The sequence below is a fragment of the Algoriphagus sp. 10J20-15 genome (assembly GCF_055809615.1).
Map to the genome: position 1 here is coordinate 1 of NZ_JBVVUG010000028.1, position 44,131 is coordinate 44,131.

40 protein-coding genes and 1 pseudogene are annotated in these 44,131 nt (G+C 41.7%); 32 read left to right on the plus strand and 9 right to left on the minus strand.

The window, feature by feature from the left end; translation table 11 throughout:
• Positions 1-329: 329 nt before the first annotated feature.
• Positions 330-734, minus strand: coding sequence for an OsmC family protein (locus AC0L6R_RS10750; RefSeq protein ID WP_473271213.1), 405 nt, complete (start codon positions 732-734; stop codon positions 330-332).
• Positions 735-804: 70 nt separating this feature from the next.
• On the opposite strand from AC0L6R_RS10750, the gene AC0L6R_RS10755 reads away from it, so the two are divergent.
• From AC0L6R_RS10755 to AC0L6R_RS10765, 3 genes are all read left to right on the plus strand, one after another.
• Positions 805-1,533 carry a hypothetical protein gene (locus AC0L6R_RS10755; protein ID WP_283412497.1) on the plus strand — a complete coding sequence of 243 codons (729 nt, stop codon included), beginning with the start codon at positions 805-807 and terminating at the stop codon, positions 1,531-1,533.
• A 54-nt stretch (positions 1,534-1,587) separates the two neighbouring features.
• Positions 1,588-2,466, plus strand: coding sequence for a lipoyl synthase (gene lipA / locus AC0L6R_RS10760; protein WP_473271215.1), 879 nt, complete (start codon positions 1,588-1,590; stop codon positions 2,464-2,466).
• A 102-nt stretch (positions 2,467-2,568) separates the two neighbouring features.
• Positions 2,569-2,868, plus strand: coding sequence for a hypothetical protein (locus AC0L6R_RS10765; RefSeq protein WP_283412495.1), 300 nt, complete (start codon positions 2,569-2,571; stop codon positions 2,866-2,868).
• A gap of 145 nt (positions 2,869-3,013) precedes the next feature.
• Here AC0L6R_RS10765 and gcvP read toward each other — a convergent pair whose 3' ends face one another.
• Entirely contained in the window at positions 3,014-5,902 is a 2,889-nt protein-coding gene (gene gcvP / locus AC0L6R_RS10770; protein WP_473271216.1) for an aminomethyl-transferring glycine dehydrogenase, read from the minus strand.
• A gap of 368 nt (positions 5,903-6,270) precedes the next feature.
• Here gcvP and AC0L6R_RS10775 point away from each other — a divergent pair, with 368 nt between their 5' ends.
• The 5 genes from AC0L6R_RS10775 (at position 6,271) to AC0L6R_RS10795 (ending at position 13,635) form a co-directional block, all read left to right on the plus strand.
• A complete protein-coding gene (locus AC0L6R_RS10775; RefSeq protein WP_473271217.1) occupies positions 6,271-7,767 on the plus strand; it encodes a M28 family peptidase in 1,497 nt (498 codons plus the stop codon).
• Between the two features lie 354 nt (positions 7,768-8,121).
• On the plus strand, positions 8,122-9,162 hold the full coding sequence (locus AC0L6R_RS10780; protein ID WP_473271218.1) for a quinone-dependent dihydroorotate dehydrogenase: 1,041 nt from the start codon (positions 8,122-8,124) through the stop codon (positions 9,160-9,162).
• Between the two features lie 53 nt (positions 9,163-9,215).
• Positions 9,216-11,714 (plus strand): FtsK/SpoIIIE family DNA translocase, encoded by a 2,499-nt coding sequence (locus tag AC0L6R_RS10785; RefSeq protein ID WP_283412491.1) that lies wholly within the window; start codon positions 9,216-9,218, stop codon positions 11,712-11,714.
• A 33-nt stretch (positions 11,715-11,747) separates the two neighbouring features.
• Positions 11,748-12,401: an outer membrane lipoprotein periplasmic chaperone LolA1 gene (gene lolA1 / locus AC0L6R_RS10790; protein ID WP_283412490.1), complete on the plus strand. Its 654-nt coding sequence runs from the start codon at positions 11,748-11,750 to the stop codon at positions 12,399-12,401.
• A 43-nt stretch (positions 12,402-12,444) separates the two neighbouring features.
• On the plus strand, positions 12,445-13,635 hold the full coding sequence (locus tag AC0L6R_RS10795; RefSeq protein WP_473271219.1) for a hypothetical protein: 1,191 nt from the start codon (positions 12,445-12,447) through the stop codon (positions 13,633-13,635).
• A gap of 63 nt (positions 13,636-13,698) precedes the next feature.
• On the opposite strand, the gene AC0L6R_RS10800 is transcribed toward AC0L6R_RS10795, so the two are convergent.
• Positions 13,699-14,556, minus strand: coding sequence for a VOC family protein (locus AC0L6R_RS10800; RefSeq protein ID WP_473271220.1), 858 nt, complete (start codon positions 14,554-14,556; stop codon positions 13,699-13,701).
• Positions 14,549-15,433: an SRPBCC domain-containing protein gene (locus AC0L6R_RS10805; RefSeq protein ID WP_473271221.1), complete on the minus strand. Its 885-nt coding sequence runs from the start codon at positions 15,431-15,433 to the stop codon at positions 14,549-14,551. The genes AC0L6R_RS10800 and AC0L6R_RS10805 overlap by 8 nt, the downstream gene beginning before the upstream one ends.
• A gap of 120 nt (positions 15,434-15,553) precedes the next feature.
• On the opposite strand from AC0L6R_RS10805, the gene AC0L6R_RS10810 reads away from it, so the two are divergent.
• Positions 15,554-16,534 carry a GlxA family transcriptional regulator gene (locus AC0L6R_RS10810; protein ID WP_473271222.1) on the plus strand — a complete coding sequence of 327 codons (981 nt, stop codon included), beginning with the start codon at positions 15,554-15,556 and terminating at the stop codon, positions 16,532-16,534.
• A gap of 233 nt (positions 16,535-16,767) precedes the next feature.
• A pseudogene (ribB, locus tag AC0L6R_RS10815) lies at positions 16,768-17,398 on the plus strand (3,4-dihydroxy-2-butanone-4-phosphate synthase); the annotation flags it as partial.
• A 188-nt stretch (positions 17,399-17,586) separates the two neighbouring features.
• Here ribB and AC0L6R_RS10820 read toward each other — a convergent pair.
• From AC0L6R_RS10820 to AC0L6R_RS10840, 5 genes are all read right to left on the minus strand, one after another.
• Positions 17,587-19,620, minus strand: a complete 2,034-nt coding sequence (locus AC0L6R_RS10820; protein WP_473271223.1) for an aceric acid hydrolase — start codon at positions 19,618-19,620, stop codon at positions 17,587-17,589.
• A gap of 219 nt (positions 19,621-19,839) precedes the next feature.
• Positions 19,840-20,817 (minus strand): DUF1593 domain-containing protein, encoded by a 978-nt coding sequence (locus AC0L6R_RS10825; protein ID WP_473271224.1) that lies wholly within the window; start codon positions 20,815-20,817, stop codon positions 19,840-19,842.
• Positions 20,818-20,847: 30 nt separating this feature from the next.
• Positions 20,848-22,242, minus strand: a complete 1,395-nt coding sequence (locus AC0L6R_RS10830) for a DUF1593 domain-containing protein (RefSeq protein ID WP_473271225.1) — start codon at positions 22,240-22,242, stop codon at positions 20,848-20,850.
• A gap of 229 nt (positions 22,243-22,471) precedes the next feature.
• Positions 22,472-23,860: a pectate lyase family protein gene (locus AC0L6R_RS10835; protein ID WP_473271226.1), complete on the minus strand. Its 1,389-nt coding sequence runs from the start codon at positions 23,858-23,860 to the stop codon at positions 22,472-22,474.
• A 45-nt stretch (positions 23,861-23,905) separates the two neighbouring features.
• Complete coding sequence (locus AC0L6R_RS10840) at positions 23,906-25,201, minus strand: nucleoside hydrolase-like domain-containing protein (RefSeq protein WP_473271227.1); 1,296 nt, start codon at positions 25,199-25,201, stop codon at positions 23,906-23,908.
• A 562-nt stretch (positions 25,202-25,763) separates the two neighbouring features.
• Here AC0L6R_RS10840 and AC0L6R_RS10845 point away from each other — a divergent pair.
• The 22 genes from AC0L6R_RS10845 (at position 25,764) to AC0L6R_RS10950 (ending at position 43,863) form a co-directional block, all read left to right on the plus strand.
• The gene (locus AC0L6R_RS10845; RefSeq protein WP_111611323.1) at positions 25,764-26,540 is read left to right on the plus strand and encodes a DeoR/GlpR family DNA-binding transcription regulator; all 777 of its coding nucleotides are present in this window, start codon (positions 25,764-25,766) and stop codon (positions 26,538-26,540) included.
• A 25-nt stretch (positions 26,541-26,565) separates the two neighbouring features.
• Entirely contained in the window at positions 26,566-27,981 is a 1,416-nt protein-coding gene (locus AC0L6R_RS10850) for an L-fucose/L-arabinose isomerase family protein (protein ID WP_473271228.1), read from the plus strand.
• A gap of 95 nt (positions 27,982-28,076) precedes the next feature.
• A complete protein-coding gene (locus AC0L6R_RS10855) occupies positions 28,077-28,901 on the plus strand; it encodes a transketolase (RefSeq protein WP_473271229.1) in 825 nt (274 codons plus the stop codon).
• Positions 28,902-29,011: 110 nt separating this feature from the next.
• Positions 29,012-29,347: a hypothetical protein gene (locus tag AC0L6R_RS10860; RefSeq protein WP_473271230.1), complete on the plus strand. Its 336-nt coding sequence runs from the start codon at positions 29,012-29,014 to the stop codon at positions 29,345-29,347.
• Entirely contained in the window at positions 29,323-29,883 is a 561-nt protein-coding gene (locus tag AC0L6R_RS10865) for a transketolase family protein (RefSeq protein WP_473271231.1), read from the plus strand. The genes AC0L6R_RS10860 and AC0L6R_RS10865 overlap by 25 nt, the downstream gene beginning before the upstream one ends.
• A gap of 16 nt (positions 29,884-29,899) precedes the next feature.
• Positions 29,900-30,730, plus strand: a complete 831-nt coding sequence (locus AC0L6R_RS10870; protein WP_473271232.1) for a substrate-binding domain-containing protein — start codon at positions 29,900-29,902, stop codon at positions 30,728-30,730.
• On the plus strand, positions 30,705-30,860 hold the full coding sequence (locus tag AC0L6R_RS10875; RefSeq protein WP_473271233.1) for a hypothetical protein: 156 nt from the start codon (positions 30,705-30,707) through the stop codon (positions 30,858-30,860). Before AC0L6R_RS10870 ends, AC0L6R_RS10875 begins: the two co-directional genes overlap by 26 nt.
• A 114-nt stretch (positions 30,861-30,974) precedes the next feature.
• Complete coding sequence (locus AC0L6R_RS10880) at positions 30,975-31,481, plus strand: DUF2291 family protein (protein ID WP_473271234.1); 507 nt, start codon at positions 30,975-30,977, stop codon at positions 31,479-31,481.
• A gap of 1 nt (position 31,482) precedes the next feature.
• On the plus strand, positions 31,483-33,003 hold the full coding sequence (locus AC0L6R_RS10885) for a sugar ABC transporter ATP-binding protein (RefSeq protein WP_473271235.1): 1,521 nt from the start codon (positions 31,483-31,485) through the stop codon (positions 33,001-33,003).
• A complete protein-coding gene (locus AC0L6R_RS10890) occupies positions 33,000-33,974 on the plus strand; it encodes an ABC transporter permease (protein ID WP_473271236.1) in 975 nt (324 codons plus the stop codon). The genes AC0L6R_RS10885 and AC0L6R_RS10890 overlap by 4 nt, the downstream gene beginning before the upstream one ends.
• A gap of 51 nt (positions 33,975-34,025) precedes the next feature.
• Entirely contained in the window at positions 34,026-35,519 is a 1,494-nt protein-coding gene (locus AC0L6R_RS10895) for an FGGY family carbohydrate kinase (protein WP_473271237.1), read from the plus strand.
• Positions 35,520-35,526: 7 nt separating this feature from the next.
• A complete protein-coding gene (locus tag AC0L6R_RS10900; protein WP_473271238.1) occupies positions 35,527-35,922 on the plus strand; it encodes a nucleoside hydrolase-like domain-containing protein in 396 nt (131 codons plus the stop codon).
• 11 nt (positions 35,923-35,933) lie between these two features.
• The gene (locus AC0L6R_RS10905; protein ID WP_473271239.1) at positions 35,934-36,494 is read left to right on the plus strand and encodes a nucleoside hydrolase-like domain-containing protein; all 561 of its coding nucleotides are present in this window, start codon (positions 35,934-35,936) and stop codon (positions 36,492-36,494) included.
• Positions 36,494-36,685 (plus strand): hypothetical protein, encoded by a 192-nt coding sequence (locus tag AC0L6R_RS10910; RefSeq protein ID WP_473271241.1) that lies wholly within the window; start codon positions 36,494-36,496, stop codon positions 36,683-36,685. Before AC0L6R_RS10905 ends, AC0L6R_RS10910 begins: the two co-directional genes overlap by 1 nt.
• 26 nt (positions 36,686-36,711) lie before the next feature.
• Positions 36,712-36,963, plus strand: coding sequence for a hypothetical protein (locus tag AC0L6R_RS10915; RefSeq protein WP_473271248.1), 252 nt, complete (start codon positions 36,712-36,714; stop codon positions 36,961-36,963).
• A 41-nt stretch (positions 36,964-37,004) separates the two neighbouring features.
• Positions 37,005-38,450: a nucleoside hydrolase-like domain-containing protein gene (locus tag AC0L6R_RS10920; protein WP_473271242.1), complete on the plus strand. Its 1,446-nt coding sequence runs from the start codon at positions 37,005-37,007 to the stop codon at positions 38,448-38,450.
• Between the two features lie 89 nt (positions 38,451-38,539).
• Positions 38,540-39,679: a glycoside hydrolase family 140 protein gene (locus tag AC0L6R_RS10925; protein ID WP_473271243.1), complete on the plus strand. Its 1,140-nt coding sequence runs from the start codon at positions 38,540-38,542 to the stop codon at positions 39,677-39,679.
• Positions 39,680-39,739: 60 nt separating this feature from the next.
• Positions 39,740-40,015, plus strand: coding sequence for a putative collagen-binding domain-containing protein (locus AC0L6R_RS10930; RefSeq protein ID WP_473271249.1), 276 nt, complete (start codon positions 39,740-39,742; stop codon positions 40,013-40,015).
• A gap of 30 nt (positions 40,016-40,045) precedes the next feature.
• A complete protein-coding gene (locus AC0L6R_RS10935; RefSeq protein WP_473271244.1) occupies positions 40,046-41,476 on the plus strand; it encodes a DUF1593 domain-containing protein in 1,431 nt (476 codons plus the stop codon).
• 126 nt (positions 41,477-41,602) lie between these two features.
• Positions 41,603-42,565 carry a DUF1593 domain-containing protein gene (locus AC0L6R_RS10940; protein WP_473271245.1) on the plus strand — a complete coding sequence of 321 codons (963 nt, stop codon included), beginning with the start codon at positions 41,603-41,605 and terminating at the stop codon, positions 42,563-42,565.
• Complete coding sequence (locus AC0L6R_RS10945; protein WP_473271246.1) at positions 42,543-43,580, plus strand: hypothetical protein; 1,038 nt, start codon at positions 42,543-42,545, stop codon at positions 43,578-43,580. Before AC0L6R_RS10940 ends, AC0L6R_RS10945 begins: the two co-directional genes overlap by 23 nt.
• Entirely contained in the window at positions 43,528-43,863 is a 336-nt protein-coding gene (locus AC0L6R_RS10950; RefSeq protein WP_473271247.1) for a hypothetical protein, read from the plus strand. Before AC0L6R_RS10945 ends, AC0L6R_RS10950 begins: the two co-directional genes overlap by 53 nt.
• The last annotated feature ends 268 nt before the right edge of the window (positions 43,864-44,131 follow it).

Genomic DNA, 44,131 nt, shown 5'->3' on the forward strand with positions numbered 1-44,131 from the left:
TTTCACAGCATCCTTCATTACTCCAAATGCTTGCAAAAGTCCGGCTTTGATTTGATCATTTGAGCCATTTTTCTGATCAACTTCATATTCGATTACTGATTCTGGCAAAGAAATTTCTTTCTCATCGCAATAGCTTTTCCAGCCATTGAAGGATTCAAATAAGTAGCTCATATTCGGGTGGGTTTATATACTTTCAAATTTCTACTAACTCGTGATTGAACCATGCGTATGCTTCCTCACAATTTCTACAGAAAAAAGCTTAAGACAGAAGGAGCATTTTTTTGAAAGTTTAATGCTTTCTAAATAGCCTATTTCTTTTACTATTTCACTCAAAAATTGAACCTTAAAGTCTGCTTAATCTCAGAATCTAAGCTTAATGCAACAGGACAAGTCTTGGCTGCATTTTTCAATTTTTGGATCATCGCTTCATCTTCTACAGGATTTTCCCAGTGAAACTCAACTATTATTTCACTTATTTTCCGCGGAGATGATTGCATGATTTTGGTCACTTCCCAAGTCAGTCCATCTAAAGACACAGAGTCTCTATTAGCCACAATCCCCATAATCGTCACCATACAACTACCTAACGCACTTGCAACAAGGTCAGTAGGAGAAAATTTCTCGCCTTTTCCATTATTATCTAGTGGAGCATCGGTATATAATTGGGTGCCTGACTGAAGGTGCTCCGACTCCGTTCTCAAATTCCCTAAATATGAACTTTTTATAGTGGGCATAAACTCTTATTTTTAAAATCAGTTAAAATACTAACACCCAAAAATAGGGCTATATTTTCGACCAATTCGAATGAACAAACTGAAATTCATCTTACCGCTTCTTTTACTGTCATTTTCCATCGAATCTTTTGCTCAAAGAGATGACATTGGCAATTACGAATATGACAAGGAATATATGTTTGGTGTTAATAAAAACACAAACGGAGGATTAATAGGAGGTATAGTCTTCAAAGCAGGTACACGTTTAGACGATACCCAATTTAGTTTTTGGGCTTTAGAGCTTTCCAATGTCAAAAACCCTAAGGAAATAAGATACAACACTGTACTAGGCAACAGCTATATTTTTGGCAAGTCTAATTACCTCTATTCCATCAGACCTCAATATGGTCGTGAAATAATCCTTTTCAAAAAAGCGCCTAACCAAGGAGTACAAGTTTCAGCGCTCGCCGCAGTAGGTCCAACGTTTGGATTAATTGCACCTTACTATATAGAATATGCGCTGAACAGAGTAGAAACTGTACGCGAGCAATACGATCCGGAAATCCACCAAAGCCGATTCAATATTTTAGGAACGGGTCGTCTTTTCGAAGGTATAGGACAATCAGAGTTTGCTTTCGGTGCCAATCTTAAAGCTGCCCTATCCTTTGAATTTGGGGTTTTTCGCTCAAATGCAACAGGTTTGGAACTTGGATACATGCTCGAAGGGTTTACCAAAGAAATCCCCCTGATCCCGACTACAGAAAATCGTCAGTTGTTCCAGTCTGTGTACTTCACCTTTTTCTACGGGTTCAGGCAGTAAGTCAACTTGGGTTTTGCCCTTTGCTGACTTACCTTTGCACCAAATCAGAAATCAATGATCGAATTACCTGTAATTTCCGAAGAAGCTACCCGAAGAAAAAAGCCAGATTGGCTTAGAGTGAAACTTCCTGTAGGAAAAGAATACGCCAAAGTCCGCAAACTAGTAGATGAGCACAAGCTTCATACGATCTGCGAAAGCGGCAATTGCCCAAACATGGGTGAATGCTGGGGAGCCGGAACGGCTACCTTTATGATTTTGGGAAATGTATGTACACGTTCATGCTCCTTTTGCGCTGTAGCTACTGGCCGACCGCCTGAATATGATGTGGATGAGCCGAGAAGAGTAGCAGAAGCAATCAAGCTCATGGGCGTAAAACATGCCGTTTTGACCTCTGTAAATAGAGATGAATTGAAAGATAAAGGTGCCGAAATCTGGTATCAAACCGTGATACAGACCAAGGAACTGTCACCAGCAACAACAATTGAGACTCTTATTCCAGATGTAAAATCAAACTGGGATGCTTTATATAGAATGATTTCAGGAGGCCAAGAAGTAGTTTCTCATAATATGGAAACTGTGGAAAGTCTTTATAGAAGAGTTCGTCCGCAGGCAAAATATGCACGGTCTCTAGAGCAGACCAAATTAACCAAAGAGTACGGCAAAAGAACCAAAACCGGCATCATGCTAGGATTGGGTGAGAAAAAAGAAGAGGTTTTCAAAGCAATGGATGATCTAGCCGAGCATGGCTGCGATATCCTGACGTTGGGACAATACCTTCAGCCTACCAAAATGCACATTGAAGTAGCTGAGTTTATCCATCCGGATCTTTTTGCAGAATATAGAGAAGAAGGACTAGCGAGAGGATTGAAGTACGTGGAGTCAGGACCTTTGGTGAGGTCATCTTACCATGCTGAGCGCCACGTGAACGTCTAAACTTTCTAAATGATTTTTAAAGCACACTTTGGGGTGTGCTTTTTTTATGCCTAATTTTTTAATATTTTCAAAAAATATATTTTACACTAAACTTTTAAATAAATGGTACAAATTGAAAAAATCGGAGTTTCCTCCGCTGCTAAAATCTATGGCTTGACACTTGGCATCCTTGGTTTTGTGATCGGTATTTTTTATGCTTTATTCTTTACTGCTTTTTCAGGATTGCTTGGAGAAGGCATGGGAGGCCTTGGGCTCATAATGGTAATTGTCTTTCCTATTATGTATGGAGTCATTGGCTTTATAGTTGGAGCATTAGGAGCAGTGATTTATAATTTTGTAGCATCGAAATTAGGGGGTTTGGAAATCCAACTTTCAAAAGAGAATGAGAATCATTTAGGATAATAATGGTCCAAGTCTGAAGACTTCAACCAACTGCATCTAGAGTTTATGACTTCTGTGACCTCTGCAAAAACTTTTTGCACTCAGCGGTTAAAACGAAAAAAGGGCTACCGAATGGCAGCCCTTAACTTATATATTTCGAAACCAATTAAGCTTCTTCGCTTGCATAATCCTCCACGGGAATACAGCTACAGATCAAGTTTCTGTCACCGAAAGCAGAATCAATTCTGCGTACACTTGGCCAGAATTTATTCGCTTTCACGTATTCAAGTGGATAAACTGCTTTCTCTCTAGTATATGGTAAGTTCCAATCATCTGAAAGCACCATCATAGCTGTATGCGGCGCATTTTTCAACACGTTCTCTACTTTATCAGCTTTTCCATCTTCGATCTCTTGGATCTCCGCACGGATAGAAAGCAAGGCATCACAGAACTTATCCAGCTCAGCCTTAGTCTCCGACTCAGTTGGCTCGATCATCAACGTACCAGCAACCGGGAAGGAAACTGTAGGCGCATGGTAGCCATAATCCATCAATCGTTTCGCGATATCTTCTACTTCCACACCCACTTCCTTGAAACCTCTGCAATCCACGATCATTTCGTGAGCAGCTCTTCCTTGCGTACCTGTGTAAAGAATAGGGAAATGATCTTTTAATCTTTCTTTGATGTAGTTAGCATTTAAGATTGCCATTTTCGTAGCATTCTTCAAGCCATCACCACCCATCATAGCAATGTAAGCGTAAGAGATTGGTAAAATGCTCGCACTACCATAAGGTGCTGCTGAGATAGAAGAAACCGCCTGCTCTCCGCCTGCTTTCACTACTGGGTTGCCAGGAAGGAATGGCGCCAAATGACTTGCTACGCAAATTGGGCCCATACCAGGTCCGCCACCACCGTGAGGGATACAGAAAGTCTTGTGAAGATTCAAGTGACAAACGTCAGCCCCAATTCTGCCCGGGCTAGTCAATCCAACCTGTGCATTCATATTAGCTCCATCCATGTAAACCTGCCCACCATTGTCGTGAATAATCTGGCAGATTTCCTGAATGGCTACTTCGAATACACCGTGTGTAGAAGGATAAGTTACTAAAAGCGAAGAAAGCTCATTAGCATTTGCTTCCGCCTTCGCTCTTAAATCCTCGATATCAATATTTCCTTTTTCATCACATTTTACCAAAACCACTTTCATTCCAGCCATAACAGCGGAAGCAGGGTTGGTGCCATGCGCAGAAGTTGGGATCAAGGCTACATTTCTGTGGTGATCTCCTCGGCTTTGGTGATAAGCACGAATGACCATCAATCCAGCAAACTCACCTTGTGCACCAGAATTTGGCTGTAGGGAAGTATCTGCAAAACCTGTGATTTCATTCAACCAATGTCTCAAATTTGCAAAAAGCTCTTGGTATCCTGCAGTCTGATCGGTTGGTGCAAATGGGTGCATCTGTCCGAACTCAGGCCAAGTCACCGGGATCATCTCCGCAGTAGCATTAAGCTTCATCGTACATGACCCCAAAGAAATCATAGAGTGAACCAATGACAAATCCTTGTTCTCAAGCCTTTTGATATAGCGAAGCATCTCGTGCTCACTTTGGTACTCGTTGAAAACCGGGTGAGTCAAATATTCAGATGCTCTTACCAATTCTTCCGGAAGATCCAATTCGATCTCAGAAGCCAAAGCAGCAAGATCTGGAGCGTCTACTCCCTTTGCTTTCGCAAAAACTTCAACAACCGACGTGATATCCTCTAATGTCTTAGCTTCATCAAAAGTCAAGAATACCGTATCGTAATCGTAACGGAAATTCATTTCCGCAGAAAGTGCCAATGACTGGATTGCATTAAGCGACTTAGACTCGATTTTTACTTTGATAGTATCGAAGTAATTCTTGGAAGGCACTTCGTAACCTAATTGCTCAAGAGCCTTTGCAGTTAATTTAGCCAGTCCATGCGTTCTTAGCGCTATGTTTTTCAGACCTTTTGGGCCGTGATAAACTGCATAAAAACTAGCCATTACAGCTAGAAGAACCTGTGCAGTACAAATATTAGAAGTTGCTTTTTCTCTTTTGATATGTTGCTCACGAGTCTGCAAAGCCATTCTGTACGCTTTGTTTCCTTCACGATCCTGAGAAACACCAATAATTCTTCCCGGAATCTGACGCTTGTAAGCTTCTTTCGTAGCGAAGAAACCTGCATGTGGCCCACCATAGCCCATAGGAACACCAAATCTCTGCGAAGATCCCACCACTACATCTGCCCCCATTTCACCTGGAGCTGTCAGAAGTGTCAATGCCAAAAGATCAGCAGCAAATGCTGTGGTTACATTGTTTTCTTTTGCAGCAGCAACGATAGCTGAGTAATCACGCGCTTCACCGTCAGCATCTGGATATTGGAATAATACTCCATAAAGATTCTCGTCCGTCAGGTCCAACGAATCAATAGACCCAAAAACCAATTCAATTCCTACCGGCTCGGCTCTAGTTTCAAGTACAGCCTTGGTCTGAGGGAATACTTTTTCGTCTACAAAGAATTTGGTTGCGTTCTTTTTCTCTCTTGGTTTCACCGCAAAAAGCATATTCATCGCTTCAGCTGCAGCTGTTCCTTCGTCCAGAAGAGAGGCATTTGCAAGCTCCATTCCTGTCAATTCCATCACAACAGTTTGGAAATTGATCAAGGCTTCCAATCTACCTTGAGCGATTTCTGCCTGATAAGGGGTGTAAGCAGTGTACCATCCTGGATTCTCAAGCACATTTCTCAAAATCACACCTGGAACTAATGTGTCATAGTATCCAAGCCCAATAAATGATTTGAATACCTTATTTTTGGAAGCCAGTTTTTTGAAATCCTTCAAAAACTCCGACTCTAACTTCGCCGCCGGAAGATCCAATGGGCGATCCAATTGTATAGATTTTGGTACAGTTTGGTTGATTAATTCCTCTAAAGATGAGGCACCGATTTTCTCCAGCATTGCTGAGATTTCTGAATCTGTCGGGCCATTGTGTCTGCTCTCAAATTTGACAGCATTAGAAAGATTGATCTTCATATAAGAACGTTAAGACGATGAACTATTTGGGTTTGAAATCTGCTGAATTTTCAAGGCGCAAAGGTACAATTTATTGAAAGATAATGCTTTCATGAACCGCATTATTTCCCTTTTGTTCGATCAAAATTTATAAACGGTTTATTGAAGGGTAGAAAATTTCTCTAGTTTAGCGCATGAAATGCTAATTGCTTGAAATCAGAACTCTATTCACTCAAGGTTCTATTTGAGTGAATTCAGGGAAATTTTAGTCAGAAATCAAAAAATCAAACTAATACTTATGAATTCGAGCATGATCTACTGGTTAAAAACTAATACTACCATAAAACATGCGAGGTTCCAGATTCTTTAAAAATCCAAATTATAAACACATGAATAAAAGTCTGTTATTGACGGGCGCAATAGCTCTAGGGCTTGCACTTCCGTCGTTGGCGCAGCAACCTGCACAGGTGAAATACGCCAACACAATTACCGCCGGAGATCTTAAAGAGCGCCTTACTTATCTTGCTTCTGACGAAATGAAAGGCAGAGATACTGGCTCTGAAGAACAAAAAGTTGCTGCTAATTATTTAGCTGATTTCTACAAAAAAATCGGTTTGACTGGCCCAGTAGCAGGGAGCTACCTACAGGCAGTAGAACTCGTAAGCTCATCTTTCGGTGATGTTTCTTTGAAAGTAGGCAAAAACAAGCTTGTCAATAATGAAGACTTTGTTTTCATCGGCGATGGCGACATGAAAAAAGCCACCAAAACTGATCTTGTATTCCTAGGATTAGTTTCAGATGAAAACTTGGCTAAAGTTGATGTAAAAGGCAAACTAGTCGGCATCTGGGCTGTAGGCGTCAGATCAAACGATCTTTTGACCAAAGTAATGGACGCCGGAGCAGCTGGTATCGTGATCGTAAGCATGGAAGGTCAGGCAAATTTTGACCGTATTGCAGGACGTTATCAAAGCTTAGCTGGAAAAGGAAGGGTTGGATTTGCGAAACCTGTAGAGCAAAAGCCTGTATTCATGGTAAGCTCTGATAAAATGGCTGAGCTTTTCGATACTCCTGTTGAGGATCTAAAAGAAGCAGCAAAATCAAATCCTGAGTCAATCAAATCTCAAAAAGCTACTTACCAAATCGAAAAGAAAGTAGAAGAAGTGGAAAGCTCTAACGTAATGGGCTACCTAGAAGGAACTGATAAGAAAGATGAGCTAGTTGTTATTTCTTCCCACTACGATCACGTAGGTGTAAGCAGTACCGGTGAAGTGTTTAACGGCGCAGATGATGACGGATCAGGAACAGTATCTGTAACTGAAATCGCTGAAGCTTTCGCTGCAGCAGCAAAAGACGGCATCAAGCCAAGAAGATCAATCCTTTTTCTAAACGTAACTGGTGAAGAGAAAGGCCTTTTAGGGTCTGAGTATTACTCTGAGCACCCAATATTCCCTTTGGAAAACACAGTAGTAAATTTCAACATTGACATGGTAGGTCGTATTGATTACGAATATCAAGATGCTGAAAACACTGATTTCGTCTATGTGATTGGCTCTGAAATGCTTTCTACAGATTTGAAAAAAATCTTGGAATACAACAACATCACTTACTCTGACTTGATCTTGGATTATAGATACGATGCCGAAGATGATCCAAACAGATTCTACTACAGATCAGACCATTACAACTTTGCAAAGCATAACATCCCAGTAGCATTCTTCTTCAACGGAGTTCACGACGATTATCACCAAGTAACGGATACGGTGGATAAAATTGAATTCCCTCTAATGGAAAAGAGAGCTAGATTGATTTTCCACACAGTTTGGGACGTTGCCAACAGAGAAAATAAGCCAAGAGTTGATGGCACAAACACTAGAACTGAGAGATAATTAATTTAAGCTCTTAGTACTCAAAAGGCTATTGGAGAAATCCAGTAGCCTTTTTTGATATAGGGAAAACAGCCTTATTTAAGCAATCCAAAAAATGCATTTTACTTTCAGAGCTTATCTAATACCATTTTTAATTGGCCAGCCCTACCGAGCTGGGTTTAGATAGGTATGGCTTTCAGCTCTTTGCAAAATAAGATACACTTTGACACCGCTTATGTGACTCAAACGACCAAAGTCAAAACTAAACTCCTCAATACCCCCGAACGTATCAGCGAAAATAAATTGATTTCATTTTTCCAATCGTCAAATTTTATAAAACGATATCTTTGCCACACGAACGCTAATTGATATCCCGTGTATAAATCCCTACTCAAACCACTTTTTTTCTTAAAAAAACCAGAAGCTGCTCATCACTTTACTGTAGATCTGACTCGGTTCGGCTTCAATCTTCCTATTATTGGGTCGATCGTAGAATCCACTTTTAGATTAGAGGATAAAAAGCTTGAGCGGGAAGTATTTGGACTGAAATTCAAGAATCCCGTTGGCTTGGCGGCAGGTTTTGACAAGGATGCGAAAGTCATCGATGAAATGGCCATGCTCGGTTTTGGTTTTATTGAAATAGGAACCTTGACTCCAAAACCTCAAGAAGGAAATCCACAACCCAGGCTTTTCAGACTTCCCCAAGACGAATCACTGATCAATCGAATGGGTTTCAATAATGGAGGCGTTTTCGAAGCGGTGGAACGATTGAAAAAACGCAAATCTAATGTTCTTGTAGGTGGGAATATCGGTAAAAACAAAGTCACACCGAATGAAAATGCTATTGACGATTATTTGATTTGTCTGGAAGCACTGCATGATCACGTGGATTATTTCGTCGTGAATGTGAGTTCTCCAAACACTCCAAACCTTCGAGATCTGCAGGAAAAAGAACCGCTTAAAGCCCTGCTTCAGGCCGTAAAAAATGCGAATGATCTCAAGACAAAGCCTAAACCAATTCTTCTAAAAATTGCTCCAGACCTTACCGACGGACAATTGGACGATATCATTGAAATCGTGAAAGAAACAAAAATTGATGGGGTAATAGCGACCAACACAACCATCGATCGTTCGCAACTGAGCACTTCCGAGGCTGAAGTACAAGCCATAGGAGCTGGAGGGGTAAGCGGAAAAGTGCTAGGCAAAAGAAGTACTGAAGTCATCCGATACCTTTCTGAAAAGTCAAATAAGGCCTTCCCTATCATTGGAGTGGGAGGAATTTTTTCGGCCGAGGATGCAATTGAAAAACTAGAGGCTGGAGCTAGCTTGATTCAAGTGTACTCGGGCATGATTTATGAGGGACCTGCCTTGATCAAAAAGATTAAAAAAGGATTGTTGGCTTATTTTTCACAGTAATTTGTCAATCTAAATTCATTAATCTTAACTTAAATCGGATTTGAATCGAATACATGGCCACCAATTCACCTAGGACCAATACTTTTAGAAAAAAAGGAGAACCCACCAAAAAGAAAGGCGCAGGCTTCAAAGCACCAAGCTTTTCCTTTGGTAAGATAAAAACAGCCAAGATCAGCTTGACGCTGGGAATTTTGCTGATGTCTACGGCTATTTTCCTGTTTATCGCATTTATCAGTTACCTCCTGAATGGCCCTGCAGATCAAAGTCTAGTCATGAATAACCCCGACGAGGCGATTCGAGATACGGCCCGTGAGTCTACCAACTGGCTCGGCTACCTCGGTGCCCAAGCTGGCAACTGGATGATCTATCGCTGGTTTGGGATTGCGGCTTTTCTATTCCCTCCATTTTTGTTTTTACTCGGATTCAAATGGGCTTTCAAAATCTCATTGGTTTCTCTCACTAGATACACCACATTCGCGCTTTTTTTCACATTCTGGCTAGGTTTATTGACTGGTTATGTAGTCATTTTGATTCAAGGCTATTCTTATTGGAGCTTCCTTTCCGGTGGTTTTGGCTATGAATTAGCAAAGCTTTCCGCTGATTTTCTGAGCTGGGGAACCTTTATTTTGCTGGGAGGATCCATGCTCATTTTTGTGATTTTCTTCTTTGATATTGACAAATTAGACTGGTTTAGCAGCAAAAGCTCAGATGCCGAATTGGATGAAGATGAATTAGAAATAGAATCTGCTGCTTCAGTAAAAAACCCTTTTAAAGAAGATTTGGAAGAGGAAGAAGAAATCGATGATGACGGTAGTTCTTGGACCATCAAAGGACAAGAGGAAGATGAAGAAGCAAGTTCCCCTATAGCACTAACCCCTGAATCACCACCTAAGCCAAAGAAGGAGGAAATAGCATTTGATGTGCCTCAATTAAACATTCTCGATCCAATCGTAGAGCGTGAAGATGAGCCTAAAATTGAGGAGAAAAGCTTCTCTGTAGTGAAGCCGGCGGGAGAGGAGAAAACAGCCGAAGAAGTCGAGAATCTTGATGCTTACGATCCTACGCTTGATCTTCCCCATTACAAATATCCTACGCTAGACTTACTCAATGAATATGATGTTCAAAAAGTAACCGTAAGCCGACAGGAACTTGAAGACAACAAAAACAAGATTGTAGAAACACTTGAGAATTTCAAAATCGGTATTCAGGAGATTAAAGCGACTATAGGACCTACGGTAACGCTTTATGAAATCGTCCCGGAGCCTGGAGTAAAAATCTCCAAAATCAAGAATTTGGAAGATGATATTGCCCTGAGTTTAGCGGCTTTGGGAATTAGAATTATTGCCCCAATTCCTGGAAAAGGCACAATTGGTATAGAAGTTCCAAACAAAAACAGAGAGCTTGTCCCAGCTCGGGCTGTTTTGGGCACGGAGAAATTCATGCGCTCAGACAAGGACCTTCCGATCGCCTTAGGCAAAACTATTTCCAATGAAGTTTTTGTAGTCGATTTGGCAAAAATGCCGCACCTATTGATGGCTGGTGCTACCGGTCAAGGTAAATCGGTAGGTCTGAACATGATCTTGGCTTCACTGATTTACAAGAAGCATCCTTCACAATTGAAGTTCGTCCTTGTGGATCCTAAGAAGGTAGAACTCACCCTTTTCAACAAGATCGAGAGACATTTCCTTGCCAAACTACCAGGTGCGGAAGAAGCTATCATTACCGATACCAAAAAGGTGATTTATACGCTGAATTCTCTTTGTATCGAAATGGATAATCGATACAATCTTCTGAAAGATGCCGGCACAAGGAATCTCAAGGAATACAATGCAAAGTTCGTTGCTCGTAAGCTAAATCCAGACAAAGGGCATCGTTTCATGCCTTACATAGTTTTGGTGATTGATGAGTTAGCGGATTTGATGATGACAGCTGGCAAGGAAATCGAAGGTCCGATTGCACGACTGGCACAATTGGCCCGAGCAATTGGTATTCACTTGGTAGTCGCTACGCAAAGACCGTCTGTAAACGTGATCACCGGTATTATTAAAGCGAATTTCCCTGCACGTCTTTCCTTCCGTGTGACTTCAAAAATTGATAGTAGAACTATCCTAGATGCAGGTGGAGCAGATCAGTTGATAGGTATGGGAGATATGCTTTTATCTCATGGATCAGAGATGACTCGTATCCAGTGTGCATTCTTGGATACACCTGAAGTTGATTCGATTTGTGATTGGATCGGTGAGCAAAAAGGCTATTCTGACGCTTATTTACTTCCTGAATTTGAAGGGGAAGATTCGGATAATTCTGTTGGAGATGTTGATTTTTCAGATCTTGACCCACTTTTCAATGATGCAGCAAGACTACTCGTGATGCATCAGCAAGGCAGTACTTCTCTGATTCAGCGCAAGCTCAAACTAGGGTACAACCGCGCGGGACGAATTATCGATCAACTGGAAGCTGCGGGAATCGTGGGAGCTTTTGAAGGCTCAAAAGCACGCGAGGTGCTTATTCAGGATGAAGCTAGTTTGGAACGGTTATTGAATAGTTTGTAATAGCTGTTCAATTAGTACCAACAGCACCATTACATGAAAAAAATCGCCCTAGTTTATACGCTTTTTCTAGCCATTCTATTCTCCTTCGAAGCGACCGCTCAAAAAGATCCTAAAGCAAAAGTTGTTTTAGATGCGATGAGCCAAAAGTTTCAGGCAATGAATGGGTTTACTGCAAATTTTGATTTCACTTTCCAAGATGCTTCTGGACCTGGAGATCGGCAGTCAGGAGATATTGCCGTCAAAGGCGAGCAATATCGCCTCAAACTCCCAGACCAGGAAATTTACAACGATGGCAAAACAGTTTGGACTTACATCCAATCTGATAATTATAAAGAAGTAACCATCAACGATGCTGATCAGATGGAAGGAGAACTTACTCCTTCTAACATTTATCGCATTTACGAATCAGGCTATAGCTACAAACTGCTCAGCGAAAAGCAGTTTCAAGGCAAAACAGCTCAGATAGTAGAATTGCTAGCAGAGAAAAACAATGCACCCTTCGAGCAGGTCAAACTAATGATCGATAAAAGCACTTCAAATCTCCTAGGCTGGGAGATGTTTGATGGCCAGGGAGGCGTATTCTCGTATACTTTCAAAAACCTCAAAGTAGATGCTAATCTACCTTCCTCCTATTTTGTCTTTGATGCAAAACAATATCCAGGAATAGAAGTGATTGACCTAAGGTAATCGGTTATTTTTTCCTTATACTAGTAGTCTTAAAACTACATGTATGAAGATTTCCTACATTATTCCATTTTTTGCTATCCTGATATTTTCTTGCCAAACAAAAGATCATCAGTCTGAAACCAATTCAAGTGGCCTTCCAAGCTACCGCATGGAGACAGTAGATTCTGTTACGGTAAAAGGTATTCTTGCCCGAATTTTCATGTTTCAGACAGCCGATGAGAATCATGTTGTTTTTAGGGATAGAGCTACTTCTGATGTTTACGTATTTGACAGAGATGGAAACCCAGTCGACAAGTGGGACAAAACGGGTGATATTCCTGGAGCTTTCTCTATTGCAAGTGGAAATTTAACACTGGATAAAGCAGGTAATTTGGTGGTTTTAGACGTCATGAATGGCCTAAAAGTATTCAAGAAAAATGGTGACATAGTTCAAAACTTCGGGATCTATCAAAACCAATGGAGTTTAGGAGGGGCAGTTTCACTTTTTAAATCTTATCAAGTCATCGAAAAAGAAGAGAAAGAATATTTACTTTATTCGCTTGACATAATTGAAGAGGCGACAGGCGACTACGGCCCTGAATATCTCCAAGCAAGAAATAACCTAATTTTGACAGATCTTGAAACTGAGGAAACCAAAACCTTTCTACCATTCCCTGAAGGATCTCAATTTCTTAATGGCAATGTATTTCTCTTTAATGATTTCAAACCAGTATTCACATACGATGAGAAATCTCAACTCCTTTACCTCATGTTTCAAAATGAGCCTATTCTTTATACCTATGATTGGTCTGGCGAAGAGCCTATTTTAAAAGATCAAACAAAGCTAGATCTAACCGGATTTGTAGCTGGGGAGGGATTCGAAAAAGGAGCTGTTAGTTTCGGTAAAATTTCTGACAATAAGATCAACCCTTATCCCTCGTCAGTGCTCAATTTGGAAAAATATGGAGAAAATATAATAATTACATATAAGCCAACACCATCAGACAAGGGTGACTTGGCGCTGGCAGCTTCAGGTGAAGTTTCCAAAGAGCTAAAGGCTAAGCTCTATGAAGAATCAAAAAAACGAACAGTGATTTTGACTCAAAAGGGAGACATTGTCCCTCTAAGTTTGCCAGAAATGATTCTGTATGATTTTTCAGTACTTGGTGAAGATATCTGGTGGATGAAAAAATATACTGGAGATGAAGAACAAGAAGACTATACAGTATACAAAAGTAGGCTGGTCAAAGAATAAATAGCACCCTTTTTATGAATGGTAAAAACTAAATCCTGCCTCTGGAGAAGCAGGATTAACTTTTTATGCATTTTTCAGTTTCTCTATATCAAATTTTTTCATCTTCATAAAGGCCTGAACCACACGACCAGATCGTTCTGGATCAGACATTAATTTTGAAAGGATTTCAGGAACAATCTGCCAGGAGACGCCAAACTTATCTTTCAGCCAGCCGCATTGACTCTCCTTGCCTCCATCTTCTATAAGCTTTTCCCAGAAATAGTCTATTTCTGCTTGATCTTTACACTCTACCACTATCGATAATGCTTCATTGAAATCAAAATTATGCACAACAGCACTATCCATGGCAGCGAATAATTGTCCGCTCAATTCAAACTGTGCGTGATTAATAGTCCCATCTTGGCCATTGGGATCATCTGCCCCATATCTAGAAATGAGTTTTACAGAAGAGCTCTCGAATATGGCAGTATAAAAATTAATTGCTTCCTCAGCCTTCCCGAAATTCGTTCCTGAAAAGAGTAAAGCTGGAATAAATTTCTGGTCAGAATATTCTGGCTTATCCACAGTTAATTGCCATGTTACCCCAAATTTATCCTGAAGCCACCCATATTTTTTGCTCCAAGGATAAGAATCCATTGGCATCAAGGCCCTACCGTTAATAATAAGCTTATCCCAAATTGATTGGATTTCTGTTTCATCAGGAATAATGGTGTAAAAAGAAATCGCAGGGGTAAATTTGAATTGCGGGCCTCCATTAAGACACATAAATTTCTGACCGGAAGAATTAAAAGTTACCACCATCGGATTTTCCTCTCCAATTGTAGAATTCGAAAATACTGAGCAGTAAAATTCAGCGGCCTCTTTCGCATTGCCATCAAACCATAAGCATGGATAGATGGCTTTTTTCAGTGCATTACCCATTCCCTTCGCAGATTTCTTTCAATTTATTAAGTGCTTTAGGCCAAGCTTCATTAAAAAACTCTTCATATTCTAGCGTGGAATCTGTGTCAACTAAAAGTTTTGTAGCCTCTCCGTTTGCTTCAAATGTGTATTTTTCATGGGCTCCCTTCCAGGAATCCACTGCTTTTCCTCCCAACACTTCAACCCCCTCTTTCAATACCCCTAAGTGTTCTATATCCACATGCTTGTTCTCCTCATTCTTGGCAACTTTACTCACCATTCCATTTTGATTTCCTTCTTCTCCTTGAGAGACAAAAAGTATTTTGCTTCCCTCTTCCCAAGTACCTATGTAGGTAGAGCCTGGAGAAAAAGCTTCTGTCCATTCCTCATAGGTAGGTTTTTGAAGCATGGTTGTATACACTTCAGCAGATGGTTTTTTGATCAAAATCTCAAAGTGCAATCTGACCATTTTCGCCTCTGACTCGGTGTATGTTTTGAAATTTTCTAAAATAGCCTGCCACCCTTTTTTTTGCAATTCAACTGAATTCTCCATTTCAGCATCGAATACCTCCACCACTTCTACTCCATCAGGAACTTCTTTAAAAGTAACTTTCACCTGACGTTCATCACTCAAAATGTACGTATAGTAGGAGTGTTTTTCCACTTCTTGATATACTCCTCCAAAATCAAAACCCATACTTCCATCTTTCGCTTCCATTCTGGAAGTAAAACTTCCACCGGGTTGAAGGTCATTTTCTGATTTGGTCGTGTGCCAATCAGCAGAAGCATTATTCCAATGGATGATATGCTTGGGTTCGGTGAAGTAATTCCAAACTTTTTCTAAAGGCGCATTTACGGTTACTTGAACAGTAATTTTGGTTTTTTGAGTAGTTGTCATGGTCTTCTGATTTGATTATCAAAATTTACTTAACAAATTTATCAATCGCCGCTAAAATTCACCCTGTTCAATTCTGACAATTGAAAGGTAGATTGCGACAGGAAACATTAATTTAAACACATGAAAAACATTGCTATCATAGTACCGGAACAATCTGTTCTACAAGCAATTGCAGATCCGCAATATTGTTTCTCGGCAGTCAATGAATTTCTTACCAGATCAGGCGGAGATCCTCTTTTCCATGTTGAATTAGTTGGTCTGAATCCAGAAGTTAAATTAAATGACAAACACTATTCCGTATTTCCTGACAAACTTTTGGCAACTGCAACTGCCCCGGATTTAGTTGTCATTCCTGCACTTTTTGGAGACATGAAAAAAGCCGTAGAAGCCAATGAGGCCTATATTCCTTGGATAAAAGCACAATATGAATCAGGAACGGAGATAGCCTCGCTTTGCGTAGGTGCATTTTTGCTAGCTGCTACTGGACTACTTGATGGTAAAAAATGTTCTACACATTGGGGATTTACAAATCTTTTTCGTGAGTTCTACCCCGAGGTGGAAGTGCAGGACGGCACCATTGTGACAGAAGAAAATGGCATATATTCCAGCGGAGGAGCTAATTCGTATTGGAACTTACTACTGCACTTAGTTGAGAAATATGCTGATCGGGAAATAGCAATTTTAACAGCGAAATATTTTGCAATAGACATCGACCGGAATAGCCAAACTGCTTTTTCCATGTTCAAAGGTCAAAAGACTCATCAGGATGAAGCCGTTAAAAAAGCTCAGGAATATATAGAGGAGAAGCTTGAAGAACGCATTACAGTAGATGCGCTTGCCGATGAAGTTGCTGTTGGCCGTCGAAGTTTCGAACGCAGATTTAAGCGGGTTACCAATAATTCCGTGCTTGAATACATTCAGCGAGTCAAAGTGGAAGCTGCAAAGCGTAGCTTTGAAACTACGATGAAAAACATCACAGAAGTCATGTTTGAAGTGGGATATTCTGATACCAAAGCCTTCAGGACCACCTTCAAAAAAATCACTGGTTTGACTCCTATTGAATACAGAAATAAGTACAACAAGTTTGCGAGGATGAATTGATTTAAGAAATCACATATCATGCTGGTTTCATACTATTACTCTAAATCTCATAGGGTCACTTTTCATAATTTTCGTTTTTGAAGGCTACTCCTATTCTTTGTAGGAAACAGAGGTACTCAGGCACCACGGAAAGATACCGGAAAACAATTTCCCTCTAAGTCTTTGAGTTCTTCCAATTTGGAAAGGAATAAAGGTTAAATTTGCAGTCCCATTTTTATCAAACTTTATCATTAGTGGAAAATTATCAACTAGACTCTATTGAAGATGCAATCGAGGCTATCAAAAACGGCGAAGTTATTATTGTAGTAGATGATGAAAACCGTGAAAATGAAGGCGACTTTATCTGTGCTGCGGAACTGGTAACACCAGAAATCATAAATTTCATGGCTACTTATGGTAGAGGTCTAATTTGTGCGCCAGTCAGCGAAGAAAGGTGTGAAAAATTAGGATTGTCCCTTATGGTTTCAAACAATACTGCGGCATACGAAACTCCCTTTACTATTTCGGTAGATTTGATTGGGCATGGGTGTTCTACCGGAATATCGTCCTCAGATCGTGCGAAGACAATTCGAGCTCTTGTCGATGATACTATACATCCGAGTGAATTAGGAAAAGCCTGGTCATGTTTTTCCTCTAAAAGCCAAAAGTGGCGGCGTACTTAAAAGGGCTGGACATACCGAGGCTGCAATTGACTTCGCACTATTAGCAGGATTGTCACCTGCTGGAGTATTAGTAGAAATATTAAATGAAGATGGTACTATGGCTAGGCTTCCAGATCTTTTTTTGGTAGCGAAAAAATTCAACTTAAAGCTGGTCTCCATTGAAGATTTAATTGCATTCAGAAATAAAAACGAATCCTACCTCAGCAATTAGATAGGGTTCGATCCTGCGCCCACTAAATTTCCCTTCTTCATCTCTGCTATCACACGTTAAAATCTCGTAAGTCGAGGAACACCGTCATCCGTGACAATAAAATTAACGAGTTTGACAAAGGATCAACTCTACAATAGTTCTGCTTTCCAATTGCTGAAAAAGTCTCTTGTGTCAAGTGCTTACTTCTTCAGGGGAATCCAAACAGACATTTCTGATTTGCCCCTATTGCCCCATGCAAAATAGGGCACTAGCCTGATCTCCAGCTCTTTTAACTCACTTTTGGAGTCAATCGGGCGATACAAATCTCCATTCCATTCTTTATCCGTTTTAAACAAGGCTGTTCCTTCTAAGAAAGCAATTTGTGCACCTACCATTTCTTCTTTCACAGCCTTCAATTGGATATCTGCTGGAATTTTCACGTCAAAAATCCTGGCACCTTTGATATCAGGAGATTCGATACAATAAACTATAGGGCCTCTCACAACAGCTACTTGATTCCTTGCCTCCTCTACCAATGGATTTGCTTCCATCAGTCGCACAGGCATAGGAAGGTATAGCTCGATCACATCCCCTTTTTTCCAGTTTCGAGTCAGGCTTGAGTAGCTTCCTGCTATTGCCTTTTCTGTAGTTTTTTCACCATTTATCTTTATCTCAGCATTTTCAGCCCAAGCCGGGATTCGCATATCAATAGCAAATGGACTACCTGAAGATTTATTAATTTCTAACTTTATATCACCATCCCATGGATAATCTGTCTCCTGTTTGACCTCCAAATCAGAACCATCCAGCAATTGGGTCTTTAAATTACTGCTACCATACATATTCACTATAAGTCCCTTTTTGGACAATGCATAGGCATAATTCTGAGATTCGGCAACGGTTCTCACTACATTGGGTGGACAACAATTTGATTTGGAGATATAAGGTTGCCGCTCCTTGGACCAGCGAAATTCAAACGGCAAGTCATCATCGACCCGCAAAGGATTGGTATAATTGAAATGAGTACCAGTCAGATCTGTTCCGGATAACACACTGTTGAATAAACTCAGCTCCATGATATCTGCAAATCGACTGTCTCCAGTTACCAACAGCATTCGGTGGTTCCAAAGGACATTGCCAATATTAGCACAGGTTTCATTATAAGCTGCAATATTCGGAAGTTGATACGCCTGCCCGTAGGCTTGATGCACCTGCTGAATGATCGGCTGATTGTAGGTGGTACCATTTGGCGAAACTCCATCGTATAAAGCTCCCGTTGCACCGGTGATATATAGCTTTTTACTCACCACATCCTGCCATATACTTTCCAAAGCCATCATCAATGAATCCTCGCCTGTCTCTGCATACAAATCCGCCACCCCAGCATAGAGGTAATTAGCTCGAACAGCATGACCTACTGCTTCTCGCTGTTGACGGAAAGGAATCCGGTCTTGGTTATGATCGGTGCCATCAGTGATCATTCCGCGGATATCTATCATTTTCTGCGCGAGGTCCAGATATCTCTGGTTGCCGGTCGTTCTGTACATCTCCACCACTCCCATATAATGTGAGGGACAGATGGCATTTTGAGCTTGCTCGGCAGTTGCATCCTCGTGGTATTCCACAAGAAAATCTGTCGCTTTTACTGCTATATCCAGAAAGTTAGTCTGCCCAGTAGTGCGGTAATGTAAACTGGCGGCAGTCATCAAATGCCCCATATTATAAGTCTCGAAATTCATACGGTCCTCAAACTCAACAGCATCTTCTTGGTTATTTCGCTGCTTGATAATAGTGGATGTATGGATGTATCCATCTGCTCTTTGCGCATCGGCTATTACCTTTATGATACGCTCGAGCTCATCATAGTACCTCGGATCTTTGGTCGTAGCATACACTGAAACTAATGCTTCCAAGGTTTTATAAAAATCACCATCATGAAATGGAGCACCTCTGTGTCTTCCTTCCTTATACCCGGCCGCTATCTCAAAGTTAAGAAAGGCATGGCTCAGCGTATCATTTTCATAAACCTGCAACATGTTCATTGCCATGGTATCCTTAATCACTTCAGCCCAATGTCCCCAAAACCCACCAGTCCAATGAACGGCATCCATATCCACTGAAACCTGTTTAGCAAAAGGACTTTTGGAAGTGTTGACCATTGCTTTTTCCTGCGCATTTACTTGCGCAGCAAAGACAAGAAGAACACTACAAAGTAGCCCCATCCTTAGTTTCATGTATTTACGTTTAGTCATTTTCAAATATTTATATAATTGATAGTCAGCAAATTGGTTGTTTTAAAAGGAATTTACCAAGTTTACATTACCGACCTAAGCACTCTAGTTCAGGTAATGAGAAATGAAAGCTGCGAGTTGATGTCCAATTGGGCTTAGAAATTGGTTCTTGCATTTTATTTCTGCCAAGTTTTGCCTAATTGGTATTGTGATACAGTGCATTTAATAAATCATCCAATCAGCTCGTATTTGAAAATCTAATTGAAAATCAACTTTCCATTTAGAAATTGAATCAGGCCCAAGTCCGTCTATATAATGATTGGTGCCTTCTACTCTTACATATTGTCCGCCCCAACTTTCTTGAGTAGGGTCTTCAGGGTCATTTATTCCTCGAGCTGCGCTTAGCAAATAGAGAAATGCGGGACTATCCCCCTCTATAACACCAGCTCCAGCCATTGCTTTTGGTGGATAAATAGCCCCAAGTGGTCCATGGTTGTTGATTACGTTTTCTTCCGCCCATTCTTGGGAACCCACTTTGAACATACCCTGGTAGGTTTTCTTGGATTCTATAATATGCAGCTGGGGGAAATTATCCATCAACCATCCATGGCTGGCATCCTGACATGCAATTAGGAATATTCTCATTTTGCCTAAAAAGGCCTCCAACTCCTCGGGACTTCTAGTGTTTTGGACTTTCCAGATAGCTTGGGCAACTTCCCTTGCGCCACCCCATACTCCAATATAAACGGGTCTAGGGTCAGGCTTGTCTACTGTTTCAATAATCGCACTTGAAGCTTCGCTGTCTTTCCCCGGCCCTATTATCTCATTCCAAGGCTGTTTTTCACATCCCCACTTGATCGGAATGTTCTGACGGTTGCCTCTCCCTTCGAATGTGACAGATTTCAGGTAGTCTGCAGTCGGGAATTTAGGATCATGCTTTCTCAGGTTCTCATCGACTAGATCGTACTTATCCAGTACTTCTAAAATAGTTTGCTTGTCTGCCACCATTTCGAAAGTCCCTGCAGATGCGATCAGTGCTTCAACCTCCAGCTCGTTGGTATAGAGTAAAAATCTTATCATAGACTGCACATCATCCGGGTCACTATTGGTCACCGGAATTGGTGGGAAATCAGAAGAGACGATCACGCGATATTGAGCCAGGCTGGCTGAATTAATCCCAAATAGGAATCCTACTGACACTATTAGTTTATTGAAATTCACCTGTTCTATCTATTTCACTTCAATGATAATTCTTCGATAACTTGTCAGATTTGGCGAACCATTGTCGGTTACTTCGCAAATGACATGAATAGTTTTACCTGAAGAATCTGGTGGTAGGGTGAATTTTATTGAGTCAGAATCATTATTCGGAATGACTACTTCCCCCCTATACGTACCAGCCTCTGGAATAAACCACCATTGGTAGCTAAGCTCATCTTCTTCTAGATCATAGGACTTTGAGGCGTCTAGGATAACATTTTGACGTTTTTTAGCTTTGACTTTGAGGATGCCAATACCTGGATTTTTGTTGATTACAACTATTGGATTGCGGTTACCTCCCCCTTCATTTGCCCAGTCCATTCGGGCTACAAAATTGTTAAAAGTGGCAGGATAGAAATAGCTTTCATAGGTTCTTGACACTTCGGACTCAGGAGCCTTATAGTTTCTGAAAGAAGAAGTTACGCTATCTTCAGTCAACCCAAACTCAAAATATCCACCCCAACTAACCTGTGAAGGAACCATTGGGTCATTTAACCCATTTGGCATCAAGTGTAGGAAGGCAGGAGTATCACCTTCGACTCCATACTTATATTTTGGATATACCTTACCCAAGTTTCCATGGCTTTGTATATGAGCAGCATATTCTTCCCAGTATTTCTTCCCTGTACCATTCTGGTATCTCCAAGCAGACTCATCCCAGATAAACAGTAGATCCTCTTCAAACTCACCACGCATCCACTGATGAGAGCTGATGTCATAGGGAGTTTTCTGGTCACGGTCTTGATCAGTAATAGTATAGATAGGAATTTTATGGAGGAATTCTTTGAGTTCAGATTCAGATCGTTCTTGCTTTACTTTCCATATAGATTGTGCGATAGTATTTCCTCCTCCCCATACAGTAATCCACAAGGGACGCTCATCCTTTTCATCTGCAAGTTCGATGATCAACTCACTTCCAGGTGAATCATTGTCTTTCCCGAGAAACTCCTTCCCGCGGTTTTTACTGCCAAAAACTGTGATACTTCTTAAGTAAGAAGGACTTGGCCAATAACCAATATTTTGATGGGATTCATCTGCAGCAAAGCCCTTTTGCCCAGATCGCTTCATCAGGTTTGGGAGGTCCTTTTCGTAGGCATCAATGGCATCATGAATCAGCTGGAAAAAGTCCTCCCGCGTTTTATCCAAACTCCAACCCGTAGTGTAAATAATACTTTCGATTTCGAAGAGGTCGGCATGCACTAATAACCTTACCAACGATTCGCTATCATCTGTCTCCCAGGTAGACACATCAGTTAAAATTACTATACGGGGCTTGGGAGTATCACCTGTAGGTACCTGTTGCGCCAAAAGCACTGAGCTATTGACCACTAAGGTTAGTATAAGGGATAAGAATTTTATTTTCATGATTGTTTTTAATTGTGAGACTTGGGTGACTTTGGAAATCCTCATCTGAGAGAATGAAATTGATTTCCAGTTTATTTTCTTCTGATAATATTACATAATGTATATCCGCTTTTCTACCAGTAAAAGGGGAAAAGCAATCTGGAATTTGTTCAAAATTATAATTGAGGTCACATCGGTCTTCCGACCAGATAAGCAAAGAATCTAAGGCAACTGGCATCATTGCGGATAATTACATAATGGAATTGAGATACTTTTCTAGCATAGTATAACCGTCTTGAATTATATTTCGATCACTTGAATCAGATGGATCAAGTCCATTTTTCTTTTCCCATTCATCCGGCATTCCATCGTGATCTGAATCTGTGAGTGCAGGCAAACTCTTTAATTCAGGCCAGCCACCTACATCCTCCTGAGTATCTATAATTCCTGATTTTTTTGAAGTATCTACCAAAGTGATTCTCTTTCTATAGGTACCTCCTTCATAGATGGTAAAACCGCCTTTCGTTTCATTGACTATTCGGGTATCCACTGCATCCCGCTTAGGCAAAGTAGCCCCAGCATTTGCAAGTACTAAGTCAAATGCTTCTTCAGCGGACTGCTGATTGATAGGCATTGATTCCCATGGTTTTTCAAGTCTGACATATTGAATATTTGAGTTGCCACCTTGAGGCTGCACCCCACCATCCCAATTGTCAGCCGTGACGCGATCACTCCCAATCATCACATTATCAGCAATAAACCATTTACCAAAATCACTGACATCGTTGCGCATGGATGGATTTGCCAATCTGTAAGAATTTTCACCCGCCTGTGTCGCAGGCCCAGGCTTATAGTAGTTGGCTACCATATTGATGATCGAAAAGGTAAATCGAGGATCCGTACCTTGTTTGTTTTCACCGCCATAGGTGCTGTTATACCCCCAATTATAAACCACATTATTTCTATAATCCGTGTAACCAGAACCCGAAGCCATTCTCGGGTTTCGACTTCCATGATGCGCTAGTAAATTATGGTGATAGCTCCCAAAGTTCGAGCCCCAAATACCACCGAAGCCATGAGCTCCCTTTACATGGTTTGAATCGTGCATGCTTTCGGAAATAATACTCCATTGCACCGTAATACTATCATTATGATAAATTGACATGGTCTCATCCACACTCCAGCTAGCTGAAATATGATCCAAAATAAGGTGCTTATTATATCTGCTGGAAACTGCATCAGCGTCATCTCCTGATTCATTTCCCAGTCTAACTCTCAAATACCTTACAATCACATGATCTGCTTCGATTACCAATGGATTTTTTTTGATACAAATACCATCTCCGGGAGCTGTTTGACCAGCAATGGTGATATATGGATTCTTGATCCGTAAAGCACTTTCGAGTTCTATAGTTCCTGATACCCGAAATACAACAGTTCGAGGTTCCGATGCTTCCACAGCAGCTCGCAAACTTCCCTCTCCACTATCGTTAAGGTTGGTGACTTCAAACACTACACCTCCACGACCACCTTTAGAGAACTTCCCATATCCTTCTGCTGTGGGGAATGCTAACTGCTGAGAAAATGCCGAAGTGATAGCAAGAATGCTTATCACTACGACTAAATTGATTCTTTTCATAAAGAGGGGCTTATTGTTATTTCTTTGAATTTGAGTTAGGCATACTTACTTTTCAAGCCATTTCCATCTTTCCGCCCAATCCAATAAAAACTCTTTCCTATGTTTTGAGATTGTTTTAGCTCCCTGTTGATCCTTTATAAAGAGAGCCGGATCTAGTTTGTCACTATACCAATTATTTCCTAGTTGATAATCATCGGGTGAAGCCTTTCCTGGCCAAGGATCCGTACTTACATAACCGCCTTCCAAGCCATCTAATTCAGCAATTGCACTTCGGGTTTTGTAGGTTCCTTTTTCTGGTTTTTTGGAGCTATACTTTACCCCATACATACCTTCGCCTAAGTAATCGCCTGGCCAGATTTGATTTTGCACTTCCAGTTCAAATACCACCGAATCTTCTGAAATACTCAATTCTGGGCCAGTAAACCTCCATTCAATAGTTCCATAAGCAGCTACCGTATCTTCCACAGTACTTCCATCTATAAAAATGTTTCGTGAGCTGTGATCGATTTTCTCAAAACTACCTCCCCAGCTTTCACCCATAGGGTCATTTGGATCGCCGCTCATTAGGTAGGCAAGTGATGGGGTATCCCCCATTTTGACCCGACCATCATAATACTTGATAAAATCCTTCCCCATAGCACCTCTGCCCTGTATGTAATTGTCATAATAAGCATCACCTTTCACATCTTTTGGAGAATCTTCATCCATAAACCAACCTCTATAAGTTGCATTTGCCTCAATCATCCAGAGATCCGGATGATGCTCAGCTATATAAGAATAGGCATTGATGCTCCATTTTTTGTTGGGCCCGCCTATCCAATAGACGCGAATATTGTCTTTGATCTCCGGTGCATCGTGGAGTGCCTGTGCGAGATCTTCAATGCCACCCCACACAAGTACCCATAGCGGTTGATCACTTTCTTTTTTCGCGCATTTAATAATCCATTCCGATCCTTCTGTAGCAGCAGCATATCCTTTGAATGGTGCAGCATTTTTCTCGCCTTGCTTGGTGATATTCCGAAGTGAATTAGGGGAAGGCAGTTCTGGAGCGTGCTTCAGAAGTTGATTGTAATCGCTTTCATAATGCTCAATGATATCCAGAAAATCCTTTTTACTCCCATCACCAAAAGGAGAAGAAACCAAACCTTCAATTTCGAATTGATCAGCATACATCAATAAGTGTATCATCGATTGGAAGTCATCCGGATCTGTCCCTCCTATATCTGAGCTGATCAACACTCTGGGTTTATGACGCTCGTTTTCAGCAGTATTACAGCTGAGCAATGTTAAAAAAGCAATCATTACAACCCATTCCATCCCACTAATTATAGTTCTATTCATACGTAACATTCGTGAAGTTTTGAAACTGAAGATACCATACTAACAAATAACCAAGTGATTGATGCTATATACCTGCTAATTGACACTCAAATGTATCAAAAAGAAAGTAAACGAAGAATAAAAAGAAAATAAACGTAAATTTTTATCAGCAAATCCTTTGTTTATTTTTATTATTAGCTAGATTTACCCTAGAAATAGCTTCAAACACTTATTATTTATTTCATATACTTTCGATATTGTGAGATTAGCAATAAAGCTATGGGGTTCGCCAGAGAGTCAAATGATAAAGTAAAGTCTGCGGGAATCACTAAACATACTAATGAACAATAAATAGATTGGCCTAGAGGGTTAGAAGGGAGAACTCTGCTGATAGCAGGAGGGCTCCCCTCTTTTTGAATGGCACTAACAATTTCCTAAGTCACAAACTTCCATTCTGTTCACAATTACAACTCGAATTTAGATCAGATATAGGTTTGAGAATATTTTGCGAAAGCAAACAAAATGAAAAGCTTAAGTTTTCGAAATAGGTTACTTTTGTTTTTCACCAAGAAACAAAAATTCCATGCTCCCTAAACAAAGAAAAGAAAAGATACTAGAACTGCTTAAAGAAGATGGATCCGCTAAGGTCATTGATCTGGCTAGGATCTTTAAAGTAACTGAAGTTACCATTCGACAGGACCTGGAAAAATTAGAGAAAAATGGATTGGTAAATCGGGAACATGGCGGCGTACATCTAAAAGATGTGGAAAATAAGGTCCGTAACTTCTCTTTGGTACATCAAGACAATCTAAAGGAAAAAGAAATCATCGCAGAAAAATGCCTTGAATTCATCCAACCAGGCGACACCATTATTCTAGACTCTGGTTCTACTACCACGGAAATCGCTAAAAAAATTGTAAACATCAAAGGGCTCACAGTAATTACCAACGCTCTGAATATTGCACTAATGCTTGGCGCTAATCCAAATATTGACATCATCATGACAGGGGGAGAATTCAAAGCACCTACCCTTTCATTGACAGGACAAAAGGCCGCAGATTTCTTTAAAGGGCTGAATGTCCAAAAACTCTTTCTAGCAACTGCCGGAATATCACTGAAATCAGGGCTTACCTATCCTAGTCTTAGTGACCTAGTTGTCAAAAAAGCAATGATTGATGCGGCAGACACTACTTATCTAGTAGCAGACTCTTCCAAAATCGGAAAAAGTGCCTTTGCTAGTCTGGGAGCGCTTTCTCTAATAGATTATATCATTACAGATGAGGGGGTAGAAAATAAACATAAGGAAGTTTTTAAGGAACACGACATCCAATTAATCATCGCAGAAGACACATCTAAATAAGCACTAGTCAGCTATATCACACGTAATGAAAAAGCAAAATATAACTTTAGGGGTAATCATTGGGAACCGAGACTTTTTTCCGGATAAACTTGTGACAGAGGCACGGATAGAAGTACTGAAAATGCTGGGTGAACAAGGAATTCAAACAATTATCCGTGATGAGACAGACACCAAACTTGGTGGAGTAGAAACCTATACTGATGCAAGAAAATGCGCAGACCTATTCAAGAAACATAAAGATGCTATAGCCGGGGTTTTGGTGGTTCTTCCAAATTTCGGAGATGAAAGAGGAATTGCCGATACCTTACACCTAGCGGACCTGAAAGTACCCGTACTTATCCAAGGCTACCCAGATGAACTCAATAAGCTTAATGTAGCAAATCGCCGAGATTCTTGGTGTGGCAAGATTTCCGTTTGTAACAACCTTTATCAATACGGCATCAAATATTCAATCACTACCAAGCATGTCGTCCATCCTACCGATCCTTCTTTTTTGGCGGATCTAAAGCAGTTTTTGGGTGTCTGCCGTGTAGTAAAAGGAATGAAAAATGTGCGTATCGGAGCAATTGGAGCAAGACCAACTGCCTTTAATACTGTACGATACAGCGAAAAAATCCTTCAGAAAAATGGCATCTCTGTAGTTACCTGCGACCTGTCTGAGATACTAGGTTATGCCAATAAACTGGACAAATCTGATCAACGCGTAAAAGATCATTTGGAGAAAATCCACAACTACGCTTCCACAGGTAAAACTCCTAGCGAATCTCTAATTCAAATGGCCAAGCTGGATGTTGTACTGAATGATTTTATGACCGAAAATCAACTGGATGCTAATGCCATTCAGTGTTGGACTTCTTTGCAGCAAAATTTTGGATGTAATGTCTGCACCAGCTCCAGCATGTTTAGCGAGGGAATGATTCCTAGCGCCTGCGAGGTAGATGTCACAGGAACACTCAGTATGTATGCCATGCAATTGGCTTCTGGCTCCCCGAGTGCATTAGTGGATTGGAACAATAACTACGCAGATGATGATGAGAAATGTGTGCTTTTCCACTGTGGAAACTGGGCAAAATCATTCCTCCCGGACATTGAAATCAGCAATGCCCCTATCCTAGGAACTACTGTAGGAGTGGAAAACACATATGGCGCTTTGGATGGACGCACGCCTGCCTCCCCATTGACTTTTGGTAGAATCAGCACGGACGATACCAGAGGAATCATGAAAGCTTATGTTGGTGATGGGGTATTAACCGATGATGAATTGAAAACATTCGGGAACCGAGCAGTGGCCAAAATTCCTAATCTTCAAGGTTTGATGAAACACATCTGTAGAAATGGCTTTGAACATCACGTCGTAATGAATGCATCACACACATCTGAAGCACTTAAGGAAGCATTTGAAAACTATATGGGATGGGAAGTATACCATCACGAAGGGTAGTTTATCATCCAAGAATCCTTCCTTCAATTGAGACCAAACTTTTCATACTAATGAAAACCAGTTTAGCACAAACTGCTAATTAATAAGAACCGAACATGACAGATAAAGATTTGAAACTGAAGTCTGTATTTCTGAGAAAAAACCTTCTCAAGTACATTTATAAAGCAAAAGCAGGACATACAGGCGGAAGCTTGTCTTGTGTGGACATCCTGAATGTACTATACAACAGAGTGCTTAATGTAAAGCCAAACGACTTCAAAAACCCAGATCGGGATCGCTATATCCAAAGTAAGGGACATTGTGTAGAGGCTCTCTTTGTGACCTTGGCAGATTGTGGTTTTTTCCCAGAATCTGATCTGGAAACTCTTTGTCAATACCAATCCCATTACATCGGCCATCCAACCAAAAAGGTGAATGGTGTAGAGCAAAATACCGGAGCATTGGGTCATGGATTACCTATTTGTGTGGGAGAAGCAATAGCGGCTAAACTGGATAAAAAAACGCATAGAATATTTACGCTTTTAGGAGATGGGGAATTGCCTGAGGGCTCAAACTGGGAAGCATTTCTATCCGCTTCCCATTACAAGCTGGATAATTTATACGCCATTCTGGACAACAACAAGCAGCAGATTACCGGGTCCAATCAAGAGGTGATGAATACAGATTCCCTACGGGACAAATTGGAAGCTTTCGGTTGGTCAGTACGGGAAGTAGACGGACATAACCTAGCTGAACTGGAGGAGGCGTTAAATACCGGTCCTTTCGAAGTTGGTAAGCCCAATTTCATAATTGCCCATACCATTAAAGGTAAAGGAATCAGCTACATGGAACGCGTACTAAAATGGCACCATGGTGTACCAAGCCCGGAGCAGTACGAGTTAGCATTATCAGAATTAGACGCGGCTGAAGCATTAATCTAGCGAATCATGGAATTAGATAAAATGATAGAGACAGACCTGAAAATGGGAAGCGCAAACCAAGAGGTTTTCGGCTGAATACATTGGAATCATTAGCCGTCATAGATAAATCGATGATCGTGGTGACACGTGGCTCTCGTGGTTCAGGAAAACTCGTTCCCTTCGGTCAAAAATTCCCGGAGCAGATTGTAGAAGTAGGTATTGCTGAGCAAAATCTTGTTGGCGTAGCTGCTGGCTTGGCATCTGCAGGAAAGAAAACATTTGCCATTTCTCCTGCTTGTCTTTCTTACTGCACGGGCTTTGGAACAAATCAAAAACGATGTAGCCTATTCCGACAACCCAGTCAGTACTGGTCGGAATCGGTGCGGAAGTCAGCTTACGGGGGGCACTTGGAACCACACACCACAGTCTGCATGATTTCGCCGTGCTTCGAGCCATCAATAATATGATCATCGTCGCACCGGCTGACAATTTCGAAACGGAACAAGCTGTACTATTAGCCGCGAAGCTGGATCAACCGATTTATCTCCGATTTGGCAAAAAACTCATGCCTTTCCTATCTGAAGAAAACCAAGAGTTTGAATTTGGAAAAGGTCGAATTGTACGTGAAGGAAATGATCTCACCATCATCGCAAACGGTGAAACTGTTTACCCTGCATGGCAGGCTGCAAAAGCTTTGGAAGAAAAGCATGGGGTCGCTGCCAAAGTAGTAAGCATGCATACAATCAAGCCATTAGACACAGCACTTTTGGATGAATTGGCTGCTGAAGGCAAACCAATTATCACAGTGGAAGAAGACATGGTAAACGGAGGATTGGGCGAAGCCTGCGCTTCCTACCTTTTCCAAAAAGGAGCCAGAAACCGATTCCATATCATCGGAATACCAGATGAATATACCGTGACAGGTTCACAGGGAGAAATCTTCAATCACTACGGCATATCCCGAGATGGTATTTTGGCGCAGGCCGAAACACTTTTGAAATAACAATAACCCACCCAAAATGACCTATTTCAAACCCATAAAAATTGTATGCCTGCTCCTCTTCACCGCTATATTATTCAGCTGCCAAAACCAGAAGTCTGAAAAGCAGGATCAGCCTAAAAAAGTGGCCGTAATCATTTCCTCACTCAATAACCCATGGTTTGTAGTGCTGGCAGAGACTGCAGCCAACCATGCCATAGAGCTAGGATTTGAGGCTACTATTTTTGATTCCCAAAATAATACCGCACTGGAGACAGATCACTTTGAAAATGCCATCTCTTCAGGCTACGACGCTATACTTTTCAATCCCACAGATGCGGATGGCTCGATCGCGAATGTGAGAATTGCCAAAAAAGCTGAAATCCCTGTATTCTGCATGGATCGTGAGATCAACGCTACGGACGCAGCAACCAGTCAAATCCTCTCAGACAGCTACGCGGGATGCGTAGCTATAGGCAAATACTTCGTTGAGAAGTTGAATAAAAGTGGAAAGTACGTAGAAATCTTGGGCTTAGTCGGAGACAATAATACCTGGAGTCGCTCGAAAGGATTTCACTCTGTAGTCGATAACTATCCTGACCTACAAATGGTCGCTCAGCAAAATGCTGACTTCGACAGAAACAAGGCTATGGAAGTAATGGAGTCTATTTTACAGGTACATCCAGATATCAAAGGAGTCTTCTGCGGCAATGACGGCATGGCCATGGGAGCTTATCAGGCTTTAGTGGCCGCAGGAAAGGCAGAACAAGTCATGGTCTTTGGCTTTGACGAGAGCAAGCGATGTGATCACCTCCATCGAGCAGAAAAAAATCCTAGCTACCGGAATGCAATTCCCAAAGCTAATCGCTAGAACAGCCGCCAACTACGCATTGGAGTACTTCAATGGCAAACGGGATTTCGCACAAAAAGTCCCTGTGACTGTAGAAATGGTCAATCAAGAAAATGTACATGAGTACGAAGCCTACGGAAGTGATGAATAATAAAGCTATAAAATATGGCATTGGAGTAGTTGCATTAGCTCTTGTGGGTTACAATTCAATCTGATATCCAGCCTCTAGACCAAAAACTGGCAGAAAATCAGCAAACGGTTTTCAATGCGAAAGCCTATGTTGAGCGGCATCTGGAATCAGGATCTCTCAAAGGCTTACCAAGATTGCACTGATATATCGCAACTAATTGACAGTTTCAATCAGGACGTAAACAGCACATTTGAGAAAAATAGTCATGCCTTAGGTATTGGCAATATTGGCTATTTCCGCGTGAAAGGAGAAGGCATAGTCAGCGCTGTAAATGAAAACAATGTGCTGCTTCAAGTAGGCAGTTCTCTTATCATAGAAATTGAAACGGAATTCATTTTTGGAAATGCCCTCCGTGATGCTTCAGGATTGGTCAAAATCAACGATTACGAAGACACTGCGGATTTCAACAGCATCTCTGAGGCAATGAATGACAGGATTCGCCAAGAAGTAATACCAAGCTTCAGATCCAAAGTAAAAGAGGGAGATTCAGTGAAATTTGAAGGAGCTATTGAACTCAACAAAGCTCATTTGAATCTAGACCAACTCGAGGTTATGCCATTTACTCTCCAAATCTCCTCCTAGCATGACGGCACTACTGGAAGTAAAAGAAATAACCAAAAAGTTCTCTGGAGTTACTGCCCTCAGTAATGTCAATCTCAGTCTGGAAGGAGGAAAAGTAACCGCATTAATCGGTGAAAACGGCGCAGGAAAATCTACCCTTTTGAAAATCATGTCAGGTATTTACACTGATTTTGAAGGACAAATTCTCTTTAAAGGCCAAGAAATTAAATTCTCCAAACCTAAGGACGCTCAGGAAATGGGAATTGGAATTATTCACCAAGAGTTAAATCTGATTCCTTACCTGACGGTAGCTCAAAACATTTTTTTGGGAAAAGAATTGGTCAATGCATTTGGCTTTTTGGATCGCGAGAAAATGATCAACAAGACTAAAGCTTTACTAACCAGACTCAAACTGGAAGTAGAACCAACAGCCTTGGTAGGTACATTGAAAGTTGGCCAACAGCAAATCGTAGAAATCGCCAAAGCCCTACTCACAGAATCTGAGGTAGTTTTTATGGACGAGCCTACTTCAGCCATCGGGGAAAGCGAAGTGGAAGTCCTCTTCGAAATCATCAATAAACTAAAAGCAGAGGGTAAAGCCATTGTCTATATCTCGCACAAACTGGATGAGCTTTTTGCCTTAGCAGATGATTTTGTAGTGCTGCGGGATGGGAAAGTGGTCGGTCAAGGGGGAGTTTCAGAAATATCCCGTGCTCAACTCATCAATATGATGGCAGGGCGTGAAGTGAAAGTGGTCAAAAAATCCACCAAAAACTGTACAGAAGAAAAAGTCTTAGAAGTCAAAAACCTTGGTTTACTCAATCCTGAAAATCCCCAACGTCCTTTACTAAAAGATATTAGTTTCGATTTATGCAAAGGTGAAGTCCTGGGAGTTTATGGATTGATGGGAGCAGGACGAACAGAGCTCTGCGAAAGTCTCTTTGGGCTTAACCACCGCAAATTGACAGGCTCTATCCTACTCAATGGCCAGAAAACAGGCTTCAAAAGTCCCATTGAAGCAATAGATGCGGGAATGGCTCTGGTACCTGAAGACCGCAAAAAAGATGGAATTGTAGCAGGAATGTCGGTTTCAAAAAACCTAAGCCTTACTGTGATTGAGAAGGTCAGCAAATTCGGCTTTCTGAGCGATGCCCTACATACCAAACTCTATGACAAACATGTCGCTTCCCTGAAAATCAAAGTTCACAACGAAGATCAAGCAATCAAAAATCTGAGTGGTGGAAATGAGCAAAAAGTAATACTAGGAAAGTGGATAGAGCGAAATCCCACCGTGCTCATGCTGGACGAACCTACGCGTGGAATAGATATTAATGCCAAAAATGAAATCTATGAGCTTATTGCTCGATTAAGCGCCTCTGGTATTTCCATTCTGGTTATTTCTTCTGAAATCCCCGAAATACTGGCTATTTCAGACAGAATATTAGTCATGTCTGAAGGCGAAATCACCGCCGAGTTTTCAAGTGAAGAAGCCACCGAAACTAACATAATGAATGCCTGCATCCCTGAAAACATGAATCAATGATCTCTTTGAAGAAAAACTTTAACATAGCCCAGTTTCAGTCACTTATCGCATTATTCGTCTTATGCTTGGCTTTGGCATTGCTTACAGACAATTTCATGACTACGGACAATTTTTGGAATGTCATGCGCCAAATCTCTGTGAACGTATGTATCTCGGTGGGAATGACACTGGTTGTTTTAACCGCCGGAATTGACCTTTCTGTAGGTTCTATCTTGGCATTTTGCGGAGCAGTGACGGCAGGTTTATTGAAAAATGGACTCAGCATTCCCTCATTAAATCTGTTTATTGGATTCACAGTTTTAGGTGCAATAGTAGCCGGATTTTTAATCGGCGGAGGCTTAGGATTTGTTAATGGGTATGCCGTCACCAAATTCAAAGTTCCTCCTTTTGTCGCTACGCTGGCCATGCTCACCATGGCCCGTGGATTCACTATGCTCTGGACAAAAGGCCATCCCATCACAGGACTGGGAGATAGTTTCGGGTTCTTAGGAACGGGATGGTTCTTAGGAATACCTATGCCGGTATGGATCTCAGGTCTAGTGGTAATCACAGCAGTTATTCTTACTAGCAAAACCCGATTTGGAAGATACATCTACGCCATAGGAGGAAATGAAAATGCTTCCCGACTCTCTGGAATTCCGATTAACAAAGTTAAAATATGGGTGTATTCCATTGCTGGATTGCTTGCAGCCGTTGGTGGGGTGCTGGTAACAGCTCGACTGGATTCCGCCCAGCCAAATGCCGGAATAAGTTATGAATTGGATGCAATTGCAGCAGTGGTGATTGGTGGTACTTCACTTTCCGGAGGCAGAGGAACAATCTGGGGAACAGTCCTCGGCGCGATCATTATAGGAGTGCTGAATAATGGTTTGGTTCTCATGAATGTCTCTCCTTTTTGGCAGCAGGTAATCAAAGGGATGGTGATCCTACTAGCTGTCATTATCGACAAGTCGAATCAAAAGAGTGAGTAATCGTCCATATAGGTCAGATTATGAAACGATTTAACAACAGAAATTAGAAACATGTCTTTCATATTAGCAATAGATCAAGGAACCAGCAGTACCAAAACCATCATCTTCGATGAGCAGGGGAATGCTGTGCACAAGGAGACAGAACTTCTCAAAACCCACTACTTAGAAGGAAACCGTGTGGAGCAAGATCCTGAGGAGATTTACCAAAACATATTAACCTCTGTTGGTAAATGTCTGGGTGGCTTTGTGTCCAAAAAAGGAGATTTGAGCAAAATTAAAGCCTGTGGGATTTCCAATCAGCGAGAGACTTTTGTTCTGTGGGACAAAACTGGCAAACCACTCTATAATGCTATTGTATGGCAGTGCAAGCGTTCGGTAGCCATCTGTGAAAGATTGGAAAAAGAAGGTTTGGGATCAAAAATCAACGAGAAAACCGGTTTGATCATTGACCCTTATTTCTCGGGAACCAAAGTAATCTGGCTCTATGAAAATGAGCCTCAGATCAAAGAAGCAATCGATCAGGGAGAAGCATATTTTGGAACGATTGACACTTGGTTGCTTTATAAATTAACCAAAGGTCAATCTTACCTGACTGATTATACCAATGCATCCAGAACATTATTTTTCAATCTGAAGGAGCTTTGTTGGCATCAGGAGCTATTGTCTGATTTCGGTTTATCCAAACTGAATTTACCAGAATTAAAGCCCTCTTCTTTTCACTTTGGCACCACCAATTTGGAAGGTCTATTGGATCATCAAATCAGCATTTCGTCGATGATTGGGGACTCTCATGCCGCTGCATTTGGGGAAGGATGTTTTGAACCAGGCAGTGCCAAAGCCACGCTGGGAACGGGCAGTTCAATTCTGATGAATATTGGAAAGGAACCAAAAACTTCTCAAAATGGAATGGTCACTACGATATGCTGGAGCACAGAAAATCGAGTGGATTATGCGCTGGAGGGAATAATAGTCTCTGCCGGTGCCACGATAGAATGGATCAAAAATCAACTGGGTCTCTTTGAAAACGCATCAGAACTGGAGCAAATATGCCTTTCCCTTTCCGACAATGGAGGCGTCTATATCGTTCCGGCCTTCTCGGGATTGGGAGCACCTCATTGGGACATGAATCGCAAAGCAACCATTGAAGGATTGTCTTTCGAAACAACCAAAAACCATGTAATCCGAGCAGCTGTGGAATCTGTTCCTTACCAGATCAAAGATGTGATCGTCGCCATGGAAGCCGATTCCGGGACGCCACTAACAGAGCTAAAAATAGATGGAGGGATTACTTCAAACAAGTTTGTGGTGCAGTTCTTAGCTGACATACTTCAGCGCAAAGTAACCAACATAGCTATTGCCGATGTATCTGCTTTGGGTGCCGCCTATTTGGCAGGCCTAAACTCCAAAGTCTATGAAAGTATAGACCAGCTTAAATCCTTTAATCAAAGTTCTACTAGCACTTTACCTGAGAAAACTCTTGAGAAAGTAGCTGGCTATTATGAGGGATGGAAAAAAATAATTGGCAAAAAAAACTCCCAAACCTGAAATCCCCATGAAATACCTAGCCAAAATACCTTTTCTACTTATTGCCTTACTCCTCCTTGGTTTTTCTGAAGGAATGGCTCAAAAAAAGAAATTTGAGAAAACTCGTGTTTTGGTTACCAGTGATGGAGAAATAGATGATCAATGTTCTATCGTCCGTTTCCTGTTTTATGTGAATGAATGGGATGTAGAAGGCATAATTACCTCCAGTTCACAATATGATGCGCATGACCACAATTGGCCTGGTGATAATTGGATTGATCCTTATTTGGATGCCTACGCCAAGGATTATCCAAACCTGGTAAAGCATGATCCTGATTTTCCTAGCCCAGAATTTTTACGCGAAAGAACGCTCTTAGGCAACGTGAAAACTGAAGGTGAAATGACTGAAATCACTCCCGGTTAGCAGAGCTTATAGTGAAAGTTTTGTTGGATGAAACAGATGATCGTCCTATTTGGATTCAAGCTTGGGGCGGGACGAATACACTAGCCAGAGCTTTGAAAAGCATCGAAGAAGGCCATCCTGACAAAATGGAATATGTAGCTAACAAGATGCGTCTGTATCTGATCTGGGAGCAGGATGTGACTTATCAGGAATACATTCGTCCGAATTGGGGGAAATATAATATTCCGACCATCATCGCGGATGAGTTTGAGGCGATTGCCTATCGATGGGTTCAGGTGCAACCTTCAGAAATGATTCCATATTTTGAGGGTCCATGGATGAAAGCCAATATTCTTGAAAATCACGGTGCTTTAGCTGCACTTTATCCCGCTATGGAAAACGGTGATTTCCGCTCTGAAGGAGATTCCCCAGCTCTTTTACATACCATTCCTACAGGCTTGAGAAGTTTGGAATCACCAATGTATGGAGGTTGGGGAGGGAGATTTGTAAAAGTCCGTGACAATACCTGGCTGGATTCAGTGCCTGTCTCTGGCTATGAGTATCCAGAAGGTAGGATGCGATTACGGAAGTAATGGTTGGGGAAGAGCAGAGTTTACGTGAAGGTTCCAACTCTACTACAGCACAACGCAGCACTTATTTCAAACCTATGTGGCGCTGGTCTGATGCGATGCAGAATGACTTTGCCGCTCGGGCAGACTGGAGCGTAAAGACCTATGCTGAAAGCAAAATCATCCTCCAATTGTCCACACTAAAAGCAAGCTGAATCAGAGTGCCAAACCTGGTGACACCATCAAACTAAGTGTAGCTGGCAGCAAAGATCCAGACGGAGATAAACTTAGCTACCATTGGTATGTTCATACCGAGCCAAGCACTCTTGCAAATGCAGGCGAGCAGGTAAGACTGACAGACGCTGATCAAGCGCAATCTTCTTTTAAAGTACCGCAAGGAGCTGGAACCATCCATTTAATCTGTGCAGTGACTGATAACGGTAGTCCAGCACTGACGCGATATACCCGTGTAATAGTAACTGTGAAACCTTAAAACCTAATGTACCAGCAGCTTAAATGTGAAACATAACAGCCATGAACCTACTTATCCATTTTCCTAAATCCATACTCCTAGCTATTCTAATCAGCAGTTTAGGTTCTGATCTTATTGCTCAGGAAAAGACAGAAAAACCACGTGTCATCGTAACAAGTGATGGGGAAATAGATGATGAATGCTCTTTGGTTCGCTTTCTCCTTTATGCCAACGAATGGGATATTGAGGGGATCATAACTTCAAGTTCCCAATACCACTGGCATGGACACAAATGGGCTGGAGATGACTGGGCTGTACCCTACTTGGATGCTTACGCCAAAGTACAACCCAATTTGCTTAAGCATGATAAGGATTATCCTACAGCAGAATTCCTCAAGTCCAGAACCTTTCTAGGCAATGTAGAGACGGAAGGTGAAATGGAAAAAATCACAGCGGGATCTCAGCATATCGTAAAAGTATTGTTGGATGAATCTGACGCAAGACCAATCTGGATACAGGCTTGGGGTGGGACAAATACTATTGCTCGAGCATTGAAAACTATAGAGAAAGATCATCCAGAAAAAATGGATGCCGTAGCTAGTAAAATCCGATTCTATTTCATCTGGGAACAAGACGATACGTTTCAGAAATACATTCGCCCAGTCTGGGGCAAATACAATATTCCCACGATCATCTCGGACCAGTTTATTGCCATTTTCTATCATTGGAAAAAGTATTTGCCAGAAGCTGAGCAGAAATACCTTGCTGCAGATTGGATGAATGAAAATATCCTGGAAGCACACGGCCCACTTTTGTCCATGTATCCTGCCCATGAAGAAGGTGACAAGGGATTTGACAAGGGAGATTTTAGATCTGAAGGAGATTCTCCAGCTTTTCTTCATACCATACCTACAGGCTTGCGCAGCATGGAATCTCCAGACTATGGAGGCTGGGGTGGTAGATATGTGAAAGTCCGAGAAAATACTTGGCTAGACCCCGTGTTGGATTCCTCTTATACTTACCCTGAAGGCAGATGGTATGGAAACTCAGCATGGGGAAGAGAGCGGCTTAAGGAGGAAATCCCCAACGATCAAGAACTCACAGACTATCTGGAACCACTCTGGCGCTGGACTGCTGCGATGCAAAATGATTTTGCAGCACGTGCAGACTGGACCATCAAGTCCTATGATGAAGCCAATCATGAGCCCATAGTTAAGCTGGCTCACAGTGAAGACTTGCTTCTAAAAGCAGGATCAAGTGTAAAACTTAGTGCAGCGGGATCATACGATCCAGACGGAGATAAACTTAACTACAGCTGGTGGCAGTATCAAGATCCAGGAACTTACAAAGGAGAGGTGTCAATCAATCAGTCAAATGAGCAAGACGCAAAACTAACAGTACCAAAAGATGCAAAACCTGGGCAAACAATACATGTGATCTGTGAAGTCACGGACAATGTAAGCCCTGCTTTAACTAGGTATAGACGAGTGATTATTAAAGTAAAATGAAGAAAGAAGAGACCCTAGAGATCCAATTAAAAGCCAATTCGGCTCAGAGATATTTTCCTTTTTAACTAATAACCCAAACCTAAATAACCATGAAAAGACAGTTGATTTTTACGCTAGTCCTACTTCTATTTTCGGTAAATATTTTTGCCCAAGCACCATGGGATAGCCATGGCAAACTCCAGGTTGCAGGAAACGGTCACTATATAGAACACAAAGACGGCACACCATTTCTTTGGATGGCTGATACTGGATGGGGTATGTTTCAGCAATTAACTCGCGAAGAAGTAGATCGATACCTTGATAACCGACAGCAACTCGGCTTCAATGTCATCCAATCTGTGGCGTTCTGGTATCCTCACGGAGGTGGGTTAAAAAATGGCCCGCACAATGCTGCAAATGCTTATGGTCATCGTCCATTCACCGGTGGAGAAGACAACCCCAACACTGCGAAACCGCTAGTTGTGTCTGGGGGATCTCCTGACGCACCAAACGATTATTGGGATCATGTAGACTATATCATCGAGGGGATCAAAAAAAGAAATATGTATGTAGCCCTCCTCCCAAACTGGGGACGTGCCTATATCACAGATCAATTTAGCGGTGCTCATCAAGAGTTTACAGCGCAGGAGGCTAAAGAATACGGTGTTTTTTTAGGAAAAAGATATAAGACAGAACCTCACATACTGTGGGTTCTGGGTGGAGATGCGAAAGGAAAATATTTTGCAGTTTCAGATACGATCTCAGAAAAAAATGTGGACAGGCGTTCCATTTTCCGGGCAATGGCAGAAGGGATAGCCAATGGGGTCACTGGCAAAACAGTTCAATGGAATAAAGCTGATCAAGCATGGAAGGACATTTTTTTCACTTATCACCCTGATGGAGACCCAAGTGACAACTCCTCTACTTGGTTTCATGAAGATGCTTGGATCACAGCCAATGGGGTGGAAGTATGGACACAGGTCAATGAAGTATATCCAACTATGGCAAGAGAATACAATCTGGACAATCCTAAGAAGCCAAGTCTATTCCTGAGGGTTCCTACGAATTTGGAGCTTACGGTCAAGAGTGCGGATATATTACTCCTCTCCGTTTGCGTCGACAAGTATACCATACATTTTTTGCTGGAGGAGCTGGCCACACTTATGGAGCAGGCCCTATTTGGGCAATGCGCGGTACTCAAGGGAACTACAATTGTGGTTTTACCTGGAACAAGCTTTGAATTTCCCTGAGCAGTTCAGTTTGCGCAGCTGGCAAAAAACTTACTTATCGAAAATAATTGGTCTGAATGGATTCCTGACCAAAGCATTCTACAAGGAACTGAAAGTGACAACGAAAGCCTAAAAGCAGCGGTCAGACTCTCTTCCGGCAAGAAAATTCTGGTCTATTTCTCTGACAATTCAGAGGCAACTGTTAAAAACATCCTAGATAAAGACGCTGAAGCAAATTGGTTTGATCCGATGGAAGGGCGTGAAAGTACGGCTGAATCATTCCAAACTGGTGAATCTCGAATAATCACGCCACCAACTGGTTGGGAGGACGCAATCCTCATTCTAACATCAAACTAAGCCTCATTAAAGCATCAAACCCATCAAATAATGAAGAAGTATTTTAGATATTGGACGATTTTAGTCGGAATTCTACTCCACGGACAGGTCGATCTATTTGCCCAAAGCAGCACAGAAAAAGAACGAATCATCGTCCTGACAGATATAGAAAATGAACCTGACGATGCGATGTCCTTGGTTCGCTTTCTTACATACTCCAATCAATGGGATGTAGAAGGACTTGTGGCCACCACTTCCATACATCAGCAAAATGAGATTGCAACTTGGAGAATACTTGAAATCTTGGATGCTTACAGCAAAGTGCGAGACAACTTAGAAAAACATGAGCAAGGCTATCCCACCGCTGACTACCTAAGAACAATCGTGAAAGAAGGCATCCCAAAATATGGGATGGAAGCTGTTGGGAAAGGAATGGACTCCGATGGGTCTGAACTAATCATCAGTACAGTGGATAAGGAGGATGACCGACCTGTTTGGGTTCTTGTTTGGGGAGGACCGAATTGTCTTGCCCAAGCACTATGGAAAATCAAAGAAACCAGAAGTTCTGAAGACCTCGCAAAATTTGTAGCGAAACTCCGTGTCTACACGATATCCGACCAAGACAATAGCGGCCCTTGGCTGAGAAAGACTTTCCCGAACCTTTTTTATATAGCAAGTCCTGGGATCCACGCACTGGGAGCTTATCATTTCGCAACTTGGTCAGGCATAAGCGGAGACAAATTCCACGGCAGATTTGCTGGGGGAAACTTTGAGATCGTGGACAATCCTTGGCTGGACGAGCATATCCGCAGCAAAGGTCCCTTGGGAGCCGAATACCCCCACATGGAATTCCTCATGGAGGGAGATTCCCCGAGTTTTATGCATTTGATTCATACCGGCATGGAAAATCCGGAGCGACCAGATTACGGAAACTGGGGAGGTCGATATGAATTTTACCAACCTAGAACAGAAAGTTGGTTTTCTGAGCCGGAAACACGTCCACTTTGGACAGATGCCATGGATGAAGTGTACGGTGCAGATGGAAATTGGCATACGACGAATAAAGCAACAATCTGGCGCTGGAGAGAGGCCTACCAAAATGATTTCGAAGCTAGAATGGACTGGACAATCAAAGACTACAAGGATGCAAATCATCCACCAGTAATCAAACTGAAAACTCCAGAATTCATTTTAGCCAAAGTTGGAGATAGAATCGAACTCAGTGCCGACGAGAGCAGCGATCCAGATGGGGACGGTTTAAACTACCACTGGTTTCACTATGGTGAACCTGGAGACTATACACTAGCGAGTGGGCGAACTGCTACTCCATTGAAGATAGAAAATGCAGATACGGCAAATGCGTTCTTCATAGTTCCTAAACCAGGTAAATATGGAGAAATGCACATTATTCTGGCAGTGACAGACCAAGGGTCCCCTGCCCTAACGCGCTATAAAAGGATAATTGTCAAAGTGAATCCTTAGATGTGTCACACATCAAAATGCCTAACTATTAAACCTATTGAAATTTAAAAGCAGTGAGAGCTGGACACAGTAAAAAAACCACTATCGATCTGAAGTCAATTAACAATTAACCCAAACCTATTTTACATGAAGCCTAACCAATTGATTTTCTGTGTGGCAATAGTTGCACTACTTTTTTATTCTCCCCATAAAACTAGGGCCGAACAACAGGAAAATGAAAGTAATTCATACAAACCTAGAATAATCAATACCACCGACCTAGGAGCTGATCCAGATGACGAGCAATCTTTAGTTCGTCAGCTGGTCGCTTCAAATGAATTTGACATTGAAGGATTAATTGTAGCTACAGGATGCTGGAAAAAAACGCAGGACAATACAACTATGTTAGATGTGATTTTGGATGCTTATGAAGAAGCTTATCCAAACCTTACAGTCCATGCTGCTGGTTTCCCAACACCTGAATACCTTAAATCCATTGCTGTTATGGGACAAGATGGCTATGGTATGAGCGACGTGGGTACAGGAAAGGACAGCCCAGGATCAGAACTCATCATAGCAGCAGCAGACAAGGATGATCCACGGCCTCTTTGGGTAATGGGATGGGGCGGAATGAATACCATTGCTCAAGCGATTTGGAAAGTAAGAGAAACCCGTAGCCCAGCAGAATTGAAGAAGTTTTTGTCAAAGCTAAGATTGTATGATGTCTTAGGGCAAGACGATGCTGGTGCTTGGATTGCCAAAAACTTCCCGGATGTTTTCTATATCCGAGCAACTGGAGTCTATGGCTGGCAACCTCCAAAAGAATACGCCGCTGAACACATCCAAGGACATGGGCCGCTTGGACGGGTATATCCAGATACACAATGGGCAATGGAAGGAGACACGCCTGCATTCATGCATATCTATCCCAATGGACTCAATGACCCTGAGCAGATTGATCAAGGTGGCTGGGGAGGTCGTTTCAGTTTCACCAAAAAAGCTGGGATACGAAGTATGTCAGAGGTTCCTAAAATTCAGGAAGACGGAGAAACACAATATGACCCTTACTTGATGTATGGAAATACAGATGAAAAAGCCGAAGGCCATTAAAAAATGGAACAAAGGATATAACAATGATTTTGCGGCACGGATGGACTGGAGTATTAGCAGCAAATATGAAGATGCTGACCACCATCCCACAGCCATACTCAATGGAGATAAATCTCGAAAGGTGCTGAGGATGTCCGCTTCTTCAGGAGAAAAAATCACATTGAGTGCTGAAGGCTCGAGTGATCCTGACGGAGATGCTTTGAGCTACAAATGGTCTTTCTATGCTGAGCCAAGTACGTATAAAGAGTCAGTGGAAATTCAGAATAGCACTTCTTCCAAAGCTACTGTCCATATTCCTTCGAATGCCTCCGGAAGATCTATTCATGTAATCTTGGAAGTCTATGACGATGGTGAGCCTAATTTATACGCCTACAGAAGGATGATTATCGAGGTGGAAGGTTCGCCTACTTCTGAAAACCTAGAACCAGATGCAGGTAGTCCTTATTCTCCATTCCCACATACGGTGTTGGTGACTAAAGTTCGCCATTTCGACAACATGTGTTGGAAAATCGCCGCTGCAGGTGGCACTTGGTATTTTGAGAATGGTGAGACCGAAGGAAAAACAGGTTTTAGTAGTGCTTTTGATCAGGCAGGAAACGACTGGATTGGCAATGATGCCGATCGAGGATACAACAAGTCCTCCAATGCAGGCGGTAAACATGAATACCGAGGCTGGCCAAATTTCGGCGAGGGAAACTTTAATCATCCACAGCGCAAAAGCAACTCCACCTCATGGTGGGTGGATGAAAGTGGAAAGAAAATAGCTTTTGAAGACAGCCTTTCTGGTGATCACCTGATCATGAGAAGCTCCAATCCTTCCTATGAACTGGAGTACCATTTTTTTCCATCTCATGCAACAATCAAAATCATCAGAGCTGATGATAAGTATGCATTTCTGTTTGAAGGGCCGGTTGGGGGAGAGCAAGAAGCTTCTGTGGAGAAAGACTATTACGTGTTAAAAGATGGCGTACACCGAGAAATCAAATTCAGGAGGTCTAGGCTACTTAGAACCTGAATTTGGAAATAAATTCCCCTCTCCATTTTTCTACTTAGCAGACAGCGACCCAAAGGACCAGCAAGTATTCTATGCCGGTGTTCGTGACGTAGGACCAATTACGGCAGGTGATGAAGGATGGAGACAGGGAGAAAATATGGTGATTTTCAGTTTTGGAAGAGATGAAGACAAGCGTGCATACACAGGCACAGAAGCTATATGTGTTTTTGGTTTTACTGAAAAAACGGATCACAAGGAAATGAGCAGTTTTATCGAGTCAAAAATTAAATCTCCTTTCAATTAAAGACCATAAATCTATCTTGGAAATAGATCAAACATGAATGAATACAAATTTTAACCAAGCCCATAACCTTTAATATTAACAACAAACCCAACAAACCTATGAAATCAACCCAGACTATGGAGGCTAACTTCTTTGTTATCCTTCTCACATCATTGATCGTGATTGCCCCGCTCAAGCACTCACAGGCAGAAATTCAACAGAAAGATAAATTAATTCTGGCTGATTGGTTACGAGACTACATTCCTTCATACCTGGAGTAGAAGAGGTG

Bases quoted from the DNA above. Each gene is read 5' to 3' on its own strand.
- AC0L6R_RS10750 (WP_473271213.1), bottom strand. From the start codon at position 734: ATGCCCACTATAAAAAGTTCATATTTAGGGAATTTGAGAACGGAGTCG.
- AC0L6R_RS10755 (WP_283412497.1), top strand. From the start codon at position 805: ATGAACAAACTGAAATTCATCTTACCGCTTCTTTTACTGTCATTTTCC.
- lipA (WP_473271215.1), top strand. From the start codon at position 1,588: ATGATCGAATTACCTGTAATTTCCGAAGAAGCTACCCGAAGAAAAAAG.
- AC0L6R_RS10765 (WP_283412495.1), top strand. From the start codon at position 2,569: ATGGTACAAATTGAAAAAATCGGAGTTTCCTCCGCTGCTAAAATCTAT.
- gcvP (WP_473271216.1), bottom strand. From the start codon at position 5,902: ATGAAGATCAATCTTTCTAATGCTGTCAAATTTGAGAGCAGACACAAT.
- AC0L6R_RS10775 (WP_473271217.1), top strand. From the start codon at position 6,271: ATGAATAAAAGTCTGTTATTGACGGGCGCAATAGCTCTAGGGCTTGCA.
- AC0L6R_RS10785 (WP_283412491.1), top strand. From the start codon at position 9,216: ATGGCCACCAATTCACCTAGGACCAATACTTTTAGAAAAAAAGGAGAA.
- lolA1 (WP_283412490.1), top strand. From the start codon at position 11,748: ATGAAAAAAATCGCCCTAGTTTATACGCTTTTTCTAGCCATTCTATTC.
- AC0L6R_RS10795 (WP_473271219.1), top strand. From the start codon at position 12,445: ATGAAGATTTCCTACATTATTCCATTTTTTGCTATCCTGATATTTTCT.
- AC0L6R_RS10800 (WP_473271220.1), bottom strand. From the start codon at position 14,556: ATGGGTAATGCACTGAAAAAAGCCATCTATCCATGCTTATGGTTTGAT.
- AC0L6R_RS10805 (WP_473271221.1), bottom strand. From the start codon at position 15,433: ATGACAACTACTCAAAAAACCAAAATTACTGTTCAAGTAACCGTAAAT.
- AC0L6R_RS10810 (WP_473271222.1), top strand. From the start codon at position 15,554: ATGAAAAACATTGCTATCATAGTACCGGAACAATCTGTTCTACAAGCA.
- AC0L6R_RS10820 (WP_473271223.1), bottom strand. From the start codon at position 19,620: ATGAAACTAAGGATGGGGCTACTTTGTAGTGTTCTTCTTGTCTTTGCT.
- AC0L6R_RS10830 (WP_473271225.1), bottom strand. From the start codon at position 22,242: ATGAAAATAAAATTCTTATCCCTTATACTAACCTTAGTGGTCAATAGC.
- AC0L6R_RS10835 (WP_473271226.1), bottom strand. From the start codon at position 23,860: ATGAAAAGAATCAATTTAGTCGTAGTGATAAGCATTCTTGCTATCACT.
- AC0L6R_RS10840 (WP_473271227.1), bottom strand. From the start codon at position 25,201: ATGAATAGAACTATAATTAGTGGGATGGAATGGGTTGTAATGATTGCT.
- AC0L6R_RS10845 (WP_111611323.1), top strand. From the start codon at position 25,764: ATGCTCCCTAAACAAAGAAAAGAAAAGATACTAGAACTGCTTAAAGAA.
- AC0L6R_RS10850 (WP_473271228.1), top strand. From the start codon at position 26,566: ATGAAAAAGCAAAATATAACTTTAGGGGTAATCATTGGGAACCGAGAC.
- AC0L6R_RS10855 (WP_473271229.1), top strand. From the start codon at position 28,077: ATGACAGATAAAGATTTGAAACTGAAGTCTGTATTTCTGAGAAAAAAC.
- AC0L6R_RS10860 (WP_473271230.1), top strand. From the start codon at position 29,012: ATGATCGTGGTGACACGTGGCTCTCGTGGTTCAGGAAAACTCGTTCCC.
- AC0L6R_RS10870 (WP_473271232.1), top strand. From the start codon at position 29,900: ATGACCTATTTCAAACCCATAAAAATTGTATGCCTGCTCCTCTTCACC.
- AC0L6R_RS10875 (WP_473271233.1), top strand. From the start codon at position 30,705: ATGCAATTCCCAAAGCTAATCGCTAGAACAGCCGCCAACTACGCATTG.
- AC0L6R_RS10880 (WP_473271234.1), top strand. From the start codon at position 30,975: ATGCGAAAGCCTATGTTGAGCGGCATCTGGAATCAGGATCTCTCAAAG.
- AC0L6R_RS10885 (WP_473271235.1), top strand. From the start codon at position 31,483: ATGACGGCACTACTGGAAGTAAAAGAAATAACCAAAAAGTTCTCTGGA.
- AC0L6R_RS10890 (WP_473271236.1), top strand. From the start codon at position 33,000: ATGATCTCTTTGAAGAAAAACTTTAACATAGCCCAGTTTCAGTCACTT.
- AC0L6R_RS10895 (WP_473271237.1), top strand. From the start codon at position 34,026: ATGTCTTTCATATTAGCAATAGATCAAGGAACCAGCAGTACCAAAACC.
- AC0L6R_RS10900 (WP_473271238.1), top strand. From the start codon at position 35,527: ATGAAATACCTAGCCAAAATACCTTTTCTACTTATTGCCTTACTCCTC.
- AC0L6R_RS10910 (WP_473271241.1), top strand. From the start codon at position 36,494: ATGGTTGGGGAAGAGCAGAGTTTACGTGAAGGTTCCAACTCTACTACA.
- AC0L6R_RS10920 (WP_473271242.1), top strand. From the start codon at position 37,005: ATGAACCTACTTATCCATTTTCCTAAATCCATACTCCTAGCTATTCTA.
- AC0L6R_RS10925 (WP_473271243.1), top strand. From the start codon at position 38,540: ATGAAAAGACAGTTGATTTTTACGCTAGTCCTACTTCTATTTTCGGTA.
- AC0L6R_RS10935 (WP_473271244.1), top strand. From the start codon at position 40,046: ATGAAGAAGTATTTTAGATATTGGACGATTTTAGTCGGAATTCTACTC.
- AC0L6R_RS10940 (WP_473271245.1), top strand. From the start codon at position 41,603: ATGAAGCCTAACCAATTGATTTTCTGTGTGGCAATAGTTGCACTACTT.
- AC0L6R_RS10945 (WP_473271246.1), top strand. From the start codon at position 42,543: ATGAAAAAGCCGAAGGCCATTAAAAAATGGAACAAAGGATATAACAAT.
- AC0L6R_RS10950 (WP_473271247.1), top strand. From the start codon at position 43,528: ATGGCGTACACCGAGAAATCAAATTCAGGAGGTCTAGGCTACTTAGAA.